We start from the raw sequence: 56,526 nt of genomic DNA, 5'->3' as shown, positions 1-56,526 counted from the left end.
GATCTTTTCTTCTGCCATGACTAATGCATACGCCAAGACGAAAATAGCCACAGCAAAAAAACCTATTGCAGAAGCAGTAAGGTCTATTTCCCCGGTTACGGCAAAGGCACTGGGACTTAGGCAAAGCAGTAAGGCTGCTAACAAAAAAAGCCAGCCGCGATGAAGCCGTGGCTGGCAGGAGGGCTGGCAAAACGTAGGCATGTGACGTTTTTCCCCATGGTGAAGTTGTCAGGTTTGGTGTAAAAGCGGCGCTAGTTTAGCAGCCTATATTGCGCCGCAATACGTTATAAAAACGAACGAAAGTAGTTCTTCTTAAGGAGATTGCGTCTTTTTTTAGTAAATTAATCTTTTAGGTAATAGTAACTTTTAAAACATTAATTTACTGCGATGCAAAAGCAATGAAGGATTGCTTTACGGACTACCGCCTCAGGCGCGAAAAGGGGTAGAGAGTGCCCGGCAAAGCGCTATCGTGCTATGTTTAGGCGCGCCTTGCTGCTGGCTTGGTAAGAAAAAACGAGGCCCATTAGATGGCCGCTGGATACGCTAAGGAATATAAAAATGCGCCATTCATTTCGCTCCCTGCGCCGCACGCTTGGCGTGTCGGCCGCTACGCTGGCCCTAACCAGTGCTGCTTTTTCTGTTCAGGCAGAAACCCGCGTGACCTATAAATCGGCTTCTGCCGGTACCGCTTATTACCAGATGGGCGTAGAGCTTTCAGAGGCTATTCGCCAAGGTACTGATGACGAAGTTATTCTTACCCTGGAAGAGAGCCAGGGGTCAGTACAAAACGTGATGGAAGTGATGGCACGCCAAGGCAACTATGTATTTACCACGCCGCCTGCGTTAGTCGAGCAGGCCATGGCGGGGGAAGGCGCTTTTGCTGAGCGGCAGAACCCACGTTTCCAAGAGATTCGCGGTCTGTTCCCGATACCCTCTATTACCATGCACTTCGTGCTGGCGGGCGATGAGGGCGTGACCGATATTTCTGCACTGGAAGGCAAGCACGTTTTGATTGGTCGCGGCACCTTTGGTGCCCGTGAAGCGGCGCGTTATCTAGAGCTATTTGGCTTGGAAGACCAAGTGAGAATTGCCGATGCGGCTATCGGCAGCGGCCCCGATGCGCTGAAAAATGGTCAAATCGATGCGTTTATAACGGCGAGTTCCTTCCCTACGCCAAATGTTATTGAGACAGCGGCTAGCATGCCCGTGACGCTGATCAGCTTGGCCGATGAACAGATTGAGCAAACCGGGGCGCCCCGCCAAACGATCCCAGGTGGCACGTATCCAGGGGTTGATGAGGATGTTGAAACGACCTCGCTACCCGTGATTGCCTATACGACCACGCAAATGGATGAAGAGACCGCGTACACGCTTACCAAAACGTTTTGGGAACGCCGTGATGCGATGGCGGAAGAGACCGCATGGTGGAGCAGTATTACCCCTGCAATGCTTGAGAATATGACCGGCACGCTCCACCCTGGCGCGCTGCGTTACTATGAAGAAGCGGGCATTGAGGTGCCTGACACTCTGCGTTAACCCTTTTTCATTCATTGAACACCCTCGCGGCGCTAACACTGCGGGGGTGTTGTCATGAAAGGCCACTTGGCATGCGTGTGTTCTCTTCATCACCAACAGCGACAGCCCCAGCGGCAGATAGCTCGATAGCGCCCGGGTGGATAGCGCTAGGCGCGGTCAGCGTTGCGTTTCATCTGGGGCTGATTTTTTATGGTTTAACCCCCGCGTTGGTTAGCCGGCCGCTGCATATGGCGCTGCTGCTGCCATGGGTATTGATCTATATGGCTAATACCCCTGCACAGCGGATAAGCGGCTGGCTGCTAACGATACTCGGCTTTGCAGCGTGCGCTTATATCGCCTTCAACGAGCCAGCATTAGCCAACCAATACGGCTTTATCGATACCCATCTGCAGATGGCGATAGGGCTTTTTTTAATGGCGTTGGCACTTGAAGCCGCGCGCCGTGCCATTGGCTGGCCACTGCCACTGGTCGCCCTCTTGGCGCTAATGTATGGCGCCTTTGGGCAATATGTACCCGGTGCTTTTGGCCACCCAGGGTTACCGCTGCAAAGTATGGTGGGCACGCTTACGATTGCCGAAGGCGGGCTATGGGGCTCGTTAACCGGCGTGAGTGTTAGCGTCGTGGCGATTTTTGTGATTTTCGGCGCGGTGCTAAACGCTGGGGAAGCGGGCCAAGGCTTTATGAATTTAGCCAGCGCCGTGGCGGGGCGGCTCACGGGCGGGGCTGCTAAGGTATCGGTTATTTCTTCAGCGTTGATGGGGTCGATATCAGGCTCGGCGTCGGCCAATGTGGCTTCTACCGGTGCTATTACTATCCCTTCTATGGTGCGGCTGCGTTACCCGCGTTCGTTGGCGGGGGCTGTTGAAGCCGTCGCCTCGTCAGGTGGGCAAATTATGCCGCCGCTGATGGGCGCGGGCGCGTTTGTAATGGTGGAGCTCACAGGCACGCCTTATACGCAGATTATGGCCGCCGCGATGCTGCCAGCGGTGCTCTATTTTTTGACCGTGTGGGTAGGTATTAATGCCTATGCGACTCGGCATGACTTACAGCCAGTGGCGGAAAGTGAACGGCCGAGCCCAAAAGAAGTACTGATTACGTCGCTATTTTTCGCCGTGCCTTTTGTGCTGTTGCTGGAGCGCATCTTTAACGCCGGTTATACCCCTCAATATGCAGCCAGTATCGCGATTTTCGCAGGCGTAGCGCTGCTGTTTTTTGATGTCACGCTACGCTTTTCACTGCCTGGTTTTGCCAGCCGTTTAGCGGAAGCGGTGGTGACTGCGGGTCGCCAAATTGCGGTCATCGGTGCCATTATCCTGTGTGCCTCGCTAGTGGTGGGGGTGCTATCGCTGACGGGCCTGGGCGTAAAAATCACTTCCGGCATTCTGTCGCTCTCTAACGACATGCTATGGCCCGCGCTGCTGCTGACCGCATTAGCCTGTTTGATTTTAGGCATGGAAGTGCCCACCACGGCGGCCTATGTGATTTGCGTCTCTGTGGCTGGCCCTGCGCTAACTTCGCTTGGATTGGAGCCGTTACTGGCGCACTTATTTGTCTTCTGGTTCGCGCTGCTCTCGACCATCACGCCGCCAGTGTGTGGCGGTGTGTTTATCGCCGCAGGCATGGTGGGCGAGAACTGGCTGAAGGTAGCCTTTAAGGCAATGGCGTTGGGAATTGGCCTCTACATCATTCCGTTAGCCATGGTGGCCAACCCGGAAATGATACGGTTGGCCTTTAATCCCACGGGAGCGCTGCTGGATGCATTAAAAGTTGCGATCGGTTTAACGGCTATTTCTTATGGCGTCATCGCGCGAAAGGCGCTGTGGCACCGTATGGGATTAATAGTGGCGGGGATGGTTGTCATCTTCGTGATCTAGCCGCAGCGGCGAAGAGAGTGGTAGTGGGGTGGTGGCAAACATCACCCAAGTATCTAAAGCAGGCCCGAGTGATTGCACTAAACGCAGTTGCTCGGGTGACTGCGTCAGTACCTCTTCAGCGCAAATGCCTGCCTCAAATTGACCTGACAGTAATCCTTCAGCCACTGCGACGGTGGTGGGTGCCTCAATGATCTCGTCAAAACCGGTCAAATCAGTGTAATAGCGCGTAGCAGGTTGTAGCGCTATCTGTATGGGATGGGTAAGCGCACGCTGGGCGATCAGCGCGAGCGGTTTGCTACCCGCTATAAACGTATCCACAGGGTAAGCGCGATGCATAAAACGACCGACGCAATCGCTATGCGAAAAGTGAGCGGTGCACTGCAGCACATGACTCACCTGCCCATTGATGAGCGCTTGGAAAGCATCTTCGAACTGGGTAAATAGCGTAATACTGCCTTCGCCGGAGCAGCGCATGTTCAGATAGCGCTGGGCGATCAATTCATGGTTATTACCGCTAGGTCCTAACGTGGCAATCTGCATCGGTATCCTTAATGTTTGATTGACATTGGTATAGGTGGTGCCCAACGACTACTTAGCGTGGACAATGAAACGTTCTACAAGGCCGAGCTTGCAGGATGGAATCAGGTAATGATTGCCGCCTAGGGCGCTAAAAAACGGTGAAACTTAGCGCGATGTACGCCGCATAACCGGCCAGTAATGCGCCCCCTTCCCAGCGCGATAAACGCATGCCGGTATATAGGAACAGTACCAGTATGCTGGCCGCGCCCAGCATTACCCACTGATCGAATATAACCACCCGTTCGACAATGGGGAGGGGCTGCAAAGAAGCGGAAATACCTAAAATACCTAATAGGTTAAAGATATTGCTGCCGAGGATATTACCCACAGCGACATCGGCATGGCGACGCAAAGCTGCAATCACTGACACTGCCATCTCTGGCAATGACGTGCCTACTGCAACAATCGTCAAGCCAATGACTGCTTCAGAAATGCCCATTGCCTGCGCCAATCCAATAGCACCAAACAGGAGTAACTGTGACCCACCGATCAGCATGCCCAAACCAACGATTAGCGCTATGGCGATCATCCACCCTGTGGTGGGTAGCTTGGTCATTTCCTCCGCTTCCGATGCGTGCATGTCAGCAGCCGGGATGTGGTTTCGGCTTTCGCTGAGATACGCCCATACCAAGTAGCCAATCAAACCAGCGAGAAAGATCGCTGCATCTATTCGCCCTAATGAGCTGCTGAAGGAAAGAACAATGAAGAGGAGGCTGGCAAGCACAACGACCAGCCCGTCGCGGCGTAGGGCTAAGGGCTGTACCGCCATTGGGCAGATCACCGCACACAGGCCCAGAATAAGTAAGATATTACCGATGTTGCTCCCGACGATATTACCAACGGCAATATCAGGCTGCTGATTGATAGCCGCATCAATCGACACCACTAGTTCAGGTGCCGAAGTGCCGAACCCAACTACCACGAGACCTGTGAGTAGCGGCGAGACGCCAACCCTGCGTGCGCCTGCTACTGCGCCTCGAATAAGCGATTCTCCTCCCAGCGTTAACAGTACAATCCCGGCCAGTAAACTTAGTCCATATAGCATTTAAGAAGCCCCTTCCAGAGTATTAGCCCGAGCGTGGGATTCATCAGGCTAATCAAGCACGCAAGGCTGACGGATTATGAGTGCCTCGCTCAAGAGCAAGATTACTGCTAATTACTAAGTTTTACTGCTATTCTTAAGGGGAGAGCAATAAATTAAAAGCTGAAAGGCTTTGACCTGCAGCCGTGTATGTGGCAGGATGTGCGCAGTTAGTTAGTAAGTTAGCAAGCAAGCATGGTTTCAGAAACATTCGAATTCTTTCGGTAGTCTGTAATTGTATTCCTTGTTCTACTCACTATTTATCTGGGTAATACCAGGAATTTTACAATTCGCGATTAGCGAAAAGGATTTATATCATGGCAACTGGCACAGTTAAGTGGTTCAACGATTCTAAAGGTTTTGGCTTCATCGCACCGTCTGACGGCAGCGACGATGTTTTTGCTCATTTTTCTGAAATTCAGTCTGATGGCTTCAAAACTCTACCTGAAGGTGCTAACGTTTCTTTTGACGTTACCCAAGGTCAGAAAGGCCTTCAAGCTTCAAACATCAAGCTGCTTTCTTAATCCTAGCGATTATGTAAGCTCTCGAATCTTTTAGATTCGATGATCGGGCCCTGCTTCGGCGGGGCCCGATGCGTTTGTGCCTGCCAAAAAGAAACTCCTCCCCATTTAAGTGCTTTTTTGAAGAAATGACCGTGAACTAGTCCACATAGCCCAAGGCCCAAGCTGTTTACGAGCGTCTAACAAGGCGTGGTCGCGATGTCAGCGTTTGTTATTGTGTTGAGCTAGCAACCTTCCCTTCACTGCTGTAAAGCGCTTTGACTAGAAAACCTTTCTGCAAGTGCCCATGCAGATAAAGTGCCAGTGACCTGCCGATTAGTTGAGCGTCGGCCACGGATCTATAGGAGGGGATGTTGACTCAAATGTTGACATAGCTATGCCTAAACAAGACAAGCCTTTTCCAGCCCACAGACACAAAAAAAGCACCCGTAAGTGCTTGATTTGTATAGTAAGGTGGTGGAGGCGGCGGGAATTGAACCCGCGTCCGCCAGCACGCGCCTATTGGCTCTACATGCTTAGATTTCGTCATTTGATTTAACGCGACTGACTCCGACGATCAGGATTCAGCAACGCGAGCCTTCTAAAGTTTGACGGTTGGCGAGAAGACACCACCAACCGCGGTCCTATCAGCTTTAGCTCATATCCCCGCAGTGATGAATAGGCACATCACCTTGGGGCCAGACAAGAAGCTAACAGTGTTTAAGCTGCTAGCGCGCCTTGAGCGTAGTTTTCGTCATTTGCGACTATTTTTCGTGATGTGGGATTTACGAGATACATCACGCTCTCGGCATGCACCGCAAGGGTTGTCACCGGCGTCGAAACCATGTCGCCCCCTTATTACAAGTGACCATTCTAACGTGCTCACAGCTGATTGACCAGTTAAGCCTTGGTATGTTCCCGCATAATCCGTCCTTTTTGACGGTTCCAGTCGCGATCTTTTTCGGTCGCGCGTTTGTCATGCAACTGTTTACCCGTTACTAGTGCCAGCTCACACTTCACCTTGTTGCGCTTCCAATAAAGCTTGAGAGGCACACAGGTGTGGCCTTTGTCCTGAGTAACCGAAAAGATTTTGGCGATCTCTTTGCGATGTAGCAGTAACTTGCGAGTACGCGTTGGGTCGGCAATTTCATGGGTGCTCGCCGTATTAAGCGGCATGATGTGGCTACCCAACAGGAAGGCCTCGCCGTTGCGCACCAAAATATACGTGTCAGTGAGCTGAGCTTTGCCAGCGCGCAGGCTTTTAACTTCCCAGCCAGCCAGTACCAGTCCTGCCTCGAAGGTTTCGTCGATATGGTACTCAAAACGAGCCTTCTTATTCTGGGCAATAACACTGCTGCCGGGACCCTTACTGTTAGCTTTCTTAGTGGCCATGGAACCTCATATTTAATCTGTCAGTGGCATCCCCTTCGTTATTTGGGGAGGCGTGATACCATTTAGGGTATGAAAAATGTTTCCCATGATACGCTTTGGGCACTGTGAAGTCAGCGGAGAGGTCAATGCCAACGGTCAATCGTTCCGCCTTGGTGCGGCACACCCCCCAGAAAATGTTCGATTTGGTCAACGACTTCGAACGCTACCCGGAGTTCCTGCCAGGCTGTCGGCAGGCGCGTTTGGTCGAGCATGATAAGGTGCATTTAATCGGCGAAATGACCCTTGGGCGCGCCGGTATCGAACAAACGATCACCACCCGCAACGATCTCTTTGAGCCAGAGCGAATAGAGATGTCGTTGGTGAAAGGCCCTTTTAAGCGGCTGAAAGGGCGCTGGCTATTTACCCCAATGGGTGACGATGCTTGCAAAGTCAGCCTGGAAATGGAGTTTGAATTTGCCAATCGTTTACTGGGCATGGCATTCGGAAAGCTCTTTCAGCAAATTGCCGGGCAGCTAGTGGACGCCTTCACCAAGCGCGCTAATGAGCTCTACGGGCGCTGAAATGCTAACGGTAGAGGTTGCCTACGCATTGCCGCACAAACAGCGTCTGGTGGCGCTGAGCGTGCCTGAGGGAACTACTGCTCGCCAAGCCGTTGTATTGGCCGATTTGCCGGCACTGTTTCCTGAGCTACCCAGCGATGCTTTTTTACAAGCGCCATTGGGTATCTTCGGTAAAGCATTACGTACACCTGAAGCCGAGATACTTCGCGAAGGTGATCGCGTCGAAGTGTATCGGCCATTAGCGATCGACCCCAAGGCCGCTCGTCTTGAGCGCGCTAAGCGTCAAGCGAGCGACCAAGGGCGGTAGCCGATTTATTGAAAGATGGGCTGCACGCTCTCTGGTGGGCGTGTTTGTGTGCTCTCCTCGGGCAATGCATTCATTGGGTCAACCCCGTCCGTGGCGGGTCCCATGCTACTTTCCACATCTAGCGGAAGGTCTCTCGACAGGTCACCCTGCTGTTGAACGTTGGCTAAACGACCTTGAGGATCGAAGGTGAGCGTGACACGGCGCTGCTCCACGTCGCCATACGCTTTGTCCAACCGGAATACGTAATCCCATTGGCTGGCATCAAAGGGCGCTTCCAGCAGCGGTCTGCCCATAACATAAACCACTTGCTCTTGGGTCATGCCGGGCTGAAGCTGGCTCACCATCTCTTGAGTAACCAGGTTTCCTTGGGGTATGTCACGCTTATAAACGCCGACGTAGCTACAACCGCTAACAACGGTAAGGGCGACAGAGAGTGTGATGATTCGAGTCAATTTTTGCATTTGGGCCTGTTCTTCACTATCGTGGTTTCGGTTGATCATACCCGACCTAACCTGTTACTGCGAAGAGCGACCATGGCCGATCAGAACCATGAATTGCGCAAAGCTGGTCTGAAAGTGACCCTGCCGCGCGTCAAGATACTGCAGATTCTCGAAAATGTTTCGGGCCAACACCATCTTAGCGCTGAAGAAGTGTACAAAACACTGATTGATGCGGGCGAAGATGTTGGCTTGGCAACCGTGTACCGCGTATTGACTCAGTTTGAGTCGGCGGGCTTGGTTATTCGTCATAATTTTGACGGTGGCCATGCGGTATTTGAGATGACCCAAGAGGATCACCATGATCATATGGTGTGCCTTGAAAGCGGTGAGATCATAGAATTTGTTGATGAAATTATTGAACGTCGTCAGCAAGAGATCGCCGAAGAGCATGGCTACGAGCTGGTAGATCATGCCCTAGTGCTATACGTTCGCCCGCGTGGCTCAGACGTAACGCGCCAAGACAGCGGACCCACGAATAGAAAATAAAGCGTGGGTTGTGCCCCTAAATGCCCCTGACTTGTTCAAGTGATTCGCTATTAAACGAATTGGTTGAGCAAGCAGGGGCGTTTTATATGCGTCCTATCTGTGCGTAAGCGAAATCTGTACGTGAACGAAAGTGCCGCTAAGGGGCTCAGTGTGGTGGGCGCTGGCTAGCGTGCAGCATTTCACGGGCGTGTGCGAGGGTTTGGTCAGAGAGCGTGATACCACCAAGCATACGGGCCAGCTCACTGATACGGCCGCGCTCATCAAGCAGCGCCATTTGGGTAAGCGTTGTATCGCGTTTTGCCTGCTTCTCAATATGCAAGTGCTGGTGTGCTTGAGCCGCTACTTGGGGTAAGTGCGTAACAGTCATTACCTGACCGTTCTCGCCTAGCTTGCGTAACAACTGGCCAACGATTTCAGCGGTCGCACCGGAAATACCCACGTCCACTTCATCAAAGATCAAACTTGGGACGGTGGAGTGCGTTGCTGCCACCACCTGTATCGCCAAGCTGATGCGCGAAAGCTCACCGCCAGAGGCGATTTTGGCCAATGGTCGGGCGGGTTGGCCAGGATTGGCGCTAATCAAAAACTGCACGCGATCAAGCCCTTCTGGGCTGGGTGCATCTTTGCCAGTTACTTCCACTTCAAAACGCGCTTTGCCCATGGCCAAAAAGGCCAACTGTTGCTGTACCTCTTTGCCTAGGCGAACCGCTGCTTTCTGACGGCTGTCGCTGATTTTTTTAGCCTCCTGGCGGTAGCGTTCACGGTACTCAACCACCTGGGCGCTTAATGCTTCAAGATCACCGCCGCCTTCTTCCAGCTGGGCGACTTCCCGCTGTAAGTTGGCGTGTAACGCGCAGAGCTCTTCGGGGGCAATATGATGCTTACGCGCAATGCGGTGGACATCGGTCATTCGCTCTTCAACCCAAGCGAGCCGTTCAGGGTCTAATTCGGTTGTACTCGCCAAACGATTCAGCTCACTGGAGGCTTCTTCCACCTGTATCCGCGCATCGCTCAGCATCGCAAGAGTGTTTGCCAATGTGCCTTTGTCGCTACCCGGCAAAGCGCTTAGGTGAGCAAAGGCTTGGTTTAGTAAGGAGTGCGCGCCGCCTTCATCGCTAGCGCAGCAGTCAGCCGCAAACTGAGTTTCACGCAGCGTCTCTTCAGCATGGGCTAGAGTGTGTTGCTCTTCCTCAAGTGTGGCTAATTCACCCTCGGCTAACCCCAGTTGATCGAGTTCTTCAACCTGGTAACGCAATAATTGCCGCTTTGCTTCTACTTCGCTGCCTTCTTCGCTTAGTTTTTTAAGTTTGCGTCGAGCATTGCGCCACTCACGAAAGGTATCGGCTAACTGCGCGGTGGCACCGTTGAGATCCGCATAATCATCTAGCAGCGTCAGGTGCGTCTCTTCGCGCATTAGCGCGTGATGGGCATGCTGACCATGAATTTGAATGAGCTGCTCGCCCAGCGACTTTAAATCGGAAATAGTCACAGGATGACCGTTGATCCACGCTTTGGAGCGGCCACTCGCCGTTACCACCCGGCGCAGTAAGCACTCGTCAGTGGGTAGCTCTCGGGAGTGAAGCCATTCCACAGCGGCAGGCAGGTGCTGAATATCAAACCGTGCGGAGAGATTCGTACGCTCGCGGCCGTGGCGCACGCTGCCGGCATCGGCACGCTCGCCCAGGCATAGCCCAAGCGCCCCAAGTAGAATGGATTTTCCCGCGCCGGTTTCCCCGGTAATCGCGGTCATGCCGCCGGTGAGATCGAGCTCTAAGTGGTCGACAATGGCGAAATCTTGAATGGCAAGCTGAGTAAGCATAGCGCCTCCTGAGGCGGTTCAGCACAGAAGCTGGATACTTATCCAATAGTTGTTGATTTATACAGTAGTTAATAACTCACTTCAATGCACCTCTTGAGATGGAATTTATGGCCCCCATATAGCCAACATAGTTAGTTAAAACTTCATTTATTTGCGTCTGGCCTAGGGTGGCAGCGCGTTACTTTTTAGGAGCACGACATGGCAAAAGAGCCGCAAACACCGTTGGACGACGAGCTGGCCCGCCGTGAGCACGAGGCGGATGGTGCCGAGCAGGCCGCTGAGCAAGAGGCTGAAGCGCGCCTGATGGAAGGTGAGCTAGAGGGACTGATTAACGATGAAGAGCCCTTGGAAGGCAGCATTGATAATCCTGAAGCGGAAATGCTGGCTGCCCAGGTAAGTGAGTTAGAGCAAAGCCTGGCTGAGGCCAAAGACCAGACTTTGCGCGCCGCCGCCGAAGCACAAAACGTGCGCCGTCGCGCTGAGCAAGAAGCGGAAAAAGCCCGCAAGTTTGCCCTAGAGAAATTTGTTAAAGAGTTGTTGCCTGTGGTGGATAGCCTGGAGAAGGCGCTTGAAACCATGAAAGAAGGGGCCTCAGACATTCATCGCGAAGGCGTTTCCATGACCCTGAAGATGCAGCTTGATGTGCTCAACAAGTTTGGCGTTGAGAGCGTTGAGCCACACGGCGAGCCCTTCGATCCCCAGGTGCATGAAGCAATGGCCATGGTGCCCAACCCTGATCTTGATCCGAACACCGTGATGGACGTTATGCAGAAAGGCTATTTGCTCAATGGTCGTCTAGTGCGCCCGGCCATGGTGGTGGTGAGTCAGAAAGCCAATTAAATAAATGGCAACACAAGGTGTGAAAAAAAGCCTTGAAAAGCCAGCGGTGGCCCCCAAATAAAGGGCAACCCAGCGGGGAAACCCGCAGATAAGCTTTAAAAGCTAAATTTTCAGTTTTTTGTTTATAACTACCAAATTCGAGGTTATTGCTATGGGACGTATTATTGGTATCGACCTGGGCACCACTAACTCTTGTGTGGCCGTGCTCGATGGTGACAGCGCTAAGGTGATTGAAAACGCCGAAGGTGGCCGTACCACACCATCCATTATCGCTTATACCGATGATGGAGAAACGCTGGTAGGTCAAGCGGCTAAGCGCCAAGCGGTAACTAACCCAGAAAACACCCTGTACGCCATCAAGCGCCTGATTGGCCGTCGCTTTAAAGACGACGTCGTCCAAAAAGATATCAAAATGGTGCCGTACAAAATCACCGAAGCTGATAACGGTGATGCCTGGGTAGAGGTAAAAGGCAAGAAAATGGCTCCTCCGCAAGTAAGTGCGGAAGTGCTGAAGAAAATGAAGAAGACCGCTGAAGATTACCTTGGCGAGCCGGTGACCGAAGCGGTTATTACCGTGCCTGCTTACTTCAACGACAGCCAGCGTCAAGCCACTAAAGACGCAGGTCGCATTGCGGGTTTAGACGTTAAGCGCATCATCAATGAGCCAACCGCTGCCGCACTGGCCTACGGTATGGACAAATCGCGCGGCGACAAAACCATCGCCGTGTATGACCTGGGTGGCGGTACTTTCGATATTTCTATCATCGAAATTGCTGACGTTGACGGCGAAACTCAGTTTGAAGTGTTGGCCACCAACGGCGACACCTTCCTGGGCGGCGAAGATTTTGACCTAGCATTGATCAACTACCTGGTTGACCAGTTCAAGGCCGATAGCGGTATTAATCTTTCTGGCGACAACCTGGCCATGCAGCGCCTGAAAGAAGCCGCTGAAAAAGCCAAGATTGAGCTGTCTAGCGCTCAGCATACTGACGTGAACCTGCCTTACATCACGGCTGATAACACTGGCCCGAAACACCTTAACGTTAAGGTGACGCGCGCCAAGCTTGAGTCGCTGGTTGAAGATTTGGTTCAGCGTTCGCTTGAGCCTTGCAAAATGGCGCTGAAAGACGCTGGCCTGTCAGCATCGGAAATCGACGAAGTAATCTTGGTCGGTGGTCAGACACGTATGCCGATGGTGCAGAAGAAGGCGGCTGACTTCTTCGGTAAAGAAGCACGTAAAGACGTCAACCCTGACGAAGCGGTTGCCGTTGGTGCAGCGATTCAAGGTGGCGTACTGGGCGGTGACGTTAAAGACGTGCTGCTGCTCGACGTTACTCCGCTAACCCTGGGTATCGAAACCCTGGGTGGCGTGATGACGCCGCTGATCGATAAGAACACCACCATCCCGACCAAGAAGACACAAACCTTCTCAACCGCGGATGACAACCAAACGGCCGTGACCATTCACGTCGTTCAGGGTGAGCGTAAGCAAGTTGCGCAGAACAAATCGCTGGGTCGCTTTGATCTCGCCGACATTCCGCCTGCCCCACGCGGTGTGCCGCAGGTTGAAGTTGCCTTTGATCTGGATGCCAACGGTATCTTGAACGTATCGGCGAAAGACAAAGCCACTGGCAAAGAGCAGTCCATTATCATTAAAGCCTCTAGCGGCTTGTCGGACGAAGAGATTGATCAGATGGTTCGCGATGCAGAAGCGCACGCGGAAGAAGATAAAAAGTTTGAAACACTGGTACAGCTGCGTAACCAAGCCGATGGCATGATTCACGCCACGCGGAAAACACTGGAAGAAGCAGGCGACAAAGCGACGGAAGACGAGAAGCAAACGATTCAGACCGCAATCGCCGAGCTTGAAGAAGCGATTAAAGGTGACGATGCTGACAACATCCAGAAAAAACTGGATGCGTTGACCGAAGCCTCCGGCCAGCTAGCGCAGAAAATGTACGCCGAGCAGGCGGAAGCGGCTCAGCAAGAGGGTGGTGAGGGCGAAAGCACAGGCTCCAAGCCAGAAGATGACGTAGTTGACGCCGAGTACGAAGAAGTCAACGACGATCAGAAAAAGCAGTAATTAACCTCTTTCTGCCAAGGAAAGCGGTGACGCGGGAGCTAACTCCCGCGTTGCTGTTTCCGCGGCCAAGACGCACATAGCTAACCAGGAGGCGTAGGGCCTATGTCCAAACGCGATTATTACGAAGTCCTGGGTGTTGAAAAAGGGGCCGATCAGAAAGAGATCAAGAAGGCCTATCGCCGTTTGGCGCAAAAATTCCACCCTGACCGAAACCCGGACGATAACACTTCAGCGGAAAAATTCCGTGAGGTGTCTGAAGCCTATGAAGTGCTTAGCGACGGCGAAAAGCGCGCTGCCTATGACCAGTTTGGCCATGCAGGCGTTGACGGCCAAGGCGGTGGTTTTGGTGGCGGTGCGGGTGCCGGCGACTTTAGCGATATTTTCGGCGATGTGTTTGGCGATATTTTTGGTGGCGGTGGTGGCCGTCGTCGTGGCCCCAATGCCCCGGCACGTGGTTCCGACCTTCGCTACAACTTAGAGCTGGATCTGGAAAGTGCTGTTGCTGGCACCACGGTCGATATTCGCGTACCGCGTCATATTGAGTGTGACCGTTGCGATGGCGGCGGTGCTGAACCCGGTTCCAGTAAAGAGACCTGCCCTACCTGTCATGGTCATGGCCAAGTGCGCATGCAGCAGGGCTTCTTTGCCGTTCAGCAAACCTGCCCCACCTGTCATGGCTCTGGGCAGCACATTAAAGTGCCGTGCCATAAGTGTAATGGTGAAGGACGTGTACGTGAAACGCGCACGCTTTCCGTCAAGATTCCGCCCGGTGTGGATACCGGTGACCGCATTCGCTTAAATGGTGAAGGCGAAAGCGGCGTTAACGGTGGCCCGCCTGGTGATCTGTACGTGCAGGTCGCAATCAAGCCGCATCATATTTTCCAGCGTGATGGTAAACACCTACAGTGTGAAGTACCGATCAACTTCGTTGATGCAGCACTAGGTGGCGAGCTTGAAGTACCCACACTCGATGGTCGCGTGAAGCTGAAAATTCCGCCCGAAACCCAAACAGGCAAGCTGTTCCGCCTGCGTGGTAAAGGCGTGAAGCCCGTGCGTGGCGGTGTAGCAGGCGATCTTCTATGCAAGGTCGTGGTTGAAACACCGGTGAAGCTTAACGACGAGCAGCGCGATCTACTGCGCCAGCTACAAGAGAGCTTCGATGGCAGCAATAGCCACAGCCACTCGCCCAAGAAGACCGGCTTCTTCGACAGTGTGAAAAGCTTTTTTGAAGATATGAAGTCTTAGGTTCTAGAATGATCTGTAGTTAGCTGTTTTGTTCAAAAGCCCTCGGTTCGCCGGGGGTTTTTGCTATCTAAGGAATGCTAAGCGCAATGGAACACCTTGAAGATAGGCCCGCCATGGGCATTGGGTTGCGGGTGCTGTCAGGCCTGCTATTTACCGGCATGTTGGTGTGCATTAAAGCAGTCAGTGAAGAAGTGCCAGTGGGGCAATCGGTTTTTTATCGTTCGCTGTTTGCACTGCTGCCTATCGTTGTTTTTCTTGTGCTCCGGCGTGAGTTTCCTCAAGGGCTAGCGACGCGCCGCCCGTTGGGGCATGCGCTGCGATCTGGGCTGGGAGCGGCGGCGATGTTTGCCTCCTTTGCGGCGGTGGCACTGTTGCCGGTTGCTGAGGCGACCCTGCTCGCCCAGCTAACGCCGGTCTTTATGGCAGTGGGTGGCGTGCTGCTATTGGGGGAGCGCTTTTCGCTTTATCGCGCGGGCGGCATTGTGTTGGCGCTGGCTGGCGTTGCAGTGCTGATCTTACCTGGGCTTGGGGCCAGTTCAAGCAATGGGCAAATAACGGGTTACGCCCTGGGCGCACTGGGTGCGTTGTTAACTGCAGGGGCGCTGCTTACGGTCAGGCGTATTTCGCGAACCGAAACGGCGGCTTCAATCGCCTTCTACTTTATTGTGGTGGCAGCCCTGGCCGGGCTTGCTACGCTGCCGCTGGGCTGGGCGACGCTTAACCGGGTGGAGTTTGCGCTGTTGGTGCTATCAGGCCTGTTTGGCGGTGCTGCCCATATTGCGATGACATTAGCTCTACGCTACGCGGAAGCATCGCGACTGGCGCCTTTTGAATATATTGCCCTGGTATGGCCTGTGATGGCGGATTGGGTGCTGTTTGGCATACCGGTATCCAGCGGCTTTTTGCTAGCGTTACCGCTGATGTTAACCGGGGTAGCGCTCGCGGCGATGGAAGGGCGGCGGCTTAAATGGCTGCTTCGACGATAATTGTCGCCAGGTCTTTTGGTTAGGGAGGCGTAATGCTGAAAAGAAGATTTAAAACGGCATGAAAACACACCGTTCCAACGCGTTAGCATTCGTCGCTTGGCGTAGATAGCCACTCGCAGTACGCTACTGGATGACAAATCATTACCTCAATGGAGAATTCGCTATGCCGCTTTCCCGTGCTGAAATTGCTACCCCTTCCGGTGAGCGTTTAATCAATCGCTTATGCAAACACTGGGCGCATAAGCTGGAGGTAGAACAGACCGACCAGCAAGGCAAAATCACCTTTGCAACCGGTACCTGCATAATGCTCGCTGAGCCGGACAAATTGGTGGTCGCCATCGAAACGCTTGAAGAGGAGCATTTGGATGAGCTGGAAGGCGTGGTCGAGCGCCATCTTATACGCATGGCGGGAGGTGAAGAGCTGGCGATTGTGTGGGAGAACTAAGCTGAGTCTTCATGTCAGCAAGGAAGGGCGTCTAATGCGCTGGTGCGTCTGCTATAATTGCGGCAATTTTTGAACACGTAGTTTTTGAACACATAGTTTTTTAACACTTAGTTTTATGCACCGGAACGCAGAGCGCAGGAGTTCGCATGACCCGAATTGCCATTGTAGGCGTGGCTGGCCGCATGGGCCGTACGTTGGTAAACGCTGTTGAGCAGGATGCTGAGGCATCGCTTGCCGGTGGCATCGTGGAGCCAGGCAGCTCTTTAACAGGTGCTGATATCGGTGAGCTTGCGGGCGTGGGTAAACGCGGCGTTGTTGCAGTAGATTCGCTTGAATCAATAGTGGATGACTTCGATGTGTTAATCGACTTCACTGCTCCGCAAGTTACGCTGGGTAATCTGGCGTTCTGCGCCGAGCACGGCAAGCGTATCGTGATTGGTACCACCGGTATGAGCGATGATGAGCTAAGTCAGCTCGACAGCTATCGCGATAAAGTTGCCATGGTATTTGCGCCCAACATGAGTGTTGGCGTTAACCTGACTCTGAAGCTGCTCCAAACTGCCGCTAAAGCGCTGGGCGATGAAGGCTACGATATTGAAGTGATCGAGTCCCACCACCGCCATAAGGTTGATGCGCCTTCCGGTACCGCGATCAAAATGGGCGAAGTGATTGCCGAAAGCCTGGGGCGTAATTTAAAAGATCATGGTGTGTTTGAACGGGTAGGCCAGTGCGGCCCACGCACCGATAAAGAGATTGGCTTTGCCACCGTGCGCGCAGGCGACATTGTCGGCGAACACACTGTGATGTTTGCCACTGAAGGCGAGCGCATCGAAATTACTCATAAAGCCTCCAGCCGCATGACCTTTGCCAAAGGTGCTGTACGTGCAGCGCGCTGGGTCGCTGATAAAGAAAATGGCCGTTACGATATGCAGGACGTGTTGGGACTGGAGTAGGGGTGCTACTGGGCAAAAACTACCTTCAACCTGAGGTTGAGTGGTCGTTAGGGGTAGTCTTAGCTCAAGAATTCCTGTAACATTTCAAAAATTTTGGCCGGGTGGCTTATAAGCTCTGACTTACAGACCTTAAAACGGCGCGCTTGTTGCGTTGGCCAGCCTAAAGCCTGCCCCTCAGGGTTTGCTGTTATCGAGAGATAGGCTAAGCAGCTCTGAAGTGCATAGAACAACAAGCGGGATGAAACCGATTCTTTTTATCGGCTTCGTCCCGCTTTTTTACGGCCCTTGTTTTAATCACAGACGCTTTAATAGCGGTAGTGTTAATAATGAGCGTCGTGGATTAATCAAGAAATTGCTGAGCCTGCGCCCAACAGGCTCCCACCAGCATGGGAGGACCTTGTTTTGAATAACCCCGCATTGAGCAAACCCGCAATATTGGCCCTGGAAGATGGCAGTGTGTTCCACGGTATAGCCATTGGCGCGGATGGACTAACAAGCGGTGAGGTGGTGTTCAATACGGCCATGACCGGCTACCAAGAAATCCTCACTGACCCCTCTTATACTCGCCAAATCGTTACCCTCACTTATCCCCACATCGGCAATACTGGCGTTAACGCTGAAGACGTTGAATCTAACGGCATTGCCGCTGCGGGTTTGGTCATTCGTGACCTGCCTCTGATGGCCAGCAGCTTCCGCTCTGAGCAGTCGCTGTCGGACTACCTGAAAAGCCAGAACGTGTTGGGCATCGCCGATATTGATACCCGCCGCCTAACGCGCATTTTGCGCGATAAAGGCGCCCAGAACGGTGCAATTTTGGCAGGCGCCGACGCTGAAGGTAATGATGCGGTCGCGCGGGCGTTAGAAGCCGCCAAAGCTTTTCCTGGCTTGAAAGGCATGGATCTGGCCAAAGTAGTGTCGTGCACAGAAGCCTACGAGTGGTCTGAAGGTGAGTGGACGTTGGGGGAAGGCTACGCTGATACCACGCAAATTGAGCGCCCCTACCATGTGGTGGCTTATGACTACGGCGTGAAATTTAACATTCTGCGTATGCTGGCGTCGCGCGGCTGCCGCCTGACGGTGGTGCCCGCGCAAACGCCTGCCGCTGACGTGTTGGCGATGAAACCCGATGGCGTATTTTTAGCTAACGGCCCCGGCGACCCAGAACCCTGCGATTACGCCATTAAAGCGATCCAGGAAGTGCTGGAAACGGATACGCCGGTGTTTGGTATCTGTCTAGGCCATCAGCTGTTAGCGCTGGCTTCCGGTGCTAAGACCGTCAAAATGAGCCACGGCCACCACGGTGCCAACCATCCGGTGCAGGATTTGGATAGCGGTACGGTGATGATCACCAGTCAGAACCACGGCTTTGCCGCGGATGAAGCAACGTTGCCCGCCAATGTGCGCGCAACGCACCGTTCGCTATTCGACGGCACCTTGCAAGGCATCGAGCGCACCGACCGACCCGCGTTCAGCTTTCAAGGTCACCCAGAAGCGAGCCCCGGCCCGCGGGATGTGGCGCCGCTGTTTGATCGCTTCGTGGATATGATGCAGGCGCGCCGCTAACGCTTCGCGCTACTACATCGTTCTATCGCAACGTCGTATTTGTCGCTCATCGTCACCATTTTTTGCGGGAACCGTTATGCCTAAGCGTACCGACATCAACACTATTTTGATCATTGGCGCTGGCCCTATTGTGATTGGTCAGGCCTGCGAATTCGACTACTCCGGCGCCCAGGCGTGTAAAGCGCTGCGCGAAGAGGGTTACCGAGTTGTTCTGGTCAACTCCAACCCCGCCACCATCATGACTGACCCGGCCATGGCCGATGCCACCTATATCGAGCCGATTACCTGGCAGGCAGTGGAAAAGATCATTGAGGTCGAGCGCCCTGATGCGATTCTGCCCACCATGGGTGGCCAGACAGCGCTGAACTGTGCGCTTGAGCTTGAAAAGCACGGCGTGTTGGAAAAGTACGGCGTGGAGATGATCGGTGCCAACGCTGACGCGATCAATATGGCCGAAGACCGCGATCTGTTCGATAAGGCCATGAAGCGCATTGGGTTGGAGTGCCCAAAAGCGAAAGTCGCGCACACCATGGATGAGGCCTGGGAAATTCAGGCTGAGCTGGGTTTCCCGACGATTATTCGCCCTTCCTATACCATGGGCGGCTCTGGCGGCGGCGTAGCGTACAACAAGGAAGAGTTCGAAGAAATCTGTACCCGCGGTTTTGAGCTTTCCAACAACCACGAGCTGCTCATTGATGAGTCGCTGCTGGGTTGGAAAGAGTACGAGATGGAAGTTGTGCGTGATAAAAACGACAACTGCATCATCGTCTGCGCGATCGAAAACTTTGACCCCATGGGCGTGCACACTGGTGACTCCATCACTGTAGCACCGGCGCAAACGCTCACGGATAAAGAGTATCAGATCATGCGTGATGCCAGCCTCGCGGTGCTACGCGAGATTGGCGTAGAGACCGGTGGCTCCAACGTTCAGTTTGGTATGGACCCCAAGACCGGGCGCCTAGTGGTGATCGAAATGAACCCACGGGTGTCGCGCTCTTCTGCGCTGGCCTCTAAAGCGACGGGTTTCCCGATTGCCAAAATCGCCGCGAAATTGGCGATTGGTTATACCCTGGATGAACTGCAGAACGATATTACCGGTGGCCGCACGCCTGCATCGTTCGAGCCGTCCATCGACTACGTGGTTACCAAAATTCCGCGCTTTACCTTCGAGAAATTCCCCCAGGCCAATGATCGCCTGACGACGCAGATGAAGTCGGTGGGGGAAGTGATGGCGATTGGCCGTACGTTCCAGGAGTCGCTGCAGAAAGCGCTGCGCGGGCTGGAAACGGGTAACGATGGTCTTGATCCGATCATTACCGATTTTACGCCTGACAACATGGCGATCATCCAGGGCGAGCTGCAGGCCGCCGGTGCCGAGCGTATTTTCTACGTGGCTGACGCCATGCGTTCAGGTATGAGCGTCGATGAAGTGTTCGCGCTGACCAATATCGATCCCTGGTTCCTGGTGCAGTTGGAAGATTTAGTGCTAACTGAAAATGCCGTTGCCAAACGCATGCTGAGCGATTTCTCCGCCCGTGAGATCTACCAGCTCAAGCGTAAAGGCTTTGGTGATGCGCGCTTGGCCAAATTGCTTAACGTCAGTGAAAAAGAGTTTCGTCAGACGCGTCACGCAGCAGGCATTCGCCCGGTCTACAAGCGCGTTGATACCTGCGCCGCTGAGTTTGCCTCCGATACGGCCTACATGTACTCCACCTATGAAGAGGAGTGCGAGGCGGATGTTTCTGACCGCCAGAAAATTATGGTGCTGGGCGGTGGCCCCAACCGAATCGGCCAGGGTATCGAGTTTGACTACTGCTGTGTTCACGCCGCTTTCGCTATGCGCGATGACGGCTATGAAACCATCATGGTCAACTGCAACCCGGAGACTGTTTCTACCGACTATGACACTTCTGATCGTCTCTACTTTGAACCGGTGACGTTGGAAGATGTGCTCGAAATCGCCGACAAAGAGAAGCCGGTAGGCGTGATCGTGCAGTTCGGTGGTCAAACACCGCTGAAATTGGCCCGTGAGCTAGAAGCGGCCGGTGTGCCGATTATTGGCACTACGCCGGACGCGATCGACCGGGCTGAAGACCGTGAACGCTTCCAGGTGATGATCGACAAGCTCGGCCTGAAGCAGCCACCTAATGCCACGGCACGCAGCTTTGCCGAAGCGTTTGATAAAGCAGAAGCGATTGGCTATCCGCTGGTGGTTCGCCCCAGTTACGTGCTGGGTGGTCGGGCGATGGAGATCGTCTACGATGCCTCCGAGCTTGAGAATTACATGACTCACGCGGTGAAGGTCTCCAATGACTCGCCCGTACTGCTTGATCACTTTTTGAGCGCTGCGATTGAGGTTGATATCGATGCGGTGTCAGACGGCCAGCAGGTAGTGATTGGCGGCATCATGCAGCACGTCGAGCAAGCGGGCGTTCACTCCGGTGACTCTGCTTGTGCGCTACCGCCTTACTCGCTGCCTGCCGATGTGCAGGACGAAATGCGTGAGCAGGTTAAGCAGATGGCGGTTGAGCTGGGCGTGAAAGGCTTAATGAACGTGCAGCTTGCGTGGCAAGATGGCGAGATCTACGTGATCGAGGTTAACCCCCGCGCCTCGCGTACCGTGCCGTTTGTCTCCAAGTGTATTGGCACCTCCTTGGCGCAGGTCGCCGCGCGTTGTATGGCAGGTAAGACCCTGGCTGAGCAGGGCTTTGAAAAAGAGATCGTGCCGCACTTCTATAGTGTCAAAGAAGCCGTCTTCCCGTTCAATAAATTCCCAGGCGTTGATCCGATCCTTTCGCCAGAGATGAAGTCTACCGGCGAAGTCATGGGTTCAGGTGACACCTTCGCAGAGGCCTTCTTTAAAGCGCAGTTAGGCGCTGGTGAGGCGATTCCTGCGTTGACCGGTGACCGTAAAGCCTTCCTTTCCGTGCGCGAGCCGGATAAGGCGGGGCTTATCGAAGTGGGTCGTTCTCTGTTAGCATTAGGCTTTACGCTATGTGCAACGCGGGGCACAGCGGCTGCGTTAGAAGCGGCCGGTCTGGCCGTGGAGCACGTCAATAAAGTCTACGAAGGCCGTCCCCATATCGTCGATCTGCTTAAGAACGACGAAATTGCCTACATTGTGAACACTACCGAAGGTCGTCAGGCTATCAACGACTCCTCGGTCATTCGCCGTACAGCTCTCTCGCGCAAGGTGCCCTATGCGACCACCTTGGCGGGCGCTAATGCTGTTTGTATGGCGCTTGAGTACGGTAGGGAAATTACGGTGCGGCGCCTTCAGGATCTGCATGCAGGAGCAAGTCAATGAATAAGGTCCCGATGACAGTGGCGGGAGAAAGAAGCCTTCGTGAAGAGCTTGATCATCTGAAAGGCGAAGCGCGTCCCCAGGTGATCGCGGCCATCGCTGAAGCGCGTGAGCACGGCGATCTTAAAGAGAACGCTGAGTATCATGCTGCTCGCGAACAGCAAGGGTTTATCGAAGGACGTATTCAGGAGATCGAGAGCAAGCTTTCCGTGGCTCAGGTGATTGATGTCACTAAGTTACCAAACACTGGAAAGGTGATTTTTGGTGTGACCGTATCACTGCTAAACCTAGATACTGATGCAGAAATGACCTATCGCATTGTCGGTGAAGATGAGGCCGACATTAAATCAGGCCGCATCTCAGTCACCTCGCCTATTGCTCGTGCCCTGATTGGCAAAGAGGAGGGGGATATCGTGGTGGTGAAAACCCCCGGTGGCGATGTCGAGTATGAAATAGGTAGCGTCGAGTACGTGTAACGTAAAACGCCCCCTCAGCTAACGCATTGGCTGAGGGGGCGTTTGGACTATCTGGCAGTTAATGCCGTCCGTGGTGGTTCTCAAAACGGGTAACATTGGACAGCTTGGGATTCACCTGCGGATTCCTGCGGTAAAGCAGGGCCATTTTACCAATGGTTTGCACAAGGTCGGCACGGCTGTTGGCGATCAGTTCGGCTATCATGCCAGCACGATCATCACGATCAGGAAGGGCGATTTTCACTTTGATCAGTTCGTGATCAGTGAGCGCGCGATTAAGTTCTGCGAGCAAATTTTCGGAGACCCCGTTCTCAGAAACGGTGACCACTGGGTTAAGATGGTGGCCAATGCTACGAAATGCTTTCTTTTGTGCCTGTGACAAGCTCATGGTATCTTGCGGTATCCCGGTTAGCGCTTAACGCTCCATCTTACGGTGAAACGCCATCGAGTGAAAGCGATCGCGTGAAAGCGCCCATCTCTAATTTCAGTGTTAGATTCCTACATGCAGCAAAAGCCCCCAAGTCGTAAACATTCAGTGAGCAAAACCAGCAATAACTGGAAGAAAGAGCATTTTGATGACCAGTATGTGAAGCAGAGCTGGCAAGATGGCTATCGTTCACGTGCAAGCTACAAGCTGCTAGAACTGGATGAGAAGGATAAATTGCTGCGCCCGGGTATGACGGTGATTGATTTGGGCGCGGCCCCTGGAGGTTGGAGTCAGGTCGCTGCAGATAAGGTAGGGCCTGAAGGTGTGGTCATCGCCTCTGATATATTAGAGATGGATGCCTTAGCCGGTGTGGATTTTATCCAAGGTGATTTCACCGAAGAAGCGGTACTGGAAGCGATACTAAAACGTCTTGCTAATCGCCGTGTAGACCTTGTGATGTCGGATATGGCCCCCAATATGAGTGGTATGGCGGCGATTGATCAGCCTCAGGCGATGTATTTGGTGGAGTTAGCGTTGGAGCTAGCCCGCGAAACGTTGTCCCCTGGTGGTCGATTTTTAGCTAAAGTATTCCAAGGTGAGGGGTTTGATGCCTACCTGAAGGAGTTGCGCGGTAGTTTTAGCAAAGTAGTAACCCGTAAGCCAGATGCGTCACGGGCCCGTTCCCGAGAAGTATATTTTCTGGCAGAAGGGTTTCGCGGGTAACTATTTGTGCAACTTGATGGCTGCCCGCGTGGTTCATAGCCAAGATTTATCAGCGCGATTGCCAGACAGGCAGGCGCAACGTGTGTCACATTAGACGCAATAAACGCGCGTGACACAGATGGCCCGGGGCATAATATGCCTTGGCAATGGTTGAACGCTTGATGTTGATATAATGTCCTAGTGATAGCTTTACTCGCACCAGGATGGATTCAGCACCAGGATTTAACTGACGGATTCTTGTAATGAGGGTAGCCCCTTGAACGATATGGCGAAGAACCTGATTCTGTGGTTGGTCATCGCGGCCGTCCTACTGACAGTGTTCAATAATTTCAGTACGGAAAGCGCACCGCAGACCACAAACTATTCCCAGTTTGTGCAGCAGGTGCAAAATCAGCAGGTGCGTAGCGTCACTATTGATGGGTATACCATCCGTGGTGAGCGTACGGACGGCTCTGAGTTTCAGACCATTCGCCCCTCGGCGGAAGATCCTCGTCTGATGGATGACCTGCTGAGCAATAACGTCACCGTTGTTGGCACCGAGCCTGCACAGCAAAGTATCTGGACGCGGCTACTTATTGCCAGCTTCCCGATCTTGCTGATCTTGGGCATCTTCATGTTCTTTATGCGCCAAATGCAGGGCGGAGCCGGTGGTGGTAAAGGCGGGCCGATGAGCTTTGGCAAATCGAAGGCGAAGCTTCTCTCTCAAGACCAAATCAAGACCACCTTTGCAGACGTTGCAGGGTGTGATGAGGCAAAAGAAGAAGTAGAAGAGCTGGTTGACTTTCTGCGCGACCCGACCAAATTTCAGCGCCTGGGCGGTATGATTCCCCGCGGCGTACTGATGGTGGGTCCTCCGGGTACCGGTAAAACGCTGCTAGCGAAGTCGATTGCTGGTGAAGCGAAAGTGCCGTTCTTTTCCATTTCTGGTTCTGACTTCGTTGAAATGTTCGTGGGTGTCGGCGCGTCTCGTGTTCGTGACATGTTTGAGCAAGCCAAGAAGCAGGCGCCGTGCATTATCTTTATCGATGAGATTGACGCTGTTGGTCGCTCACGCGGTACCGGCATGGGTGGTGGTAACGACGAGCGTGAACAGACGTTGAACCAACTGCTGGTTGAGATGGATGGCTTTGAAGCAAATGAGGGCATCATCGTAATTGCCGCAACCAACCGTCCAGACGTGCTTGACCCTGCGCTAATGCGTCCAGGTCGCTTTGACCGTCAGGTAACCGTAGGCTTGCCCGATATTCGTGGTCGTGAACACATCTTGGGCGTTCACCTGCGTAAAGTGCCGCTAGCAGACGACGTTAAGCCACAAATAATCGCACGCGGTACGCCAGGTTTCTCTGGTGCGGATTTGGCTAACTTGGTTAACGAATCTGCCCTGTTCGCGGCGCGCCGTAACAAGCGCCTCGTGAGCATGGAAGAGCTGGAGCTTGCCAAAGATAAGATCATGATGGGCGCTGAGCGCAAATCGATGGTCATGACCGATAAAGAGAAGCTCAATACGGCTTATCACGAATCGGGTCACGCGATTATTGGTTTAGTGGTGCCTTCCCATGACCCGGTTTACAAGGTCACTATCATCCCGCGCGGTCGTGCGTTGGGTGTGACCATGTTCTTGCCGGAAGAGGATCGCTATAGCCTGTCGAAGCAACAAATTTTAGGGCAGATCTGCTCACTATTTGGTGGTCGTATTGCTGAAGAGATGACCTTAGGCCCTAACGGTGTCACCACCGGTGCGTCTAATGACATCAAGCGAGCTACTGAGCTTGCCCATAACATGGTCGCTAAGTGGGGCTTGTCGGATGAGATGGGCCCGATTATGTACGATGAGGACGAATCGCATCAGTTCCTCGGCGGCCCGGGTCAAGGCGGCGGCAAGATGAAGTCGGGTGATACCACCACGCGTCTTGATAAAGAAATTCGCAAGATTATTGATGATTGCTACGAGCAGGCGCGTCAGATACTGACCGACAATCGCGATAAACTTGATGCGATGGCCGAAGCCTTAATGAAGTACGAAACCATTGATGCCGCTCAGTTGAAAGACATCATGGAAGGGCGCGAGCCGCGTCCGCCGGAAGGCTGGAACGATGGAGACTCGTCGGGCGGCGGTACCCCTGTCAGCGATGATAAGCCACAGGCTAAAGCTGATGAAGATGCGCCTTCCAATGTTTCTGGAGATGGCTCGGGAAGTGATGGTGCAGAAGATGACGACGAACCTCGTCGGCGTCCCTCGGATCCATTAGGTGGCCCTGCAGGTCCCTAGTCATAAAGCTGAGGTAAATAGCTGAGATAGTTACAGCAGCGTTTGAGCCGAAGGCACCCCATCATGGGGTGCCTTTTTTGTTATGCTGTACGCATACGACAGCAATGCTTTTTTTCTTGATCAGGCTGCAGCATGAAATCAATTCTGGACGCTTCTTCTACGCAAACTTCCGCCAACGCTTTCCATCTACGCTGTGGGCGGCACCTATTAGATCTATCGTTTCCCCACGTGATGGGCATATTAAATGTGACGCCGGACTCTTTTTCTGATGGTGGTCAGCACGTGGCGTTAGACGATGCGTTGCGTCATGCCGAGCGGATGCTGGCGGAAGGGGCGGCAATCATTGATGTGGGTGGGGAGTCGACCCGCCCAGGCGCTGAGCCAGTCAGCTCACAGCAGGAGTTGGATCGTGTGGCGCCCGTGATTGAGGCCTTGGTGCGCGAGCTGGATGCGTTGGTCTCAGTGGATACCAGCTGCCCGGCGGTGATACGCGAGGCTGGCGAATTAGGTGCTGGAATGATTAACGATGTGCGCGCTTTAGAGCGAGAAGGCGCGCTGCTAGCAGCGGTAGGCAGTGGGTTGCCTGTCTGTTTAATGCACCGCCAAGGCGAGCCCCAGAATATGCAGCAAGCGCCTGCTTATCAGCGCCCAATAGAAGAGGAAGTGGCTGACTATTTGGCACGCCGTATTGCCGAGTGTGAAGCCGCAGGGTTACGTCGTAATCGGATAATAATTGATCCTGGTTTTGGCTTCGGCAAAACCGTCGAACACAATCTACGCTTACTCAAATACATGGAAACGCTGCAGACACTGGAGCTTCCTGTATTGGTAGGAATGTCACGCAAAAGTATGATTGGTAAGGTATTAGGCCGTCCAATCGAGGAGCGTCTAGCAGGTGGTTTGGCGCTTACTGCGATGGCGGTAGAGCGCGGTGCCAATATTCTACGCGTGCATGATGTCGGTGACACAGTGGATGCGGTCAATATGGCGTGGGCGGTGCTACAGGAAGGCTGTGAGCCGTCGTTGAATAAGGAGTCTAACGTATGACAAGGCGCTATTTTGGGACGGATGGTATTCGCGGTACGGTGGGTAAAGCACCCATTACGGCTGACTTTATGCTTAAGTTGGGGTGGGCGGCGGGTCAAGTGCTACGCCGGGATAAAGGGCGAACCCGGGTATTGATCGGCAAGGATACGCGTATCTCTGGCTATATGTTTGAGTCAGCGTTGGAAGCAGGTCTTTCCGCAGCGGGTGTCGATGTCTCATTACTAGGGCCGATGCCCACGCCGGGGATCGCTTACTTAACTCGTACGTTTCGCGCCGATGCGGGCATCGTGATTTCCGCCTCGCATAACCCATTCGATGATAACGGCATCAAGTTTTTCTCCGCTGAGGGTAAAAAGCTGCCCGATGAAACGGAAGACCGTATCGAAGCCATGCTTGAAGCGCCGCTGACGACCGCTGAGGCTGCTCAACTGGGCAAAGCAACACGGATTGACGATGCGGCGGGCCGTTATATTGAGTTTTGTAAATCGACCTTGCCCGACCGGCTTAGCCTGCATGGCCTTAAGATTGTTTTAGATTGCGCCCACGGCGCCACTTACCATATCGCGCCTAACGTTTTTCGTGAGCTAGGCGCTGATGTGTCGACCATTGGCACCTCCCCTGACGGACTCAACATCAATCAGCAGGTGGGTTCCACGCATCCTGCGGCGCTGCGTGCTGCGGTGATCCAACAGAGCGCAGACTTAGGAATTGCCTTTGATGGCGATGGTGATCGGGTGCTGCTGGTGGATGGCGATGGTCGTGAAGTGGATGGCGACGATATTCTTTATTTGATCGCCCGTGACCGGCATGAGCGTGGTTTGCTTGAAGGCGGTGTGGTGGGGACGTTGATGTCCAATTTTGGCCTCGCGATGGCACTTGATAAGCTGAGTATTCCCTTTGAGCGAGCCAATGTTGGGGATCGCTTTGTCATGGAGCGTATGGCTAACAATGGTTGGGAGCTTGGCGGCGAGTCATCTGGACATATTGTGTGTGGTCATGTGCAAACGACGGGCGATGGGATTGTCTCGGCGCTACAGGTATTGGCACTGATGATGCGAGAGCAAAAAAGCCTGCCGACACTGTTAAAAGAGTTGGAAAAGGTGCCTCAAGTCCTCATTAATGTACGCTTGCCCGCCAATGCTAACGCTAAGCAATTGATGGAGTCTGCGCCTCTTCAGCAAGCGGTTGCCGCTTTGGAGCAAGAGCTAGGCGATGAGGGGCGAGTGCTGCTGCGTCCGTCAGGCACTGAGCCACTGATTCGTGTCATGGTAGAAGGGCGCGCTCACTTAGATGTTGACCAGTTGGCACGTAATTTGGCCGGGCAAGTGAAGACCTTGCTTAGCTAACTTACGCCACCATGTTGCTCAACAAAGCGAGCCTGGACTTGCAACAGCGGTTGTCTTGACAAGGCCGCTCCTATACCATTTCGCTCCACCTTGAGTGAGGACAGTCGATGCGTACGCCTTTAATTGCCGGTAACTGGAAGATGAACGGTTCCGTGGCGTTGATCAATGAGTTCGGCCAGGCTTTCTCCGCCGCAGCGTCGCCAACGAATGTAGATGTCGTTATCATTCCGCCGTTTCCTTATTTGGCTGCGGCGCATCAGGCGTTTGAAGGAACGGTGCTGACACTGGGTGCGCAGACCCTGAATCCTCTTCACTCGGGCGCGCATACCGGCGAAGTGAGTGGTCGTATGCTGAAAGAGTTTACGGTTGCCTATGTGCTGGTAGGGCACTCGGAGCGACGTCAGCTCTATAAAGAGAGTGATGAGCAAGTTTTCGCGCGGTTATTAGCTGCCTTAAGTGTAGAGCTAACGCCGATTCTCTGCGTTGGAGAGTCCCTGGAGGAGCGCGATGCGGGCCGCACCATGGATGTGGTGCTGCGCCAAGTGGGATACGCTATGTCCCGCTTAGAGCCTGATCAGCGTAAACAGGTCTTGATTGCCTATGAGCCGGTATGGGCGATTGGTACCGGGCGTACGGCGACGCCTGAACAGGCCCAGGAGGTCATGGCCGGTATTCGGGCCTATCAGGCGGGGTTTGATAAGTCGCTGGCAGAGCAGCTGCGGTTGCTTTACGGCGGTAGCATGAATGCAAGTAATGCGGCGGAGCTGCTTGCTCAGCCGGATATAGACGGCGGTCTAGTGGGCGGAGCCTCACTGAAGATCGATGATTTTTATGCCATTTGTCAGTCAGCAGGATAACGCCATGCAAGTTGCAATTCTTATGATCCATGTGGTGATTGCGGTCGCCCTGGTGGTACTCATTCTGCTTCAGCAGGGTAAAGGCGCCGAAGCCGGTGCCGCCTTCGGGGGCGGAGCGTCACAAACGGTCTTCGGTTCGCGGGGTAGCGGTAACTTCTTGTCGCGGACTACGGCTATTTTGGCGGCAGGCTTCTTCGTTACCTCAATGGCGCTAGCCTACTTTGCTACGCAAGCTGTTCAGGCGCCAGAGGCGGGTATTCCAGACTCGCGCTTAATTGAGCAGCAGCAGGGTATTCCGACGCTTGACGACAGGCCTGCAGGTGTGGATAATACCGCGCCAGTGCTAGAGGAAAGCAGTGACTAAGTAGTTGATGATTCAGTCGCCGTTGTTTTTAGCCTCCCCTGTTGCCGAAGTGGTGGAATTGGTAGACACGCTATCTTGAGGGGGTAGTGACCGTATGGTCGTGCGGGTTCAAGTCCCGCCTTCGGCACCATCTGTTTTGCTGGCTCGCTAGCTTCCCAGAGTAGTTGTTTTGTTTAGAGAAAATTAGGTTTGTCGCTTTAGACAGCAAGGCAGTTTACGTAAGTAGTTCTTGACGTAAGCAAAGTAAGTGTCTATTATCGACGACCTAGATTGATGCGGGGTGGAGCAGTCTGGTAGCTCGTCGGGCTCATAACCCGAAGGTCATCGGTTCAAATCCGGTCCCCGCTACCATTTTCTAGTTACATGTGATGGGTTGTTTTTCGAGTAATGAAAAAAGCAACCACACTTAACAGGTTAAGCCTGATACATGTTGCTACGATGGTACTCAAGGTTTATTTTAAAAAGCCCCTTCCAGTGAAGGGGCTTTTTGTTAGCAGCTTTTGACTAGCAAGAATATCTTAATAGCGGATGTCGTTCGGATAGCCGGCGACACATTCCCGAGTAACGCCAATCAGCCACCTAGCTTTTCTGATAACTCCTGGTCAGGTGCCTGATGCAACGGCTGTAGGAGCTTTGTCTGTGGCCACTAAACACGCTGCGCTTCACGCGCTGATCGAACCTGTTGTTGCCGCCATGGGCTTTGAGCTATGGGGCATCGACCATCTTTCCCAGGGCAAAAATTCGCGGCTGGTGATCTATATCGAGCGCGAGAATGGTGTCAGCGTGGAAGATTGCGCAGATATTAGCCGCCAAGTCAGTGCAGTCATGGATGTGGAAGACCCCATTGCCGGAGAGTATCGGCTGGAAGTCTCTTCGCCAGGCATGGCACGCCCCTTGTATTCCCTGGATCAGTTTGCCCGCTTTCAAGGTCATCATGTCGCGCTCAAGCTGCGCACTGCCTTTGATGGGCGGCGCAAGTACCAAGGGCTTTTGGTCGGTGTTGAGGGGGATGAAATACTGCTGCAGTTGGATGGCGAAGAGTACTGTTTTCCAATTGAAAGTATTGATTCTGCTCACATTGTTCCGCAGTTCGACGATTGACCGAGTGGCGACGCTGTCGGCAGGCTGCCGGGGTGATGCACATAAGGATAGGTTTTCTGGCGAGGCATACGCATGAGTAAAGAAATTTTAATGGTCGTTGACGCGATCTCCAATGAGAAGGGCGTCCCGCGCGACGTTATCTTCGAGGCGGTAGAAGCCGCTCTTGCGAGCGCGTCACGCAAACGTTTTGACAAAGAAGAAGCCAATGTGCGCGTGCATATTGACCGTCGCACAGGGGAGTACGAAACCTTCCGCTTCTGGACCGTTGTGGAAGATGACGAATTCGAAACACCTGATTACGAAATTAAAGAAACGATTGCCGAGCAGCGTGATCCGCCGCTTAAGTTAGGCGACGTTGTCGAGAAAAGCATCGAAAACGCTGCATTTGGACGTATTGCTGCGCAGACCGCCAAGCAGGTTATCGTGCAGAAAGTGCGCGAGGCTGAGCGGGCTGAAGTCGTGCGCCAATATGCTGATCGTGAAGGCGAGTTGGTGGCGGGTATTGTTAAAAAGACTACCCGTGACGGTCTGATCATTGATTTGGGCGAGAACGCTGAAGCGTTTTTGCCGCGCAATGAAATGATTCATGGTGAGCGTTACCGCATGAATGAGCGGGTGCGTGCACTGTTGGTTAAAGTGGATCCAGATGCTCGCGGTGCTCAGCTTCAGCTATCGCGGACCTGTCCCGAGCTGATTATTGAGCTGTTCAAAATTGAAGTGCCTGAAATCGCCGAGCAGTTGATTGAGATTAAAGGTGCGGCGCGTGACCCGGGGTCGCGTGCCAAAATTGCGGTAAAAACCAATGATCGCCGCATTGATCCTGTGGGAGCCTGTGTGGGCATGCGCGGTTCGCGCGTTCAAGCGGTCTCTTCGGAACTGCAAAACGAACGCGTTGATATCGTGCTGTGGGACGACAATCCTGCCCAGCTTGTGATTAACGCCATGGCACCCGCCGATGTTGGGTCTATCTTAGTGGATGAAGATGCCCACGCGATGGATGTGGCGGTGGCGCAAGATAACCTTGCTCAGGCCATTGGTCGTAGCGGTCAGAATGTGCGTTTAGCCTCTGAACTTACCGGCTGGCGTATCAACGTGATGACCGAAGAGGAAGCGGAGTCTAAGCGCGACCAAGAAATTGATAGCCTGGTCGACTCTTTCATCCAGCATCTTGAAGTGGATGAAGATGTCGCCCGCCTGTTGGTGGAAGAGGGTTTCACAACCCTGGAAGAAGTAGCCTACGTGCCGCTGGAAGAAATGCTCGAAATCGAAGAGTTCGATGAAGAATTAGTCGAAGCGCTACGTGCACGTGCGAAAGACGAACTGCTGACGATGGCCATTGCCTCGGAAGAAGCACTGGACGGTGCCCAGCCAGCAGCAGATTTGCTGGAGATGGAGGGCATGGAGCGCCACTTGGCCTTCATCCTGGCCAGTCGCGGCATTGTCACTATGGAAGATCTCGCCGAGCAGTCTGTCGACGATCTGGTCGATATCGAGGAGTTGGACGAAGCGCGCGCAGCGGCACTGATCATGACTGCCCGTGCGCCCTGGTTTGAAGACGAAGACGTATCGGATTCGAACACACAGTAAACAGGTCACGGGCTGAGGAGGGTCAATATGTCAGATATGACAGTTAAAGATTTCGCAGTAAAGGTGGGCCGTGATGTGCCTCGCCTATTAGAGCAAATGAAAGAAGCCGGTTTAAAGCACGCTCGAGAAAGTGATGCTGTGTCTGAAGAAGACAAGCACAAGTTGCTGAGCTTCCTGAAGAAGAGCCATGGCGGTAGCGATACAGCTGAGGCGGGTAAAAATCGCATCACGCTAACGCGTAAAACACGCACTCGCATCAATACCGGTGAGCGCGGCAAAACCATTGAAGTGCAAGTACGTAAGAAAAAAACCTACGTTAAAAGCGCTGAAGATGAGAAGCCGAAAGCTGCAGAGCCTAGCTACACTGGCCCACGCCAGTTAGTCGGTGATATGGCAGAAGCGGAAGCCGAACGCAAAGTAAATGATGCGCGTGAAGCCGAAGAGAAAGTAGCCGCACAGAAAGCGCGTGCTGCCAAGGTTGCTGAAGCCACTGCGCGTAGCAAAGAGGCTGAAGCTAAGCCGAAAGCGCCTGCAGCACCTAAAGCACCGGTTGCAACGGATATCGAAGTCCCCAATCTTGAGATTGATGACTCACCGTCTGGCGATGATATGCCGCCGGCGCCGCCGAAAGAAGGCCGTTCGGATCGCCGTACTGCGCCGCCGAAAAAGACCGCTGCAAAGGCCAAGGGCCGTCGTGACGATGAAGATCGCGGTGATCGCGAAGAGCGCAAACGCGGTGGCGGTGGTAAGAAGGTAAAACGTGCCGAGCAACGTCGTGGTGGTCGCCGTGGTGGCAACCAGACCGGCAATGGCAAGCACGCTTTCCAGAAGCCGACACAGCCGATTGTGCGTGAAGTGTCGATCCCTGAATCGATCAGCGTGGCAGAATTGGCCGACAAAATGTCGATCAAAGCCAACGAAGTCATCAAGGCCATGTTTAACATGGGCGCGGCAGTGACCATCAACCAAACCATCGATCAGGATACGGCTGCGATCGTGGTGGAAGAGATGGGCCACACGCCGAAGCTGGTGAAAGATGACGCGCTGGAAACGGAAATGCTGGAAGGCATCTCCTATGAAGGCGAAGAGATCACCCGTTCACCCGTTGTGACGGTGATGGGTCACGTTGACCACGGTAAAACCTCGCTGCTCGATTACATCCGTAAAGCGAAAGTAGCGACCGGTGAAGCGGGTGGTATTACCCAGCACATCGGTGCCTACCACGTGGAAGATAACCACGGTGGCGTCACCTTCCTGGATACCCCAGGCCATGCGGCGTTTACCGCCATGCGTGCCCGCGGTGCTAAAGCTACCGACGTGGTTATCCTGGTCGTGGCTGCGGATGATGGCGTGATGCCTCAAACGGTTGAGGCTATTGAGCATTCTAAAGCCGCTGAAGTACCCATGGTGGTGGCGGTGAACAAGATCGATAAGCAGGGCATTGATCTGGACCGCATCAAGAACGAGCTTTCCCAGCACGGCGTGATTTCGGAAGAGTGGGGCGGTGATACGCAGTTTGTTCACGTCTCTGCCAAGACTGGTGAAGGCATGGAAGAGCTGCTGGAAGCGATCCAGCTGGCCTCCGAAGTGCTTGAGCTAAAAGCCGTGCCTTCCGCGCCGGGTAAAGGTGTTGTCGTTGAGTCACGCCTTGATAAAGGTCGCGGCCCGGTCGCTACCGTACTGGTTCAGAACGGTACGCTGAGAAAGGGCGATATCGTCCTGGCAGGCCTGCACTACGGCCGCGTACGTGCGCTGACCAACGAACTTGCCCAGCAGGTTGATTCGGTTGGCCCGGCCATGCCGGTCGAAATCCAAGGCTTGGGCGGTACGCCGGATGCCGGTGATGACTTTATGGTCGTGGCCGACGAGAAGAAAGCCCGCGAAGTGGCGAACTTCCGTCAAGGCAAATACCGCGAAGTGCGCCTGGCGCGTCAGCAGAAGGCCAAGCTGGAGAACATGTTTAGCCAGATGGGCCAAGACGAAGTGGCCAAGGTCAACATCGTCCTCAAAGCCGACGTACAAGGCTCGTTGGAAGCGATCAAAGGCGCTCTTGAAGAGCTCTCTACCGGTGAAGTTGAAGTGGCCGTGGTCTCCTCTGGTGTCGGCGGTATCACTGGTACCGATGCCAACCTGGCGCTAGCCTCTGAAGCCATCGTGGTCGGCTTTAACGTCCGTGCTGACGCGGCTGCCCGTGAGATCATCGAGCGTGAAGGCTTGGATCTACGCTACTACAGCGTTATCTACCAGTTGATCGACGAGGTCAAACAGGCGATGAGCGGTATGCTCGCGCCTGAGTGGAAAGAAGAGATCGTCGGTGTTGCTGAAGTGCGTGATGTCTTCCGTGCGCCGAAGATTGGTGCCATCGCCGGTTGTATGGTCATTGAAGGCAGCGTACACCGTAATAAGAAGATCCGCGTGCTGCGTGATGACGTGGTGATTTACGAAGGCGAACTCGAATCGCTACGCCGCTTCAAAGACGATGTGCAAGAAGTGCGCAACGGTATGGAGTGTGGCATCGGCGTGAAGAACTACAACGATGTCCAAGTCGGCGACAAGATCGAAGTCTTCGACCAAGTGAAGGTCGAGCGTAGCCTGTAAGGCTGCGAGGAGCTAAACATGCGCGAATTTAAGCGTACCGACCGGGTAGCCGACCAGCTCCAAAAGGAGCTGGCGGTACTTATTCAGCGCGAAGTGAAAGACCCGCGTTTAGGCATGGTCACGGTCAGCGGTGTCACCGTTAGCCGTGATCTTGGCTACTCCGATGTCTATGTCACGCTGTTGGGTGAGCAAGAACCCGAGCGTATTAAAGAGAACTTGCAGGTGCTTAAGCGCGCTGCTGGTTTTCTGAGAAGTCAGATCGCTAAGCGCATTAAATTGCGTCACGTGCCGGAACTGCGCTTTCATTATGATGAAAGCGTGGTACGCGGCCAACATCTCTCTTCACTGATTGATGAGGCTGTGACTACTGACCGTGCGCGCTATCAAGACGATGAGAATGATGCCGACACCGAGCAAAGTGAGGAAACTCGCTAGTGGCGCGTCAACGTCGCGGTCTGCCGGTTAATGGTGTACTGCTGCTGGATAAGCCTAAGGGCGTCTCCAGCAACCATGCGCTGCAGCGTGTTCGTCGGCTGTTTCAGGCTCAAAAAGCTGGGCACACCGGCACGCTAGATCCTATGGCAACCGGCTTATTGCCGATTTGCCTGGGGGAAGCCACTAAGTTCTCATCGCACTTGCTGGAAGCCGATAAGGTGTATCGCACCCGCGTAGAGCTGGGTGTGATCACCGATACCGGCGATGCAGAAGGTACAGTTATTGAGCAGCATGAGGTTCCCAGTTTAAGCGTCGATGACGTGGAAGCTGTGCTCACCCGCTTTCGCGGTGAGATTGACCAAGTGCCACCCATGTACTCAGCCTTAAAGCATAATGGTAAAAAACTTTACGAGTTGGCCCGCGAAGGCAAACACGTAGAGCGTGCAGCCAGGCGCGTAAGCGTGTATGATGCGCGCCTGCTGGCGTTTGACGGTACCGCTTTCGAGTTGGAAGTAAGCTGCAGTAAGGGCACTTACATTCGCACGTTAGCCGAAGATATTGGTCAAGCGCTTGGCTGTGGCGCCCACATCAGTCAACTAAGAAGGCTCAAAACAGGGCCTTTTTTAGCCGATGCGATGTGGACGTTAGAGGCACTTGAAGCCTTGGCCGATCAAGCGGCACTGGAAGCTGAACTCATGCCGGTGGATGTGCTGGTGGATCACTTGCCGTCGTTGACGGTGGACGATACTGCCCACACCCGTTTGGCCCATGGACAGCCTGCCAACCTGACGACCGGCACATTAGCACCGGATGCGTTAGCCAGACTTTATTACGCCGAGACGTTTATCGGCCTTGGCGTAGTGAAAGGGGCCCAGGAAGTGGCACCGAAGCGACTGTTAAGTACTGTCGCTATCTCGTAAACAGCGTTGCAAGGAGGCAGCCGTCTGCGGGAAGCTAGTTAGTAGAAATTAGCTAGTGGAAAGTAGCAGCTTGAGACTGCAAATATGCGTGGTCTCACCCATTCATTTTTAGGCATATTGCTTACTGGAGATACAGATGGCTTTAACCGCTGAGAAGAAGGCCGAGATCGTCACCGAATACGGCCGCGGCGACAACGATACCGGTTCCCCTGAAGTGCAGGTTGCTCTGCTGAGCGCCAACATCAATGGCCTGCAGGACCACTTCAAGACCAACAAACAGGATCACCACTCACGTCGTGGTCTGATCCGCATGGTTAACCAGCGTCGTAAGCTGCTGGACTACCTAAAGCGTAAAGATTTCGAACGCTATCAGTCTCTGATTCAGCGTTTAGGTCTACGTCGTTAAGCGTTAACGGCAACGATCAAAACGGGCAGCTCCCTGTGTGAGCTGCCCGTTTTTTTATGCCTCGTTTTTTAATCACGAGAGGGAACTGGTAGCCCTATCGCGTTTCAGCGCCTAGAATGGTAACGAGTCAAAACGACCTAAACGAATAGACAAGTAGATATTGATAATGCTGAAGGAAGTCGCTGTGAATCCGGTAAAGAAAACGTTCCAGTACGGTCGTAGCACCGTCACGCTCGAAACCGGGCGTATTGCTCGCCAGGCCACCGGCGCTGTCATGGTCACTATGGATGACACCGTTGTGCTGTGTACTGTGGTAGCGCGTAAAGACGCTAACCCGAGCCAGCCCTTTTTCCCCCTCTCGGTACACTACCAAGAGAAAACCTATGCAGTGGGCAAAATTCCTGGCGGCTTCTTTAAGCGCGAAGGGCGCCCCACTGAGAAAGAGACACTGACCTCGCGTCTGATTGATCGCCCCATTCGCCCGTTATTCCCGAAAGGCTTTATGAACGAAGTGCAGGTGGTGTGTACCGTTCTCTCCACCGATCGTAACCACGATCCGGATATTGCCGCACTGCTTGGTACTTCTGCAGCGCTGAGTATCTCTGGTGTACCGTTTAAAGGCCCTATTGGCGCTGCACGGGTAGGCTTTAACGAAGAGCAAGGCTACTTCCTTAACCCAACGGTTGAAGAGCTGGCTACCTCTGAGCTGGACATGGTCGTTGCCGGTACTGAAAAAGCCGTGTTGATGGTTGAGTCAGAAGCCAAAGAGCTGCTCGAAGATGAAATGCTGGGTGCTGTACTGTTCGGGCATGAAGAGATGCAGGTTGCGATTACTGCGATCAACGAGCTAGTTGCCGAAGCGGGCAAGCCGCGCTGGGAGTGGCAGGCAGCCGAAGAAAATCTGGCGCTGAAAACTGCCATGGCAAATGCTTTTGAAGCCCAGGTGGGCGATGCTTATCGCATCACCGATAAAATGCAGCGTCAGGACGCCCTGGCAGCGCTAAAAGATCAGGCGATTGAGCAGCTGGCCGCCGTAGAAGGCGAACCCGTTAATGAAAAGTTCATTAAAGATGACGTGAAGGGTGCCTTCGCTGCTCTTGAAAAACGTGTGGTACGTTCACGCGTGGTTAAAGGTGAGCCACGTATCGACGGTCGTGATAACCAAACGGTACGTCCGTTGGCCATTGAAGTTGGCGTACTGCCCAAAACGCACGGTTCTGCCATCTTTACCCGTGGTGAGACCCAGGCAATTGCCGTGGCGACACTCGGCACCCTACGTGATTCGCAGTTGATTGAATCACTGGAAGGCGAGCGTAAAGATCGCTTTATGCTGCACTACAACTTCCCTCCCTACTCGGTAGGCGAAGCTGGCTTTATGGGTGGCCCCAAGCGTCGTGAAATCGGCCACGGCCGTCTAGCGCGCCGCGGTGTTGAGGCTATGCTGCCTTCTGCTGACGCCTTCCCGTATACCATTCGTGTGGTGTCCGAAATTACTGAGTCTAATGGCTCAAGCTCGATGGCGTCCGTGTGTGGCTCCTCACTTGCCCTGATGGATGCGGGCGTACCGCTGAAAGCGCCGGTGGCCGGTATTGCCATGGGCTTGGTAAAAGACGATAACGGTTTTGCGGTACTGACCGATATCCTGGGTGACGAAGACCACCTGGGCGATATGGACTTTAAAGTTGCCGGTTCTGAAGAGGGCATTACTGCCCTGCAGATGGACATCAAGATCGAAGGCATCAACGAAGAGATTATGGAGCTCGCGCTGCAGCAAGCCCTAGCCGCGCGTCTGAGTATTCTTGAGCAGATGAATGTGGTGATCAGCCAGAGCCGCACCGATGTCTCGGACAACGCGCCGTCTATGGCCACGATCAAAATCGATCCTGACAAGATTCGTGATGTCATCGGTAAAGGTGGCGCGACCATTCGCAAAATTTGCGAAGACACCGGCGCTTCTATCGACCTTGATGACGATGGCACCGTGCGTATTTACGCGGAAGATAAAGCCGCGGCCAAGCGTGCCATTGATACTGTCCTGGCGATTACCGCAGAAGCGGAAATCGGCAAGCTGTATAACGGTAAGGTAGTGCGTATTGCCGATTTCGGTGCGTTCGTTAACATCATGCCGGGTACTGACGGCCTGGTGCACATCTCGCAGATCGTTGCAGAGCGCGTTAACAACGTGCGTGACTTCTTAAACGAAGGCGATGACGTGATCGTGAAGGTACTCGATATCGACAACCGCAACCGCGTGAAGCTGTCGATGAAAGAGATTACCGAAGAAGAGAAAACCGCTTTTGCAGCAGAAGTGACGGAAACCGAAGCCACGATTTAAAGCGAGTGATTTAAATCGCTAGTTAGGTGTCTGATACCGCCCTCGTAGCCTCTGGCTGCGGGGGCGGTTCTGTTTATTAACGGCGGTTTTTCTGATGGGTATACGGATTTAATGGTTGATGGGGCACCTTCACCCCATCAATCTGATACCACCCTCAGATGGTTGATAGATCGACTCCGTAGTTGAGTTCCTCTGCGAAGTCCGGCAGTCCGTAACCGATGGTTTTCTTGTAGAAAGGAGAGACCTTCGCAGTCGGTGCCTTCTTCTTGTGCTTCGTGGTGTAGAGCATTCGTGCCCGCATCACCTCGAAGGAGTAACCGCGCCCTTCACGGTTCTTGTCCTTGGCCAGTCGGTTGATGGACTCCGTGTAAGCGTTGGTGACGGGCATGTCCGTCTCGAAGTAGGTCATGGTCTCTTCGCGCCAGTTTCCCACTGCCCTGACCAGATCGCTCCAGACTTCCTTTTGGCCCTTCGGGATGGTGGCTATCCACTCGTCCAGGGCGGCTTCTGCCTGGAGCCGTGTGGTGGCGTCCCAGATGCCGTAGAAGCGCTCCTTGTGCTCGTAGGCGGCCAGCAGTTGCGGGAACGCGCCTGTCCAGGTCTCCATGATGAGGCGCTCCCGGTCTGAGACTTCGTGAGCGCGTTTCAGCAGGATTTTCCGGTCAGTCCGGCTCTGGGACGGTTTCAGCTCCTTTCTGAGGCCCTTGCGCACTCTCTCTAGGGCATCGTTGGCCATGCGCACCACATGGAACTTATCGACCACGATACGGGCCTGGGGCAGCACAGCCTTGACCGCTGCCCGGTAGGGGTTCCACATGTCCATGCTGACGATCTCGACCTTCTGCCGGTCTTTCAGCTTCATCAGGTAGTTGGTCACCACGTCCTGGCGGCGGGTGGCCAGCAGGTCGAGCAGGGTTCGCTCCTCAATGTTGGTCAGAATGCAGCGGTAGCGCTTGTTCAGGTATAGCTCGTCAATGCCCAGGATGCGGGGCGTCTCGAAGCGGTGCCAGCGCCCCAGGAACTCGGCGCGGGCGTTGAAGATGTCGCGCACCGTCTTCTCGTCCAGGCCGGTCTGTGCCGCCACAAAGGTGTAGGGGTGGTTGAAGGATTCCTTCTCCACGTACTCATGCAGCCGCAGTGTCATACGGAATCCGTCCACCATCTCCGGTAGCTGGGGCCTGAATGTTGTCTTGCAGGCCCGGCAGGTGTATCGGCGGCGGACCACCCAGAGAGTGACCCGCTTGCCGTGGATGGGCAGATCACGATAGGGAACGTCACGCTTGCCGAACCGTACGAACTCACCCTGCACGCCGCATTCCTCGCAGGCGATGGGATCGGGCACGTCCACCTGGAAGTGCATTTCGTCGTCGGTTGATTTGCAGCCCAGTACTTGGTATTGCGGCAGGTGAAGGATGTTGTCGGGAAGTTCGGTCATGGTGTTGTATAGGCGTAGGTGTCAGTCAGATCCATCCGGCTCGGCATTGGTGTTTGCTTTTTTACCCAACAAGCTGCTGGAAACGAAAAGTAAGGCACCGAGGACAATTGCAATATCAGCCAGGTTGAAGGCCGGCCAATGCCAGTCTCGCCAATAGAAATCAAAGGAATCCACAACATAGCCGCGAAAGACCCGGTCAATCAGGTTGCCCATGGCGCCACCGAGGATAAGACTGTAAGCGATGGCTTCTCCTTTATGACGATTTTCAAGGATCAGCTTGATCAGAAAAATCGAGACCACTACCGCGATTCCGATAAAAAAGTAGCGCTGCCAGCCTCCACCATTCGCAAAAAGACTGAATGCGGCACCGGTGTTCCATAGGTGCACCCAGTTAAAGAACGGGGTCACCGAAACATACTCGCCATAGGCCATTGATTGCTGCACCAGCCACTTTACAGCCTGATCAGACGCTGCCAGCAGGCCCGATATGGACAATAGGGCATACGGCGAGAGCTTTTTGCCAATAATGAGCATTATTTAACCCTTCAACGCCAGAATGCGTCTGGCACCGTTAAGTACAATGACCCCCGCGATGGTGCCGATAATCAGATCCGGATAATTGGACCCGGTCCACGCGACCAGGGCGCCGGCGGTGATGACCCCCAGGTTGATCACCACGTCGTTGGCCGAAAATATCCAGCTAGCCTTCATATGAGCTCCGCCCCCTCGATGTTTGGATACCATCAGCAGACAGGCGGTATTGGCAATCAATGCGACGAATGCGATGGCTATCATCACCAGCGATTCAGGCTCACTACCGAATACAAAGCGCCTCACGACCTCTACGAGTACGCCAACAGCCAAAACCAGTTGGACCACACCAGCAACGTGCGCAACACGGACCTGCCTTTTCACGCTATGCCCAACCGCATAAAGAGCGAGTCCGTACACTGCCGCATCAGCAAAATTGTCCAGGGACTCTGCAATGAGGCCAGTTGACTGAGCCATCAGACCGGCAGTCATTTCCACCACGAACAGAAGTGCATTGATGCCGAGCAACCAGCGCAGGGTCCCGGATTCTTGCTTAGCAGAAGCTGCCGAAAACTCGGCGGCCTTGATGGTCTCCGGATTTGCAGCGACGGTTTCCTGAAGCGAGGCGCCTAGCCCCAAGGTCTTCAGCTTCGCGGTGACGGGCTCGACCTCACCGTCATGCACGACCTTCAACCGGCGGTTCGACAAGTCGAAGGACAGTGCCCGAATCCCCTCAACGCCGTTCAGGGCCAGGCGAATCATGCGCTCTTCTGATGGACAGTCCATCTTCGGCACGGCATAAACACTGACCCATTCCCCCGACGCATCGGAGGAGGCCTGCATATCGGTATCCGCCGCAGGCCTTGCATGGTCGCCACAGGGGCCTCCGCAGTTTTTACTCATGATATGACTCCACTTGAATGTGATCGGGTTTTCATTTAAAACTATATAGTCGCTATAAGGTCAATAGCGTAGAGAATCCGTTGCGGAGGAACCCGATGCGTATTGGTCAGTTGGCACAGTCAGTAGGGGTAGATACACAGACGATCCGCTTCTACGAACGGCAGGGCTTGTTGCCGCCGCCTGGTCGGCAGGAGAACGGTTACCGTGTCTATACCGAGAAACACGTTGAGCGGCTGGCCTTTATTCGTCGCTGCCGCATCCTGGATCTGTCACTGGCAGAAATTCACGAACTAAAGCGCTATCAGGACGACCCTCATCAGTCCTGTACCGCTGTCAATGCCTTGCTCGATGATCACATCTCTCATGTGCGCTCGCAGATAACCGCTCTGCAAGCGCTTGAGAAACAACTCGTTTCACTGAGAGCGAGTTGCAACGATGACCGGGAAGTTGAGGCGTGTGGGGTTCTTGCTGGAATTAGCGAAGGAAACATGCACCAGCAGTAGGTGAAGCATCAACCAGATAATCCGATGAGATGCCGGTCTGTCTCACTCTCATGCAAAGGTAAGATCAACCATTTAATCCGCTTACCCGTTTTGATGAGACGAATCTCACTGGGTCACTTTACCCTTGTGCCACGAAACGACACGCCCAAACGCCACGCCTTAGAGTTCCTCGAACCCCATCTCAAAAAGGCTGTCGCGAGTGGCGGCGACGTAGCGAATTCATTACCACCGTGACTTTCATTGTGCCGGCTTTCTCGCCTTTCCTCCGATTACCGTGAGATGGATGTTCATGTCGGTGAAGGTGCTGAGCTATGGAGTCGCCTGCCTCGCCTTGATGTCTTGAATCAACTTGTTGGCTGGGTCATCATGGGTTTAAAGATTATGTTTTTATTCCCCGCAGTAATATAAGTGGGTGAGGCCGAATGGAGTAAATCTGGGCAACACATGATATTTCGATCAGACGTCAAGTCTGTTTGACGACATTGATTATAGCTGTGCAAGCTGAAGATGCAGATGCAGTTCAGCGGTGCTCGCTTCTCGGGCCATTGAGTAGTTCGCCGAAGTGCTCGATGCCGGAGGCGGCCTTGGCACGCAGCTTGTCGAGGCTCTTATTGGGCATCGCCTTCACCATGGCCATGCAGTAGCCCCCCCCCCGGGGGCGATGGCCGCGACGCAGGTATTGTGGCGGGCGAAGTCCTTGGCCCAGGTGGCGCCCATCGCATCCCCCCGGATCGGTTACTCGGCCGTCAATAGCATCTTGATGGCCTGCTCCTTCGATGCCCGGGAAAACACGTCGTAGGCCTTCTCGATGTCGTCGAGCTTGAAGCGGTGGGTCACCAAACCTGCGGGCTCGACGCCACCGGCCTCGACGATGCGCATTAGCACCGGGGTCGTGTTGGTGTTCACTAGGCCAGTACGCACCGTGACATTCTTGATCCAGAGATCCTGCAGGCGGAACTCGACGCTCTTGCCGTGCACGCCGATATTGGCGATATGCCCCCCCGGGCGCACGATGCGCTGGCAGATATCGAAGGTCTCGGGGATTCCCACTGCTTCCATGGCGACGTCCACGCCTTCGCCACCGGTCAGCTCGTCGATAGCGTCGAGTGGATCCCGGGCGATGGTGTCGGTGGCGCCGAGCTGCTTGGCCATGGCCAGACGGTTCTCGTCGGGGTCGATCATGATAATCCGTGCGGGAGAATAGAAGCGCGAGGTCATCAGGGCCGCCAGGCCGATGGGCCCCGCGCCGACAATGGCCACCGTGTCGCCGAGCCCTACCTCGCCGTTCAAGGCGCCGATCTCATGGCCGGTAGGCAGAATGTCACTGAGCATCACCGCCGCGGCGCGGTCCATGTCCTTAGGCAAGCGGTGCAGGCTGTTGTCCGCGTGCGGGATACGCACGTACTCGGCTTGGGTGCCGTCGATCAGATGACCGAGGATCCAGCCGCCGTCGCGGCAGTGGGCATAGAGACCCCGCTTGCAATAGTCGCAGCGGCCACACGAGGTGATGCAGGAAATCAGCACCTCATCGCCGACCTGAATATGGCTCACGCCGTCGCCGACCTCCTCGACGACGCCGACGCCCTCGTGGCCGAGGATACGACCATCCTCCACGGCGGGTACGTCGCCCTTGAGGATGTGCAGGTCGGTGCCGCAGATGGTGGTATGGGTAATGCGCACCACCGCATCCGTGGGCTTGGTGATGCTCGGGCGCGGTTTGTCCTCCCAGCGACGCTGGCCAGGACCATGATAGACGAGTGCTTTCATGATGTTGCCTCCTTGAGTGGCGCGGCTCGGCACTTTCATAGCGAGCCGCGCGTACGGGTTGATTCGCGGTTACGCTAGGCGCTCCAGCGCCAGCGCCACCCCCTGGCCGCCACCGATGCACAAGGTGACCACGCCGCGGCGCACGTCGTCCCGGGCCATGGCGTGCAGCAGCCGGGTGGTCAGCACCGCCCCGGTGGCGCCGATGGGATGGCCATGGGCGATCGCGCCGCCTTCCACATTGACGATGTCCTCGGCCAGCCCGAGCTCCCCGATCAGGGCAAGGACGATGGCCGCGAAGGCCTCGTTGATCTCGATGCGCTCGACATCACCCATGCGCCAGCCGGCGCGTGCTAGTGCCTGTTGCACCGCCGGCACCGGGCCGAGGCCGAAGTAGCCGGGCTCGACGGCGCCGACGCCGTAGCTCACCAGACGCGCCATGGGCGCGAGGCCCTGGCGTTCCGCCCAGGCGCGATCGGCGACGATCATCGCCGCCGCGCCCGTGTTCAGCCCGGGGGCGTTGCCGGCGGTGATGGTGCCCTCCTTGCGGAAGGCCGGCCTGAGTTTGCCGAGGCCCTCGGCGGTGGCGTCGGGGCGGTTGTGCTCATCGCGCCCGAAGGCCACCGTGCCCTTGCGGGAGTTGACTTCGACCGGCACGATCTCGGCGTCGAAGCGTCCTGCCGCCTGCGCCTCGCCGAAGCGCTGCTGGCTGCGCGCCGCCCATCGGTCCTGATCCTCGCGGCTGATGCCGAAGCGGCTGACCAGATCCTCGGTGTGCCACCCCGAGTGCTGATCGGAGAAGGCATCATTGAGCCCGTCGCGCAGCATGCTGTCGTAGATTTCGGCATTGCCCATGCGATGGCCCCAGCGTCCGGCGAGATCCAGGTAGGGCGCGAGGTCCATATTCTCCATTCCGCCGGCGATGGCACAGTCGAGATGCCCGAGCATCACCTCCTGGGCGGCGCTGGCCACGGCTTGGGCGCCGGAGCCGCAGACCCGGTTGACCGTCATCGCCGGCACCGACACCGGCAAGCCGGCATGGATCGCGGCCTGGCGCGCCGGGTTCATCTTGGCGCCGGCCTGGACCACCTGACCCAGCACCACGCTCTGCACGTCCTCGGGGGCCAAGCCCGAGCGGCGCAGGCTCTCGGCGATGGCGGTGGCGCCGAGCTCGGGTGCCGGCGTGGCCTTGAGTGTGCCGCCGTAGGTGCCGATGGCCGTGCGCACCGGGGCGCAGAGAACGACGTTGGATTCCTTCATGATTGCTCACCTCGCTGACTATGACATTGGCCGCGCCCTTCGGCACGGCTGCTCTGGGGCCATCGATGGCAGCGGCCCCCTTCCCCGCAGGACGGGCTCATTTCTCCAGGACATAACGTCCTGGCGCTTCGTCCAGCGCCGGATAGCCTTGGGTCTCCCCCGGCTCCCGAGCGGGTATGCGCTGGGTACTGTGACCTTCCAGCCAGCCCTGCCAGCAGGGCCACCAGGAGCCGTCATGATGCGCGGCAGTGGCCTGCCAGCCATCCGGATCCATGAAGGGGTCCTCAGCCTGGATGGTCGAGATCTGGTGGAAGCGGCGGGAATCACCGGGCGGGTTGACGATGCCGGCGTTGTGCCCGCCGCTGGAGAGCACGAAGGTGACGTCCGCCGGCGTCAGCCACTGAACCTTGTAGACGGAGCGCCAGGGGGCGACATGATCCTTGAGCGTGCTGACGGCGAACACGGGGATCTCGATGTCGGTCAGCGATACGGGCCGTTCGTCCACCCGGTAGCGCCCACCGGCGAGATCGTTGTCGAGGAACAGCCACCGGAGGTACTCGCTGTGCATGCGCGCCGGCATGCGGGTGCCGTCGGCGTTCCAGGCCATCAGGTCGAACATGGGCGGACGTTCGCCGGCCAGATAACTGCGCACCATCTTCGACCAGATCAGGTCCTGGGAACGCAGCAACTGGAAGGCGCCGGCCATCTGCCGGGTGTCCAGATAGCCCCTGACGGCCATGAGGTCCTCGAGGAAACGCACCTGATCCTCGTCGATGAACAGCATCAGCTCACCGGCCTCGCTGAAGTCGGTCTGCGCGGCGAGCAGCGTCAGGCTGGCCAGGCGAGTGTCACCGTCCCGGCCCATGGCGGCCGCGGCAATCGACAGCAGCGTCCCGCCCAGGCAATAGCCCACGCCGTGGACACGCTGCTGCGGGCAGATGGCCGTGACCGCGTCGAGGGCCGCCATGACCCCCAGCCGCCGGTAGTCGGCCATGCCCAGGTCCCGCTCCTCGCTGCCCGGGTTCTTCCAGGACACGACGAACACCGTATGGCCCTGCGCCACCAGGTAGCGAACCAGGGAGTTTTCCGGGGAGAGGTCCAGGATGTAGTACTTCATGATCCAGGCCGGCACGATCAGCACCGGCTCGACATGGACCTCCTGGGTGGCGGGCGCGTACTGGATCAGCTCGATGAGCCGGTTGCGGTAGACCACCTTGCCCGGCGTCACCGCCACGTCTCGGCCGACCCGGTATGCTTCGACGCCCACAGGCCCCTCGCCGGCCTGCCGGCGGCGCCAGTCCTCCAGCAGATTACTGGCGCCGCGGGCCAGGTTGGCGCCACCCTCGCGCCGAGTCTGCTCCAGCAATTCGGGGTTGGTGGCGAGGAAGTTCGACGGCGAGAAGACGTCGAGTATCTGTCGTGCACCGAAGTTCACCATCGCCTCATGGTGGCGCGAGACACCCGGTACACCGGTGGTGGCTGCATGCCACCACTGCTGCTGCAGCAGGAAACCCTGATAGAGCACGTTGAAAGGCCAGCGCTGCCAGGCCTCGCCGCGAAAGCGCTTGTCCTGGGGTAACGGCTCGATGCAGGGCTCGCACGGTGCCCGGCAAGCCTGCTCCCAGTAACCGCCGAAGCGTTGCCACTTACGCAGGGCCTTGCCGACGAGTTCCGTCTGCTTGTCCGGTGACAGCAGCAGGTGTTGCGCCCAGTCCCACCAGGCCTGCTGGACGGCGGTCGGTGACAGCCCCCCTGTGAAGAGGCTCATCATGGCGTGCAGGCGCTGATCGGTGGTCGTCGCCGGTGGGCTCGCTGTCGTCCCGTCGATGGTGGCTCGGGTGGTGGTTCGGGTCGTGGTGTCCATCAGCGCACCTCCCTGGGGCAGCAGGCCGACTCGGGTTGCGGGGAACAGCAGAAGGTGGATTCCGCTTCGTCAGGGGAGGGCACGGGCAGGCGGATCCCCGCGCGGTACATCAGCGCCGCCACGGCCAGTCCGGCCAGGCGCGCCTCGGGCGGGTCGGCCCGGGAACTCAGTACCGCCGGCACCGTCAGCCCCATGACCACCCCGGCCGCCGTGGCGCCGGCATGGTACTCGAGGTTCTTGGCCAACACGTTGCCTGACACCAGATCCGGCATGAGCAGGATGTCGGCCTTCCCCGCCACCGGGGAGTCGATGCCCTTTTCGCGCGCGGCCCGTTCCGAGATGGCGTTGTCGAAGGCCAGTGGCCCGTCGACCTCGGCGCCGGCAATCTGGCCGCGGCGGGCCATCAGGGTCAGGCAGGCCGCATCCAGGGTAGAGACGATGGCCGGATTGACCGTTTCCACGGCGGAAATGACCGCGGCACGTGGCCGCTCGAGCCCGATCATGTGCATCAGCTCGATGGCGTTCTGGAGAATCTGCGCCTTGGCATTGAGGTCGGGGGTAATGTTCACGGCCGCATCGGTCACGGACAGCAGGCGTGGGCAGTCGGGCACGTCCACCAAAAAGACGTGGCTCACTCGCCGGCCGGGCTGTCGCAGGCCATTGTCCAGCAGGGCATGCATGAAGGTATCGGTGTGGAGGTGCCCTTTCATCAGCGCCTCCGCGCGTCCGGCCTGCACGAGCTCCACCCCGCGGCGAGCGGCGGCCGCCTCCGAGTCGGCCTCGATCACCGATGCCGGGTCGACCTCCCAGCCGAGCGTGGCCGCAACCTCGACGACCTCGGCGGGGCGGCCGATGAGCACCGGCTCGGCGATGCGTCGCCTCGCCGCCTCGCGAAGCGTCTCCAGCACCGCGGCCTGGGCCGCGTTGACCACGGCGACGCGGATCGGGTTACCGCCACTGGCTCGCTGAATCAGGTCATCGAGCGTCGCCAAGGCCATTGGCGTTGCCGTCTGGGTCATGTCACCTCCTGGGTGTTGGTTAATGTGCGCTGCACGTGCCGGGCGATCATCCGTTCTTCATCGGTGGCCACGGCCTCTACCCGGACCGGGCCCTCGGCGGCGGAAATCACCGGCCCGGGCGTGCGGTTGCGTCCTTCCTCCAGTGTGATGCCGAGATACCCCATTCCTGCGCAGATCTGTGCCCGGATCGCCGGTGAGTTCGCGCCGATGCCGCCGGTGAAGATCAGCCGGTCCAGCCCGCCGAGCGCGGCGCTCAGGGCACCGATGAAGTGGCGGGCACGATGGCAGAAGAAGTCGACGGCCTGCGCGGCCTCCGGCGTATCCTCGCGGTGCGTCAGGAGTTCCCGCATGTCGGCACTCACCCCGGAAAGTCCCAGCAGCCCCGAGCGTCGATAGAGGAGTTCCTCGATCTCTGCGGCATCGAGCCCGTCATGCCCGGCCAAATAGAGCAGGATACCGGGGTCCAGATCGCCGCTGCGGGTACCCATGGGCATGCCGCCCAAGGCACTGAAGCCCATCGTCGTCTCGATGCTGCGCCCGTGGCGGATCGCCGCCATCGACGCCCCGTTGCCCAGGTGCGCCACGATCAGGCGCTCGCGTAACGCCTCCGGGCCATGGCGTCGCCTCAGGTCGTCGACGATGAACTCGTAGGAGAGGCCGTGGAAACCGTAGCGACGCACCCCTTGGGCCGCGTATTCCCGGGGCAGGCCGGTGTGCCGGGCAACCGCGGGCAGGCCGTGGTGGAATGCCGTGTCGAAGCAGGCGAGCTGGGGCACGTCGGGGAACTGCGTGCGCATGGCGGTGATGCCGGCCAGGTTGTGTGGCAGGTGCAGCGGAGCCAGTGGCACCAGAGCGTGAAGCCGGTCCAGCAGGGAGGCATCGATCCGTTGGGGGCAGTCGCAATCGGGGCCACCATGGACCACCCGGTGCCCGATGCCGACGAGGTCCAGTCGGCTTGTCTGCTGTTGAAGAAGGGTGTCGACCTTCTCGATGGCGGTGGCATGATCAGCCAGTCGCGCGGGGTGGTCGTCAACCGTTCCCTGTGCACTCGACATCTGGAGCCGGCCTTGTGACGTGCCGATCCCACTGGCCGCTCCCCATACCAGCCGTGCGAGCCCTTCCGTCACACCGAACACGGCGAACTTCAGGCTGGATGACCCGCAGTTGACCACCAGAATGGCCGATCGACGGTTTGGCATAGTCGAGTTTTCCTTACTCCGGGGGCGAAAGATGGTCCCTGTTCAGCGCCCGACTACAGGTCTCGGGCTCGGTTGATCTGTTGGGACAGACGCATCGCCTCGTGTTCCTCCAGCTTCAAGAGCTCGCGAACGAGATCCCGAGCCTCGGGGATGTCGGCGCGTCCTTCCAGGCAGCGGTATAGCGCGATGACCTGATCGTGCAGCGAGAAGACTTCCCGGCTGATGTCTTCGAAGCCCATCTCGGCATAGGGCAAATTGCACGCCTGATGGGGTTTGATGGGCGCATGCGACAGATAATCGTAGACCCAGGTGTTTAGGGCCTTGGGGTCGGCCTGCTTCTCGAAGCTGGCCACGGTGTGCTCCAGGACCGCCTCGTGATCGGCGAGATACTCCAGCAGTGATTTGGCCCGTGCCTCCTCCTGCCGGGTGGCACAGTGCCTGAAGCACTCGGCCAACTGGGCATGCAGCTGGCGAGTCCAGTCGATCAGGTCATGAAAGGTCTCGATCTTCATTTATTGCTCTCCATTAGTGGGTTGCTCTATAGGTATTGGCTGTAAACCGGGTCGGCTTCGACTGGGTCACTCGTTCTCGCTCCACCATCCCCCGCCGTAGAGGTTGCGAAACCCCATCTCGTACATGCTGTCGCGGGTCGTGCCGGCAAGCTCCAGCGTCGAGGCGATAGAGTCGCTCAACAGCGTCTCCCATTGCCGATAGGGGGTGTCACTATCGATCGGCGCCGGTGCGGTCTCTACCATCTCGGCCAGCCACTTCACACCGGTCATCCAGGGGGAGAAGCGTTCCGAGTACATCAGCCGGCTGGTCCGCGCCGGATGCAGTTGACGCAGCACCTCGGCTGACCAGGGGGTGGTGTAAAACCGCACCCAGGGCCCGACGAAGGTCTCGTAGAGGGCCACATTGTGCTCGGAGAGCGCTCGCACCCCTTCGAACGCCGGGGCCTGGTCGGGAAAGTTCAGGTCTTCCACGCGGCGCTCCTCGAAGCGCACCTGGAACTGGGGCTTGTGACAGTCGGGGTCGCCGGTGGGGTTGTCGATGCGCATCTCGTAGAGGCCAGGGGCCAGGTCATTCAGATTGCCGACGCTCTCGAGGATCGCTCGGTGCTCGAGGCGCGCCACCTTGGAGGAGACGAAGATGCCCAGATGCCCGACGTGGGGATTGAGCAGGTAGACGATACGCTGGTCGGCGGCCTTGAGTGCCGCGGTATCGGGATAGACCGCGGGGATCCAGTTGAGCGCCTGATGGGGCGGGGTGATGTTGTCGCCGCCGGAGGCGAAGATCACCAGGGGGTTGCGGATGCGCTTGAGGTCGACGCTACAGCCGGGGCAGACCTCGAGCTCGCCACGCTCCAGCTTGTTGCCGACGAAAAGGTTCTCGACGATGGCAACGATCTCCTCTTTGCTCAGGCTATAGAAGCCCGTCCACCAGCGCTCGAACTCGAGGAAGCGTTCGCGCTGGCCGTCGATGTCGGCGAACAGCTGATAGTCCTTCTGCCACAGGGTATTCGCAGGCTTGAGGGCTTCGAAGTTGGTGGCGAGGTTCGCACCGTCGAAGCGCCCGTCTCCCAGGTCGGCCATCAGGTGCGTCAGCCAGGCACCGCCAAGCAGGCCGCCGGCGAGGCGCATGGGATTGACGCCGGATTCGCCCGACCAGTAGGAGAGCGGCGAGCCGTTCAGCACCGCCGGCCCGACCAGACCCTCGCAGTCGGCGGCGAGCAGCGCGATGGCCCAGCCCGCCTGGCAGTTACCGTAGAGCACCGGCGGCTGGCCGGGGTGGCGCTCGGCCAGCGTCTCGACGAAGCGTCGCAGGACGTGCAGCACGTCCTCCAGTGTCTGGCCGGGGACGGGCTCGGGGAAGAAGATCACGAAGTAGACCGGGTGCCCCTCATGCAGTGCCATGCCGACCTCGGAGTCGCGCTTGAAGCCGCCGATGCCTGGGCCGTGGCCGGCACGCGGGTCGACGATCATCACCGGCGGCCTAGTCTCGTCGAGGCAGTCCTCCAGGCAGTCATCCCCCACGCGGGTGATGCGCAGCAGGGCATAGTTGGCGGGGCGCGCTAGTCGACGGCCATCCACGAGCATCTCGTAATCGAAGTCGAGCAGTGGCGGCTTGCCCGCCTGCTCATGCTCGAGCATGTTGTCCGCGCGCTCACGCAGGGTATCCAGGTAGCGCAGGCCGCGCCGCCACAGGTCGGTCTGGTAGGCGAGCAGTTCCGTCGCCGGGTGGCTCGGGAGGAGGCCCTCTTCGGGCTCGGGTACGGTCATCGGGGCGGCCATCTCTGGTGGGGCGGTGGGTTGGCGCTTGCGCGGGGCTTTACGCGCCGCGGGGGCCTTGGTGGTCGATGTCTTGGCGGTCATGGTGGATTACCTCTCGGTGTCAGGATGTCGTGGGCGCCGATCTCGATCCGGGACTCGGACAGGAAGCGGTACGGCGGAACCTTCAGGTTGATCGGCGCCGGCATGCCCGGCCGGCACCTTGTCGTACTTGCCGCCGTGGGCCGGCGCGGAGGCCCCATGACCATGCCCGTCATGCGTCTGCGAGTCGTCGCTTCCCACGGGCACGAGGTGCATGCCGCACTTGGGGCAGTCACCCGGCTGGTCGGAGACGACCTCCGGGTGCATCGGGCAGGTGTATTGGGCGCCACCCTGGCTGCCGGCGGCGTGTTGGTCCGTATCGCCGCTGCCTCGTGTCGGTGCCTCGTGCGAGGCATGCCCGTGACAATGGTCGTGTTGGTGTTGCGTCATGGAATCGTCTCCGTCGCCTCCGCGTCTTGATTCAACCTCGTGGCCCTATCTCGATAGGGTCGAAACTAATAGTGCCGTATCCAATAATCAGGAGGTGCGATCAAAGCAGAAGATCGCGCTTGCGTTGCTCGTACTCCGCGCGGTCGATTTCTCCCCGGGCGTAGCGTTCTTGAATAAGGTCCAGGGCCGTTGGCCGCCGTTGAGAAAATGGCTCGCCCCGGCCTCGGGTCAGGCCACGCACCAGGAGAACGGCCAAGGCAATGACGATGCCCCAGAACAACACCATCATGAGCCCGCCGAAGAGCATATGCCCCCAGCCGTAACTCCCCATATACGCCATCATGTCGCCCCACATGGTCGGATCTCCTTTCATGTTACTTACTTTGCCCTGACGTCAGGCTAAAGCCTGCGGGTAACCCAAGGGTCAAGAGAAGGTAGAGATGAAAGTAGGCGGCTCTTGATCCCGGACAGTTTCCGACCTCTTCAGTGGAATGGAATCAACGCCGCACGCATGCGTTGAGGCCTTCGGTATTGAGTGATGGATTCGTTCATGGCCTACGCTCCGCTGTGTCGGTTGAGGCGTGTGACAAAGAAGTTGTATAGCGGGCCGAAGACCAGGGCGATGTACCAGCCGTAGCCGAAACTTTCGACCAGCCCCAGGAAGAAGCTTGACCAGCTGAGCCAAGTGAAGCCTGGCAACAAGCGCAGCCAGCTCTTATACATCGCCTGGTCGGGAAACAGCAGATCGAAGCCGACGCAAAGGATGAAGGTTACGGCCAGGAACAGCCCCAGGCTCATCCCGAGTGCGATCACGGGAATCCGCGGCGTTGCCTGAACCGGCAAGCGAGTTCCTGAACGGGGCTTGGCTGTCAACGGAGCATTGGCATCAGGCATCTTTGTTCTCCGGTTGGAGGGGCGAGGCCGTTGCACCAGGGACGAGATACTGTTCGGGCGCGGCCTCGAAGCGCTCCCGGCAGTCACGAGAGCAGAAGTAAAAGACGTGGCCATCGTGGACGCTCGGCTTGGCCCTTTCGGTTCTGACGGTCTTGCCGCAGACGGGGTCGACGTCCTCGGCTGGCGGAATCCACTTCAGCCCCTCGGTGGCGTGTGGATCCTCTCGACTATCGTCGCCATGGTTGCTCCTGCCATGGCGGTGCCCCATGACGTGGGCACCACAGCCAAAGCGCATCATCAGAAAGAGGATCGCTGCCCAAAGCAGGAAGTAAAACAGTGCGTCCATAAAGTCTTCCTCGTGACGTCCGCTAAGCCGTACCCGATACCGAGCACTCGGGTGTGGTTGCGAATGTGCATGCACTTCTCATGGTGGGAGGAGTCTCTGCACACACAGCGGCCACTCCGGCAGTTGCCTGGATCAATGTGGGGCGGGCACGGGTTTCTCCCGCACAGCCATGTCTGGAAGCGCGGGATCAGGGAGCGAGTCGACTTAGACTCTGTAGCGTTGGGTCAAAAGGTAGACTGGAACCGAAGAGGGGGAGAGGAGAGCGCTTGGCCTGCCGCTGGCGGTGACAACCCGGGGCGCTATGGCTGGGGCCGTCATGCTCAAAGGAAGAGGCTCGAAGTCCAAGTCCTGGCGCTCCAGGCGCAACAGGGCGCTGCCGACATTACGAGTGCCATGGCCATGGTGGCATCGCGGTTGAGGATAGTCTGCGTTGATGAACTCGATGTTCGAGTGCGCATCTGCGTGAGGCTCAACGCCAACCTGGCCAGACACAGTAGAGGAGGGAGCATCTGCCGAGGAAGGGACATCTGCCATTGTGGCGGCGCTAGAGAGCAGTAGCACCATGCCCAGCAGGATGACCAGACCAAAGCGATGCCACGCGGTGGCAGACCGCGAGGATTGCTTGGGAAATGACGCGTGCCTGGCCATGCGGCAGGGCTCCTGCAGAGTGATGTACATCTTACCCTAGCACAGAATCGAATCCTGTCCATTGACATGGATCAAGATGGAGCTTGCCGTAAGCTGCAGTGGCCTCATTGAAGTGGTGACCTGGGCGAATGGCTGGGATGACTTTTACCATAGGTTATACCGTTTCGGCATGGATGTATGTTCAAAACTTTGGTCTTGGTTGGTTATTCGGCATGACACCAGCGCAGTATTAACTTCTTGAATCCTTTGTACCGCACTCATGCGTATCTGTTTTTTTACCCTTGATTCAAGGCCACATTTTGGAGGTGCAGCACTACGATGGAGACCGCCATGGGTCGACCCAGCTCGATCTTGACCTTTGGGCAGCCTCAAGGTTGTAAGCTGACGTAGAATGGATATGTAGGGAAAGGGCAATGCGAGTCACAGAATTGGCTCGTGCTGGTGGCGTCTCTGCTGAAACGGTACGCCACTACACACGTGAGGGTCTGTTACGACCGCAACGGGATCCGTGCAATGGCTATCAACTTTACGATGAAGAGGCGCTAGGGCGACTTCGTTTCATTGATTGCCTTCGTTCGTTGGGAGTTGGTCTCCCGGCAATCAAGCAGATACTACATTGGGCGGATCAAGACAATCCTACGGTTGTCGATAGGTATACGCCGTTGGCTAATAAAGGTTGTCACATTCGCTTGCGGATTCGAGAGCTCCAGGCGATAGCGCAATGGCTGGAGAGCATTGAACATGATGATGCACCCGATGATTCCAGCCTGAGGCAACTGATAGTAGCTTTGGGGTCGTCGGGGTCAGCGGACATCAAGGGTGATTCAGAAAGACGCCGTCAGTGATGCGGAAGAGATGTTATGTCGGCAGGATCTTCTCTACCGATTATTCACTGCTGATGTCAGAGTTACTATATGCCAAACATGATTTTTAGTAGTTCGTAGATTCCCGTTGCCGAACGCTTAAGTGGCTATTCAAAATTTATCGTGCGCTCAGACCCGTAGCCGCCGAGTAGGCGACAGACCTCCTTGCTGAGGTGGTCAAATGAGAGATAGGCACTCAACGGTAGCCATGCGTACTTCATCTGCCGGCCATTGCGGGATTTTCTTAGCTGCCAGTTTGTTGATGCTAGGTTCGTTAATGTCTGATGTTGAAGAAAGATTGGGTCGCTAAGGAGTAGCAGATGGAGCAGCAGCAAGCACCGCGCTGGTGGGCGGTGGTGGCCGTGATGATCGGCATTTTTCTATTAGTCACCGCAGAACAGCTGCCGATAGGGCTATTGTCTCAGGTAGCCTCTTCAATGGGGGTTTCCCCTGGTATGGCAGGTTTAATGGTTACTGTGCCCGGCGTGGTTGCGGCCTTCTCTGCCCCGCTGTTACCGGTTGCGGTGGGGCGTTTGGATAGACGCATTATGCTCACGGTATTGATGATCGTGATGGTGGCGGGAAGTGTACTCTCAGCATTTGCCAGTAGCTTTACGCTGCTGTTGGCCGCGCGGGTGCTGGTGGGGCTCAGTATTGGTGGCTTTTGGGCGGTGGCGGGCAGCATTGCCCCGCGATTGGTACCTGAGGCTCAGGTGCCAAAAGCGATGACGATGATTTTTGGGGGCGTCGCTGCGGCCTCGGTGTTGGGTGTGCCTCTGGGTACGCTATTGGGTGATCTTAGCAACTGGCGAGTTGCTTTTGGGGCATTGGGCGGCTTGAGCCTGCTTACGGCTATAGCGCTTTGGTGCTGGCTGCCGCCGCTACCACCGCGGGAACCGGTTCGCTTGCGGGTGCTGGCGCAGCAGTTTAGCAACTGTGGCGTACGGGTGGCGGTATTAACTACGGGCTTCGTAGTGGTAGGCCACTTTGCTGCTTACACTTTTATTAGCCCTATCCTGCAAGAGATCAGCGGTATTTCCCAGCGCCATGTAAGTAGCCTGCTGCTGCTTTATGGGGCGGCGGGTATTATGGGTAATATCGCGGCGGGTATGTTTGCTGGGCGCCACCCTTACCGCGCAGTACTGGTGATTCCTAGCCTGCTGCTGATCGTTGTCGCTGTTTTCCCGCTGCTGGGTGTTCAGCCAAGCAGTGGCGTGCTACTACTCATGGTGTGGGGAGCGGTGTTTGGTAGTGTGTCGGTCAGCATTCAAACCTGGATTTTGCGCACCGCACCCAATACGGAAGCCGCCACGGCGTTGATGGCGTTTACGTTTAATATGTCGATTGGTCTAGGTGCCATGATGGGTGGGCGTATCGTCGATGGCGCAAGCTTACCTATTGCTATGTGGACCGCATCAGGATTGTTCCTGCTAGGCGCATTGCTGGTACTGAGCACACCCGCCAAGGTAGTTGGGCAGAAGGCACGCTGATCAAGTGCGAGTATCGGCATAGGGGCGGTCAGCATGGCTGACCGGTCCCCTGCCACACCACCCGGCATGCGGGTCCGCACCGGGCGGTTCGAGAAGTTAAGGTTATG

Annotated in this window: 53 protein-coding genes, 2 tRNA genes, 1 other RNA gene and 1 pseudogene (1 of these 57 only partly in view); 33 read left to right on the top strand and 24 right to left on the bottom strand. The window is 56.2% G+C overall.

Going from position 1 to position 56,526, the window contains the following annotated elements:
• Positions 1-201: the start of a sodium:proton antiporter NhaD gene (gene nhaD, locus ACQKE4_RS14765; RefSeq protein ID WP_427389117.1), read on the bottom strand. Its footprint begins 1,278 nt before the window's first position; 201 of the gene's 1,479 nt are visible here — the first part of the coding sequence; the start codon lies at positions 199-201; its stop codon lies beyond the left edge, outside the window.
• Between the two features lie 357 nt (positions 202-558).
• On the opposite strand from nhaD, the gene ACQKE4_RS14760 reads away from it, so the two are divergent.
• Both ACQKE4_RS14760 and ACQKE4_RS14755 read left to right on the top strand, forming a co-directional pair.
• Positions 559-1,536, top strand: a complete 978-nt coding sequence (locus ACQKE4_RS14760; protein ID WP_427389116.1) for a TAXI family TRAP transporter solute-binding subunit — start codon at positions 559-561, stop codon at positions 1,534-1,536.
• 71 nt (positions 1,537-1,607) lie between these two features.
• Entirely contained in the window at positions 1,608-3,410 is a 1,803-nt protein-coding gene (locus tag ACQKE4_RS14755; RefSeq protein ID WP_427389115.1) for a TRAP transporter permease, read from the top strand.
• Here the strand turns inward: ACQKE4_RS14755 and ACQKE4_RS14750 are convergent.
• Together ACQKE4_RS14750 and ACQKE4_RS14745 are read right to left on the bottom strand one after the other, a co-directional pair.
• Entirely contained in the window at positions 3,372-3,950 is a 579-nt protein-coding gene (locus tag ACQKE4_RS14750) for a hypothetical protein (RefSeq protein ID WP_427389114.1), read from the bottom strand. The two genes, ACQKE4_RS14755 and ACQKE4_RS14750, sit on opposite strands and share 39 nt — an antisense overlap.
• A gap of 127 nt (positions 3,951-4,077) precedes the next feature.
• On the bottom strand, positions 4,078-5,034 hold the full coding sequence (locus tag ACQKE4_RS14745; RefSeq protein ID WP_427389113.1) for a calcium/sodium antiporter: 957 nt from the start codon (positions 5,032-5,034) through the stop codon (positions 4,078-4,080).
• Between the two features lie 353 nt (positions 5,035-5,387).
• On the opposite strand from ACQKE4_RS14745, the gene ACQKE4_RS14740 reads away from it, so the two are divergent.
• A complete protein-coding gene (locus ACQKE4_RS14740; protein ID WP_007111857.1) occupies positions 5,388-5,594 on the top strand; it encodes a cold-shock protein in 207 nt (68 codons plus the stop codon).
• 451 nt (positions 5,595-6,045) lie between these two features.
• Here the strand turns inward: ACQKE4_RS14740 and ssrA are convergent.
• Together ssrA and smpB are read right to left on the bottom strand one after the other, a co-directional pair.
• Positions 6,046-6,425: a transfer-messenger RNA gene (ssrA, locus tag ACQKE4_RS14735) on the bottom strand.
• A 45-nt stretch (positions 6,426-6,470) separates the two neighbouring features.
• Entirely contained in the window at positions 6,471-6,962 is a 492-nt protein-coding gene (smpB, locus tag ACQKE4_RS14730; RefSeq protein WP_427389112.1) for an SsrA-binding protein SmpB, read from the bottom strand.
• A 125-nt stretch (positions 6,963-7,087) separates the two neighbouring features.
• Here smpB and ACQKE4_RS14725 point away from each other — a divergent pair, with 125 nt between their 5' ends.
• Positions 7,088-7,522 carry a type II toxin-antitoxin system RatA family toxin gene (locus tag ACQKE4_RS14725; RefSeq protein ID WP_427389111.1) on the top strand — a complete coding sequence of 145 codons (435 nt, stop codon included), beginning with the start codon at positions 7,088-7,090 and terminating at the stop codon, positions 7,520-7,522.
• Positions 7,503-7,829, top strand: a complete 327-nt coding sequence (locus ACQKE4_RS14720; protein WP_427389110.1) for an RnfH family protein — start codon at positions 7,503-7,505, stop codon at positions 7,827-7,829. The genes ACQKE4_RS14725 and ACQKE4_RS14720 overlap by 20 nt, the downstream gene beginning before the upstream one ends.
• Positions 7,830-7,834: 5 nt before the next feature.
• Here the strand turns inward: ACQKE4_RS14720 and ACQKE4_RS14715 are convergent, their stop codons facing one another.
• Positions 7,835-8,290 carry an outer membrane protein assembly factor BamE gene (locus ACQKE4_RS14715; protein WP_427389121.1) on the bottom strand — a complete coding sequence of 152 codons (456 nt, stop codon included), beginning with the start codon at positions 8,288-8,290 and terminating at the stop codon, positions 7,835-7,837.
• Between the two features lie 72 nt (positions 8,291-8,362).
• Here ACQKE4_RS14715 and fur point away from each other — a divergent pair, with 72 nt between their 5' ends.
• On the top strand, positions 8,363-8,815 hold the full coding sequence (fur, locus tag ACQKE4_RS14710; RefSeq protein ID WP_096276274.1) for a ferric iron uptake transcriptional regulator: 453 nt from the start codon (positions 8,363-8,365) through the stop codon (positions 8,813-8,815).
• 145 nt (positions 8,816-8,960) lie between these two features.
• Here the strand turns inward: fur and recN are convergent, their stop codons facing one another.
• Positions 8,961-10,634, bottom strand: a complete 1,674-nt coding sequence (gene recN / locus ACQKE4_RS14705) for a DNA repair protein RecN (RefSeq protein ID WP_427389109.1) — start codon at positions 10,632-10,634, stop codon at positions 8,961-8,963.
• A 198-nt stretch (positions 10,635-10,832) separates the two neighbouring features.
• Between recN and grpE the strand changes: the two genes are divergently transcribed.
• The 9 genes from grpE (at position 10,833) to greA (ending at position 22,529) form a co-directional block, all read left to right on the top strand.
• Positions 10,833-11,474: a nucleotide exchange factor GrpE gene (gene grpE / locus ACQKE4_RS14700; protein WP_427389108.1), complete on the top strand. Its 642-nt coding sequence runs from the start codon at positions 10,833-10,835 to the stop codon at positions 11,472-11,474.
• Positions 11,475-11,625: 151 nt separating this feature from the next.
• The gene (dnaK, locus tag ACQKE4_RS14695; RefSeq protein ID WP_427389107.1) at positions 11,626-13,557 is read left to right on the top strand and encodes a molecular chaperone DnaK; all 1,932 of its coding nucleotides are present in this window, start codon (positions 11,626-11,628) and stop codon (positions 13,555-13,557) included.
• A 102-nt stretch (positions 13,558-13,659) separates the two neighbouring features.
• Positions 13,660-14,802, top strand: a complete 1,143-nt coding sequence (gene dnaJ / locus ACQKE4_RS14690; RefSeq protein WP_427389106.1) for a molecular chaperone DnaJ — start codon at positions 13,660-13,662, stop codon at positions 14,800-14,802.
• A gap of 86 nt (positions 14,803-14,888) precedes the next feature.
• Positions 14,889-15,788, top strand: a complete 900-nt coding sequence (locus tag ACQKE4_RS14685; protein ID WP_427389105.1) for a DMT family transporter — start codon at positions 14,889-14,891, stop codon at positions 15,786-15,788.
• A gap of 163 nt (positions 15,789-15,951) precedes the next feature.
• Entirely contained in the window at positions 15,952-16,233 is a 282-nt protein-coding gene (locus tag ACQKE4_RS14680) for a DUF2218 domain-containing protein (RefSeq protein WP_427389104.1), read from the top strand.
• Between the two features lie 146 nt (positions 16,234-16,379).
• Positions 16,380-17,186: a 4-hydroxy-tetrahydrodipicolinate reductase gene (dapB, locus tag ACQKE4_RS14675; protein ID WP_427389103.1), complete on the top strand. Its 807-nt coding sequence runs from the start codon at positions 16,380-16,382 to the stop codon at positions 17,184-17,186.
• Between the two features lie 417 nt (positions 17,187-17,603).
• Positions 17,604-18,749 carry a glutamine-hydrolyzing carbamoyl-phosphate synthase small subunit gene (gene carA / locus ACQKE4_RS14670; protein ID WP_427389120.1) on the top strand — a complete coding sequence of 382 codons (1,146 nt, stop codon included), beginning with the start codon at positions 17,604-17,606 and terminating at the stop codon, positions 18,747-18,749.
• Positions 18,750-18,825: 76 nt separating this feature from the next.
• On the top strand, positions 18,826-22,056 hold the full coding sequence (gene carB / locus ACQKE4_RS14665; RefSeq protein ID WP_427389102.1) for a carbamoyl-phosphate synthase large subunit: 3,231 nt from the start codon (positions 18,826-18,828) through the stop codon (positions 22,054-22,056).
• The gene (greA, locus tag ACQKE4_RS14660) at positions 22,053-22,529 is read left to right on the top strand and encodes a transcription elongation factor GreA (RefSeq protein ID WP_427389101.1); all 477 of its coding nucleotides are present in this window, start codon (positions 22,053-22,055) and stop codon (positions 22,527-22,529) included. The genes carB and greA overlap by 4 nt, the downstream gene beginning before the upstream one ends.
• 58 nt (positions 22,530-22,587) lie before the next feature.
• Here greA and yhbY read toward each other — a convergent pair whose 3' ends face one another.
• Positions 22,588-22,914 carry a ribosome assembly RNA-binding protein YhbY gene (gene yhbY / locus ACQKE4_RS14655; RefSeq protein WP_427389100.1) on the bottom strand — a complete coding sequence of 109 codons (327 nt, stop codon included), beginning with the start codon at positions 22,912-22,914 and terminating at the stop codon, positions 22,588-22,590.
• 114 nt (positions 22,915-23,028) lie between these two features.
• Here yhbY and rlmE point away from each other — a divergent pair, with 114 nt between their 5' ends.
• The 15 genes from rlmE (at position 23,029) to pnp (ending at position 38,941) form a co-directional block, all read left to right on the top strand.
• Positions 23,029-23,676 carry a 23S rRNA (uridine(2552)-2'-O)-methyltransferase RlmE gene (gene rlmE, locus ACQKE4_RS14650; protein ID WP_427389099.1) on the top strand — a complete coding sequence of 216 codons (648 nt, stop codon included), beginning with the start codon at positions 23,029-23,031 and terminating at the stop codon, positions 23,674-23,676.
• Between the two features lie 256 nt (positions 23,677-23,932).
• Entirely contained in the window at positions 23,933-25,945 is a 2,013-nt protein-coding gene (gene ftsH / locus ACQKE4_RS14645; protein ID WP_427389098.1) for an ATP-dependent zinc metalloprotease FtsH, read from the top strand.
• Positions 25,946-26,077: 132 nt separating this feature from the next.
• Positions 26,078-26,992 (top strand): dihydropteroate synthase, encoded by a 915-nt coding sequence (folP, locus tag ACQKE4_RS14640; protein WP_427389097.1) that lies wholly within the window; start codon positions 26,078-26,080, stop codon positions 26,990-26,992.
• Complete coding sequence (gene glmM / locus ACQKE4_RS14635) at positions 26,989-28,338, top strand: phosphoglucosamine mutase (protein ID WP_427389096.1); 1,350 nt, start codon at positions 26,989-26,991, stop codon at positions 28,336-28,338. Before folP ends, glmM begins: the two co-directional genes overlap by 4 nt.
• 107 nt (positions 28,339-28,445) lie before the next feature.
• On the top strand, positions 28,446-29,195 hold the full coding sequence (tpiA, locus tag ACQKE4_RS14630) for a triose-phosphate isomerase (protein ID WP_427389095.1): 750 nt from the start codon (positions 28,446-28,448) through the stop codon (positions 29,193-29,195).
• A 4-nt stretch (positions 29,196-29,199) separates the two neighbouring features.
• On the top strand, positions 29,200-29,559 hold the full coding sequence (gene secG / locus ACQKE4_RS14625) for a preprotein translocase subunit SecG (protein ID WP_427389094.1): 360 nt from the start codon (positions 29,200-29,202) through the stop codon (positions 29,557-29,559).
• 43 nt (positions 29,560-29,602) lie between these two features.
• Positions 29,603-29,689, top strand: a tRNA-Leu gene (locus ACQKE4_RS14620).
• Between the two features lie 144 nt (positions 29,690-29,833).
• A tRNA-Met gene (locus tag ACQKE4_RS14615) sits at positions 29,834-29,910 on the top strand.
• Positions 29,911-30,198: 288 nt separating this feature from the next.
• The gene (gene rimP, locus ACQKE4_RS14610; protein WP_290836220.1) at positions 30,199-30,660 is read left to right on the top strand and encodes a ribosome maturation factor RimP; all 462 of its coding nucleotides are present in this window, start codon (positions 30,199-30,201) and stop codon (positions 30,658-30,660) included.
• Positions 30,661-30,732: 72 nt separating this feature from the next.
• Complete coding sequence (nusA, locus tag ACQKE4_RS14605) at positions 30,733-32,247, top strand: transcription termination factor NusA (protein ID WP_290836221.1); 1,515 nt, start codon at positions 30,733-30,735, stop codon at positions 32,245-32,247.
• Positions 32,248-32,274: 27 nt separating this feature from the next.
• Positions 32,275-34,845, top strand: coding sequence for a translation initiation factor IF-2 (infB, locus tag ACQKE4_RS14600; RefSeq protein ID WP_427389093.1), 2,571 nt, complete (start codon positions 32,275-32,277; stop codon positions 34,843-34,845).
• An 18-nt stretch (positions 34,846-34,863) separates the two neighbouring features.
• Positions 34,864-35,280 carry a 30S ribosome-binding factor RbfA gene (gene rbfA, locus ACQKE4_RS14595; protein WP_427389092.1) on the top strand — a complete coding sequence of 139 codons (417 nt, stop codon included), beginning with the start codon at positions 34,864-34,866 and terminating at the stop codon, positions 35,278-35,280.
• Positions 35,280-36,200, top strand: a complete 921-nt coding sequence (gene truB, locus ACQKE4_RS14590) for a tRNA pseudouridine(55) synthase TruB (RefSeq protein WP_427389091.1) — start codon at positions 35,280-35,282, stop codon at positions 36,198-36,200. The genes rbfA and truB overlap by 1 nt, the downstream gene beginning before the upstream one ends.
• Before the next feature lie 136 nt (positions 36,201-36,336).
• Positions 36,337-36,606 (top strand): 30S ribosomal protein S15, encoded by a 270-nt coding sequence (rpsO, locus tag ACQKE4_RS14585; RefSeq protein ID WP_007111823.1) that lies wholly within the window; start codon positions 36,337-36,339, stop codon positions 36,604-36,606.
• Positions 36,607-36,772: 166 nt separating this feature from the next.
• Positions 36,773-38,941, top strand: coding sequence for a polyribonucleotide nucleotidyltransferase (pnp, locus tag ACQKE4_RS14580; RefSeq protein WP_427389090.1), 2,169 nt, complete (start codon positions 36,773-36,775; stop codon positions 38,939-38,941).
• 154 nt (positions 38,942-39,095) lie between these two features.
• Here pnp and ACQKE4_RS14575 read toward each other — a convergent pair whose 3' ends face one another.
• The 3 genes from ACQKE4_RS14575 to ACQKE4_RS14565 are packed head-to-tail and all read right to left on the bottom strand — an operon-like array spanning position 39,096 to position 41,810.
• Positions 39,096-40,376, bottom strand: a complete 1,281-nt coding sequence (locus tag ACQKE4_RS14575) for an ISL3-like element ISPpu12 family transposase (protein ID WP_427389089.1) — start codon at positions 40,374-40,376, stop codon at positions 39,096-39,098.
• Positions 40,377-40,397: 21 nt separating this feature from the next.
• A complete protein-coding gene (lspA, locus tag ACQKE4_RS14570) occupies positions 40,398-40,910 on the bottom strand; it encodes a signal peptidase II (protein ID WP_004863699.1) in 513 nt (170 codons plus the stop codon).
• 3 nt (positions 40,911-40,913) lie between these two features.
• Positions 40,914-41,810: a cation transporter gene (locus ACQKE4_RS14565; protein WP_427389088.1), complete on the bottom strand. Its 897-nt coding sequence runs from the start codon at positions 41,808-41,810 to the stop codon at positions 40,914-40,916.
• 95 nt (positions 41,811-41,905) lie between these two features.
• On the opposite strand from ACQKE4_RS14565, the gene cadR reads away from it, so the two are divergent.
• On the top strand, positions 41,906-42,313 hold the full coding sequence (cadR, locus tag ACQKE4_RS14560) for a Cd(II)/Pb(II)-responsive transcriptional regulator (protein WP_024126910.1): 408 nt from the start codon (positions 41,906-41,908) through the stop codon (positions 42,311-42,313).
• A 735-nt stretch (positions 42,314-43,048) separates the two neighbouring features.
• On the opposite strand, the gene ACQKE4_RS14555 is transcribed toward cadR, so the two are convergent.
• The 12 genes from ACQKE4_RS14555 to ACQKE4_RS14500 form a co-directional block, all read right to left on the bottom strand.
• The gene (locus ACQKE4_RS14555; protein WP_427389087.1) at positions 43,049-44,080 is read right to left on the bottom strand and encodes a zinc-dependent alcohol dehydrogenase family protein; all 1,032 of its coding nucleotides are present in this window, start codon (positions 44,078-44,080) and stop codon (positions 43,049-43,051) included.
• Between the two features lie 69 nt (positions 44,081-44,149).
• Positions 44,150-45,337 (bottom strand): thiolase family protein, encoded by a 1,188-nt coding sequence (locus ACQKE4_RS14550; protein ID WP_023004657.1) that lies wholly within the window; start codon positions 45,335-45,337, stop codon positions 44,150-44,152.
• 97 nt (positions 45,338-45,434) lie between these two features.
• Positions 45,435-47,201, bottom strand: a complete 1,767-nt coding sequence (locus tag ACQKE4_RS14545) for a PHA/PHB synthase family protein (RefSeq protein ID WP_427389086.1) — start codon at positions 47,199-47,201, stop codon at positions 45,435-45,437.
• The gene (locus ACQKE4_RS14540; protein WP_427389085.1) at positions 47,201-48,220 is read right to left on the bottom strand and encodes a bifunctional enoyl-CoA hydratase/phosphate acetyltransferase; all 1,020 of its coding nucleotides are present in this window, start codon (positions 48,218-48,220) and stop codon (positions 47,201-47,203) included. The genes ACQKE4_RS14545 and ACQKE4_RS14540 overlap by 1 nt, the downstream gene beginning before the upstream one ends.
• Positions 48,217-49,419 carry an acetate/propionate family kinase gene (locus tag ACQKE4_RS14535; RefSeq protein ID WP_427389084.1) on the bottom strand — a complete coding sequence of 401 codons (1,203 nt, stop codon included), beginning with the start codon at positions 49,417-49,419 and terminating at the stop codon, positions 48,217-48,219. The genes ACQKE4_RS14540 and ACQKE4_RS14535 overlap by 4 nt, the downstream gene beginning before the upstream one ends.
• 53 nt (positions 49,420-49,472) lie before the next feature.
• Positions 49,473-49,931, bottom strand: coding sequence for an ATPase (locus ACQKE4_RS14530; protein WP_427389083.1), 459 nt, complete (start codon positions 49,929-49,931; stop codon positions 49,473-49,475).
• Positions 49,932-49,997: 66 nt separating this feature from the next.
• Complete coding sequence (locus tag ACQKE4_RS14525) at positions 49,998-51,791, bottom strand: DUF3141 domain-containing protein (protein ID WP_427389082.1); 1,794 nt, start codon at positions 51,789-51,791, stop codon at positions 49,998-50,000.
• Positions 51,792-51,797: 6 nt separating this feature from the next.
• The gene (locus tag ACQKE4_RS14520; protein ID WP_427389119.1) at positions 51,798-52,055 is read right to left on the bottom strand and encodes a heavy metal-binding domain-containing protein; all 258 of its coding nucleotides are present in this window, start codon (positions 52,053-52,055) and stop codon (positions 51,798-51,800) included.
• Between the two features lie 223 nt (positions 52,056-52,278).
• Complete coding sequence (locus ACQKE4_RS14515) at positions 52,279-52,533, bottom strand: SHOCT domain-containing protein (RefSeq protein ID WP_427389081.1); 255 nt, start codon at positions 52,531-52,533, stop codon at positions 52,279-52,281.
• A gap of 200 nt (positions 52,534-52,733) precedes the next feature.
• Complete coding sequence (locus ACQKE4_RS14510; protein ID WP_427389080.1) at positions 52,734-53,072, bottom strand: DUF5676 family membrane protein; 339 nt, start codon at positions 53,070-53,072, stop codon at positions 52,734-52,736.
• A complete protein-coding gene (locus ACQKE4_RS14505) occupies positions 53,065-53,418 on the bottom strand; it encodes a YHS domain-containing protein (protein WP_427389079.1) in 354 nt (117 codons plus the stop codon). Before ACQKE4_RS14505 ends, ACQKE4_RS14510 begins: the two co-directional genes overlap by 8 nt.
• Positions 53,419-53,622: 204 nt before the next feature.
• The gene (locus ACQKE4_RS14500) at positions 53,623-54,066 is read right to left on the bottom strand and encodes a hypothetical protein (RefSeq protein WP_427389078.1); all 444 of its coding nucleotides are present in this window, start codon (positions 54,064-54,066) and stop codon (positions 53,623-53,625) included.
• Between the two features lie 413 nt (positions 54,067-54,479).
• Here ACQKE4_RS14500 and ACQKE4_RS14495 point away from each other — a divergent pair, with 413 nt between their 5' ends.
• The gene (locus tag ACQKE4_RS14495; protein WP_089686952.1) at positions 54,480-54,911 is read left to right on the top strand and encodes a MerR family transcriptional regulator; all 432 of its coding nucleotides are present in this window, start codon (positions 54,480-54,482) and stop codon (positions 54,909-54,911) included.
• Positions 54,912-55,036: 125 nt separating this feature from the next.
• Here the strand turns inward: ACQKE4_RS14495 and ACQKE4_RS14490 are convergent.
• Positions 55,037-55,156: pseudogene (locus ACQKE4_RS14490) on the bottom strand (IS630-like element ISHsp2 family transposase); the annotation flags it as partial.
• Between the two features lie 93 nt (positions 55,157-55,249).
• Here ACQKE4_RS14490 and ACQKE4_RS14485 point away from each other — a divergent pair.
• Positions 55,250-56,419, top strand: a complete 1,170-nt coding sequence (locus tag ACQKE4_RS14485) for an MFS transporter (protein ID WP_427389077.1) — start codon at positions 55,250-55,252, stop codon at positions 56,417-56,419.
• Positions 56,420-56,526: the final 107 nt, after the last annotated feature.

Source organism: Halomonas sp. NPDC076908 (assembly GCF_050269715.1).
GTDB lineage: Bacteria > Pseudomonadota > Gammaproteobacteria > Pseudomonadales > Halomonadaceae > Vreelandella.
The sequence above is the reverse complement of the archived record's forward strand: the minus strand, read 5'-3'. Positions and strand labels throughout refer to the sequence as shown.

Coding starts and splice junctions, on each gene's coding strand:
- ACQKE4_RS14760 (WP_427389116.1), top strand. CDS start 559: ATGCGCCATTCATTTCGCTCCCTGCGCCGCACGCTTGGCGTGTCGGCC.
- ACQKE4_RS14755 (WP_427389115.1), top strand. CDS start 1,608: ATGCGTGTGTTCTCTTCATCACCAACAGCGACAGCCCCAGCGGCAGAT.
- ACQKE4_RS14750 (WP_427389114.1), bottom strand. CDS start 3,950: ATGCAGATTGCCACGTTAGGACCTAGCGGTAATAACCATGAATTGATC.
- ACQKE4_RS14745 (WP_427389113.1), bottom strand. CDS start 5,034: ATGCTATATGGACTAAGTTTACTGGCCGGGATTGTACTGTTAACGCTG.
- ACQKE4_RS14740 (WP_007111857.1), top strand. CDS start 5,388: ATGGCAACTGGCACAGTTAAGTGGTTCAACGATTCTAAAGGTTTTGGC.
- smpB (WP_427389112.1), bottom strand. CDS start 6,962: ATGGCCACTAAGAAAGCTAACAGTAAGGGTCCCGGCAGCAGTGTTATT.
- ACQKE4_RS14725 (WP_427389111.1), top strand. CDS start 7,088: ATGCCAACGGTCAATCGTTCCGCCTTGGTGCGGCACACCCCCCAGAAA.
- ACQKE4_RS14720 (WP_427389110.1), top strand. CDS start 7,503: ATGAGCTCTACGGGCGCTGAAATGCTAACGGTAGAGGTTGCCTACGCA.
- ACQKE4_RS14715 (WP_427389121.1), bottom strand. CDS start 8,290: ATGCAAAAATTGACTCGAATCATCACACTCTCTGTCGCCCTTACCGTT.
- fur (WP_096276274.1), top strand. CDS start 8,363: ATGGCCGATCAGAACCATGAATTGCGCAAAGCTGGTCTGAAAGTGACC.
- recN (WP_427389109.1), bottom strand. CDS start 10,634: ATGCTTACTCAGCTTGCCATTCAAGATTTCGCCATTGTCGACCACTTA.
- grpE (WP_427389108.1), top strand. CDS start 10,833: ATGGCAAAAGAGCCGCAAACACCGTTGGACGACGAGCTGGCCCGCCGT.
- dnaK (WP_427389107.1), top strand. CDS start 11,626: ATGGGACGTATTATTGGTATCGACCTGGGCACCACTAACTCTTGTGTG.
- dnaJ (WP_427389106.1), top strand. CDS start 13,660: ATGTCCAAACGCGATTATTACGAAGTCCTGGGTGTTGAAAAAGGGGCC.
- ACQKE4_RS14685 (WP_427389105.1), top strand. CDS start 14,889: ATGGAACACCTTGAAGATAGGCCCGCCATGGGCATTGGGTTGCGGGTG.
- ACQKE4_RS14680 (WP_427389104.1), top strand. CDS start 15,952: ATGCCGCTTTCCCGTGCTGAAATTGCTACCCCTTCCGGTGAGCGTTTA.
- dapB (WP_427389103.1), top strand. CDS start 16,380: ATGACCCGAATTGCCATTGTAGGCGTGGCTGGCCGCATGGGCCGTACG.
- carB (WP_427389102.1), top strand. CDS start 18,826: ATGCCTAAGCGTACCGACATCAACACTATTTTGATCATTGGCGCTGGC.
- greA (WP_427389101.1), top strand. CDS start 22,053: ATGAATAAGGTCCCGATGACAGTGGCGGGAGAAAGAAGCCTTCGTGAA.
- yhbY (WP_427389100.1), bottom strand. CDS start 22,914: ATGAGCTTGTCACAGGCACAAAAGAAAGCATTTCGTAGCATTGGCCAC.
- rlmE (WP_427389099.1), top strand. CDS start 23,029: ATGCAGCAAAAGCCCCCAAGTCGTAAACATTCAGTGAGCAAAACCAGC.
- folP (WP_427389097.1), top strand. CDS start 26,078: ATGAAATCAATTCTGGACGCTTCTTCTACGCAAACTTCCGCCAACGCT.
- glmM (WP_427389096.1), top strand. CDS start 26,989: ATGACAAGGCGCTATTTTGGGACGGATGGTATTCGCGGTACGGTGGGT.
- tpiA (WP_427389095.1), top strand. CDS start 28,446: ATGCGTACGCCTTTAATTGCCGGTAACTGGAAGATGAACGGTTCCGTG.
- secG (WP_427389094.1), top strand. CDS start 29,200: ATGCAAGTTGCAATTCTTATGATCCATGTGGTGATTGCGGTCGCCCTG.
- nusA (WP_290836221.1), top strand. CDS start 30,733: ATGAGTAAAGAAATTTTAATGGTCGTTGACGCGATCTCCAATGAGAAG.
- infB (WP_427389093.1), top strand. CDS start 32,275: ATGTCAGATATGACAGTTAAAGATTTCGCAGTAAAGGTGGGCCGTGAT.
- rbfA (WP_427389092.1), top strand. CDS start 34,864: ATGCGCGAATTTAAGCGTACCGACCGGGTAGCCGACCAGCTCCAAAAG.
- rpsO (WP_007111823.1), top strand. CDS start 36,337: ATGGCTTTAACCGCTGAGAAGAAGGCCGAGATCGTCACCGAATACGGC.
- pnp (WP_427389090.1), top strand. CDS start 36,773: ATGCTGAAGGAAGTCGCTGTGAATCCGGTAAAGAAAACGTTCCAGTAC.
- ACQKE4_RS14575 (WP_427389089.1), bottom strand. CDS start 40,376: ATGACCGAACTTCCCGACAACATCCTTCACCTGCCGCAATACCAAGTA.
- lspA (WP_004863699.1), bottom strand. CDS start 40,910: ATGCTCATTATTGGCAAAAAGCTCTCGCCGTATGCCCTATTGTCCATA.
- ACQKE4_RS14565 (WP_427389088.1), bottom strand. CDS start 41,810: ATGAGTAAAAACTGCGGAGGCCCCTGTGGCGACCATGCAAGGCCTGCG.
- cadR (WP_024126910.1), top strand. CDS start 41,906: ATGCGTATTGGTCAGTTGGCACAGTCAGTAGGGGTAGATACACAGACG.
- ACQKE4_RS14555 (WP_427389087.1), bottom strand. CDS start 44,080: ATGAAAGCACTCGTCTATCATGGTCCTGGCCAGCGTCGCTGGGAGGAC.
- ACQKE4_RS14550 (WP_023004657.1), bottom strand. CDS start 45,337: ATGAAGGAATCCAACGTCGTTCTCTGCGCCCCGGTGCGCACGGCCATC.
- ACQKE4_RS14545 (WP_427389086.1), bottom strand. CDS start 47,201: ATGGACACCACGACCCGAACCACCACCCGAGCCACCATCGACGGGACG.
- ACQKE4_RS14540 (WP_427389085.1), bottom strand. CDS start 48,220: ATGACCCAGACGGCAACGCCAATGGCCTTGGCGACGCTCGATGACCTG.
- ACQKE4_RS14535 (WP_427389084.1), bottom strand. CDS start 49,419: ATGCCAAACCGTCGATCGGCCATTCTGGTGGTCAACTGCGGGTCATCC.
- ACQKE4_RS14530 (WP_427389083.1), bottom strand. CDS start 49,931: ATGAAGATCGAGACCTTTCATGACCTGATCGACTGGACTCGCCAGCTG.
- ACQKE4_RS14525 (WP_427389082.1), bottom strand. CDS start 51,791: ATGACCGCCAAGACATCGACCACCAAGGCCCCCGCGGCGCGTAAAGCC.
- ACQKE4_RS14520 (WP_427389119.1), bottom strand. CDS start 52,055: ATGCACCCGGAGGTCGTCTCCGACCAGCCGGGTGACTGCCCCAAGTGC.
- ACQKE4_RS14515 (WP_427389081.1), bottom strand. CDS start 52,533: ATGTGGGGCGACATGATGGCGTATATGGGGAGTTACGGCTGGGGGCAT.
- ACQKE4_RS14510 (WP_427389080.1), bottom strand. CDS start 53,072: ATGCCTGATGCCAATGCTCCGTTGACAGCCAAGCCCCGTTCAGGAACT.
- ACQKE4_RS14505 (WP_427389079.1), bottom strand. CDS start 53,418: ATGGACGCACTGTTTTACTTCCTGCTTTGGGCAGCGATCCTCTTTCTG.
- ACQKE4_RS14500 (WP_427389078.1), bottom strand. CDS start 54,066: ATGGCCAGGCACGCGTCATTTCCCAAGCAATCCTCGCGGTCTGCCACC.
- ACQKE4_RS14495 (WP_089686952.1), top strand. CDS start 54,480: ATGCGAGTCACAGAATTGGCTCGTGCTGGTGGCGTCTCTGCTGAAACG.
- ACQKE4_RS14485 (WP_427389077.1), top strand. CDS start 55,250: ATGGAGCAGCAGCAAGCACCGCGCTGGTGGGCGGTGGTGGCCGTGATG.